Here is a 57,671-nt window from a genome sequence, read left to right on the forward strand (position 1 = left end):
CGGAACTACAGCTCAATCTAGAGGAGCTCAAGGTTATGACTACGGTAATAACGGTATGGACATCAACCCAGAAGATATCGAAAGTGTGAACGTACTTAAAGGTGCTGCTGCATCTGCATTATACGGATACTTAGCTGGTAACGGGGTTTTGATGATTACAACTAAAAAAGGTAAAGCTAAAAAAGGTCTAGGAATTACAGTTTCTTCTGAAGTTGTAACTGGTACTCCAGACAAAAGCACTTTCTTAAAATACCAAAAAGCTTACGGTGCTGGTTACGGAGGTTCTTTCGGAGAACAAGATATCGATGGTGATGGAAATGTAGACTTAGTAGTTGCAATGGGAGACGATGCTTCTGTTGGAGATCCTTTTGATTCTTCATTAAACGTTTACCAATGGGATGCTTTCTCTAACTATCCTGGAAATGCTAACTACGGTAAAGCTACTCCATGGGTTGGCGCTAAAAACGATCCTAACAAATTCTTCAAAAGCTCTTTATCTTTGGTAAACAGTATTTCATTTGAAGATGCTAATGACAAAACTAATTTAGTTTTCAACTATTCTAACACTAACCAAACAGGTGTTTTACCAAATAGTGAACTTAAAAAGAACAACTTCAGTTTAAAAGTAAATCACCAATTTACTGACAGATTATCTCTTAGTACATTTGCTAACTTCTCTAACAATACAACTGTTGGTAGAAACATGACTGGATACAGCGACAACTTAGTTTCTGGTTTCCGTCAATGGTGGCAAACTAACGTAGACATCAAACAATTAGAGCAAGCTTACAACGCTTCAGGAGGTCAAAACATTACTTGGAATAGACTTTCAACTTCTAATGGTTTCCCTGCTTACTGGAACAACCCTTATTTTGATCGTTACAAAAACTACCAAAATGATAGTAGAAATCGTTTCGTAGGTTACGCAAACTTTACTTATAAAATTGCTGAATGGGTTTCTGCAACTGCAAAAATCTCTACTGACTCATATTCTGAAATCCGTGAAGAAAGACTTGCTGTAGGTTCAGTAGGAAAAACTTTTGGTATCAATGCTTTCAACGAAATGTCAGGTTACCAACGTTACAATGGTAACTTCTCTGAGCAAAACTACGATTTGTTACTTAACTTCAAAAAGAACTTTGGAGAAGACTTTAACTTAACTGGTGTTGCCGGTGGAACTGTAAGAAGAAACTACTTCAACCAAATTACTGCTTCAACAGAAGGTGGACTTATCATCCCAGGTCTTTATAGCTTAGACAACTCTGTTTCTGCAAGTCCATACCCATACGAAAGAGAAACTAAAACTGGAGTTAACTCTTACTTCGTTTCTGCTTCGTTAGGATACAAAGACATGTTATTCCTTGATGCTACATCAAGAAGAGATGCTTTCTCTCAATTACCAGAAGGAAACAACTCATTATTCAGTAACTCTATCTCTGGTAGCTGGGTTTTCACTAAACTTGTAAATGCAAGCTGGTTAACTTTCGGTAAAATTAGAGGTGGTTACTCTGAGAGTCCACTTGGAACTCCAACATTGGCTTTAGTTGATACTTACGAAAAAATCAACTCTTTCAATGGTCAACAACAATACTCTGTAAACTCAGTAAAAAACAATCCAAACTTAGAGCCTATTAAAACTAAAACTCAAGAGCTTGGTCTTGAGATGCAGTTCTTAAACAGAAGAATTGGTTTTGATTTGAGTTTATACAAAAACGTGAATGAGGGTGAAGCAATTCCTGTTCCTTATTCTACTGCAACTGGAGTTTCTCAACGTTACGTAAACGCTGCAACAATCGAGAACAAAGGTATCGAGGTACAATTTAACGCTACTCCATTCAAAACAAATGATTTTGCTTGGGATATTACAGTTAACTGGTCTAAAAACGACAATACAGTAACAGCTTTAGCTGATGGTGTAAGTAACTTACAAGTTGGTGGTTCATACCCAGGTGGTGTAACATTAAACGCTGTAGTTGGACAACCATTCGGTATCTTGAAAGGAACTGATTACACTTATGCTGCTGACGGACAAAAAATCGTTAACCCTTCAACAGGAAGATATGTAATCAACACTTCTACAAACAACGTTATTGGTGATATCAACCCTGATTGGATTGGTGGTATCCGTAACAAATTCTCTTACAAAAGTTTATCTTTCAGCTTCTTAATCGACATGAAAAAAGGTGGAGATATCTTCTCTACTGACCAATGGTACGGTGTAGGAACTGGATTAACTGACGAGACTGCAGGTTACAATGATTTAGGAAACCCAATGAGAAACACTCTTGCTACAGGTGGTGGAATTATCTTACCAGGTGTTTATGCTGATGGAACTCCTAACACAACAAGAACTGCTTACTCTACAGGTGGAGCTATTACAAATGCTTACTCTAACGGACCAAGAAAAGAGTATGTTTACGATGCAGGATTCATCAAATTGAGAGAAGTAAATATTACTTATACATTACCTTCTTCATTAGTACAAAAAATGAAATTAGTTGATGCTAAAATCTCTCTTATTGGATCTAACCTTTGGATAATTGACAAAAATCTTCCAGATGCTGACCCAGAAAGTGGACTTGGATCTAACATTGGATCTGCAGGTTTATCTATCGGATCTTTACCAACCACTAGAAACATTGGTTGTAACTTAACAATAAAATTCTAAGCTATGAAAAATAGACTTCTTATATTAATACCGCTTTTATCCTTGTTTGCATCATGTAGTGATGACATTACAGGATTAAATCAGGACACAAAACGTCCAACATATACCGAACCTAATTACTTATTTACAAATGCTGAGCACGCAATGGTGGATCAGGTAACAAGTACTTCGGTTAACTATAACGTATTCAGATTATTCGCTCAGCAATGGACGGAATGTCAATATCCACAAGAAAGTCAATATGATTTAACTGGACGTACTATTCCTGATACACACTGGTTAGTTTACTACCGTAACGTATTAATGGATTATAAAGAAGCAAAAAAACTTCTTACTGAACAGAAAGCTACTATTACAGATGCTAAAGAACTTGCTGTAGTTAACAACAAAATTGCTATCATCGATATTTTAACAGCTTATAGCTACGGAATATTAGTTGATACTTTTGGAGATATTCCTTATACTGAAGCATTAGACATCATTGCTTATCCACAACCAAAGTATGATGATGCTAAAACAATCTATTTAGACTTAATTGCTAAATTGACTGCTGCATCTCACGCTTTAAACAAAAATGAAGGAAGTTTTGATGACGCTGACTTAATTTACCACGGAAGTACTGCAAAATGGGCTAAATTCGCAAACTCATTACGTTTCAGAATGGCTATCAACTTGCATGATACTGACCCTACTTATGCATCTGCTCAAGCATTAGCTGCTTTTGGAGATGGTATCTTTACTTCTAGTGCAGACGGTACTTACATGACTTATGCTGCAACTCAGCCAAACGCTAACCCGTTATATGTTGATTTAGTTGCATCTGGACGTTTTGACTTCATCCCTGCTGATACATTTGTAAACAAATTGAATACACTAAGTGATCCAAGAAGACCACAATACTTTACTGATTACCCAGCTGGTTCTGGAAATTACAAAGGTGGAGTTTATGGTGCTTTGAATACTTATGATAACTTCTCTCACCTTACAACAACTATCCAAGATCCAACTTACCCAGGAGTATTATTCACTTATTCTGAAGTTGAGTTCTTATTAGCTGAGGCTGTAGAAAGAGGTATTGCTGTTGGAGGTACTGCTGCATCTCACTATAATGCTGCAATTACTGCTTCTATGCAAGACTGGAAAGTTCCATCTGCTGCTATTACAGCTTATTTAGCTAGAACTGATGTAGCTTATGCTACTGCAACAGGTACTTGGAAACAAAAAATTGGAGAACAATCTTGGATTGCATTGTATAACAGAGGATTTGAAGCTTGGACATCTTACAGAAGATTAGACTACCCTGCTTTACAACCACCTGCTATCACTTACGGTGATATCAATACAGTTCCAAAACGTTATTCATACCCTAACAGAGAACAAACTCTTAACGCTGCTAGCTTAGAAGCTGCAGTAGCTAAACTAGGTAACAATTCTGTTACTTCTAAAGTTTTCTGGGATAAATTCTAATACTTAATAATATAAATATGAAAAAATATATAAAATTTGCGGCATTTGCGCTTATCGCGGCTCTGGCGTCTTGTTCATCTGATGATGATGTAGATTACACAGACGTAGGTGGTAATGTTGTTCCAAAAGCATCAATTAGTCGTTTGGATAGAAACTACGATCTTCCATTAGCCGTGTTTACAAAAGATGGTGTAACAGCTACTAAAGTTGAGATCTACAAAAACGATGCTAAAACAATATCAGATCCTATTGTACTTGGTGCAAAAATTTCTGATGCAACTATAACAGCTGACGGAGCATCGTTCAATACTTCTAAGTTACCTAGTTTTGACGAGTTCCCTGTAACTTCTGGTGGAGTAACTACTAACACTGGTAAAACTGGAACATTTGCATTAGCTATTGTTTCTACTTACTCTGATGGTTCTACTACAAGAGCTACTTATACTCTTACTGTAGGAAAAGGAATTGTTTGGAAAGTTCTTGATGCTGATGGTTTACCAAAAACTACTAGTTCAACTAGTGGGGTTCTTGCTGTAAACTACCTAGATCCTGCACCTGTTTACGTATACTATGCTACTGTTAAAAACGGAGCAACTGTAGTTAACAGTGTAGTTGGTGAGTACAAAATCAATGATGGTGCATACAAAGCACTTCCTGGAGCAGCATTGCCTATAACTACAGGAAAAGTTGATGTTGCTAACATTATTCCTTGGTCTGAAATTGCAGCTGACGATGAAATCACATTTAAATTCACTGTAACTGCTGGAACTCAAACTGATGCAATTTCTACAAAAATTGTATTTGCTGATCAAGTATTTGGTGCTGAAACAGCTGGTACATTATCTAACTCTGATACTACAAGCCAATTTAGTTTCCAAACTGGAAAAAGCTATGACGGTGCTGATGCTGAAAACGCTGAAGTAACTTTCGTAGATGGTTTCGGATTCAAAAAAGCTAGAACTGATGTAAGAATTGAGTTCGTTAAGAGCACTTTAGATTACGATACAACTAATTTATTCCAAGCTGAAGCTGCATTCAATGCTGCAACTAAAGTTACAGAATTAGGAGATTTAAAAACTGATGACGTTGTTCTTTACAAAGTTACTAGAAACCTAAACTTAGGAACTGAAGACAAACCAAACTGGCAAGATGTTACAGGTTACGGTTTAATTAAAATCACTGATAGAGTTGCTGGTGCTTCTAGCCAACAATTAGTATTCTCTTACAAAGAGGGAGTATTATATCAAGTAACTGATACACCTCCTGTTGTTGTATCTTCTGCTAAATAATTTATTTTATTTTCAAAATAGAAAACCACCAGCTGAGCTGGTGGTTTTTTTTTATATAAACATTATACCTATATTTGTCCTATGGAAAAAGAACATCAAATATTTGGAATTAGAGCCATTATAGAAGCAATTCAGGCAGGAAAAGAAGTTGACAAAGTATTTATACAAAAAGAAATTTCCGGAGAATTAATGAAGGACCTGATGAAAGTGATGAAACGCGCTAACATCAACTTTTCATACGTTCCTGTTGAAAAACTAAATAGACTTACTCCAAACAATCACCAAGGGGCGGTTGCCACAATTTCACCAATAGGTTTCATCGATTTAGAACATCTTGTTGAATCAACAATAGAATCTGGAGCTAAACCACTATTTTTAATATTAGACCAAATTTCTGACGCCCGAAATTTTGGAGCAATAATTAGAACTGCTGAATGTACAGGAGTAAACGGAATTATTGTTCAGAAAGCCGGTTCGGCACCAGTGAATGGAGATACCGTAAAAACCTCAGCCGGAGCTGTATTTAATGTTCCAATTTGTAAAGTCGAACATATAAAAGATGCTATTTTCTATCTTCAGGGATCTGGAATTAAAACAGTCGCAGCAACTGAAAAAACAGATTCAAATATTTACGATTTATCACTAAACGAACCTGTAGCTATTATTATGGGCTCTGAAGATCGCGGAATCAATCCTTCTGTACTTAAAATCGTAGATGAAAAAGCAAAGTTACCAATGTTTGGTTCCATAGGATCTTTGAATGTTTCTGTTGCTTGTGGCGCTTTTCTATACGAAGCCGTACGTCAGAGAACTTAACAAGACCGAGAATTAAGGTACTACTTTAAAAAAAATGATAAATGCCTTTAAACTCTGTTTCTAAAATATCATCCAAAAAAATAAAGCTAATACTTGTAATTCTATTTATTACAAGTATTAGTTACTCACAAACTACAAATTACAGTCAGTTTTGGAATGAAATTCAATTTAACAGAAGCATAAGTGAAAAATGGTCGGCCGAGTTTGATATTGCAGGCACCTATAGCAGTACAACCTCAAACTCTAATTTATTTGAACAAAACATACAGCGATCACTTCGTGTATGGGGACATTATTACCTAACACCACGTTGGAAACTTTCGGCTTCATTAGCTTATTTCAACAATAAAGATGTTCCAGAAATTGGACAATTTGAATCACCTGAATGGAGATTTGCGCCACAGGGAATCTATTACTTTCACAAAACCGGTTACACGCTAAGTACCAGAATGCGACTTGAATGGCGTCACATGAAAAACCAACAGGATGATTATGAAAACGTACTTAGATACCGTCAACAAGTCAAATACCTTCAACCAATCAACAGCAAAATATTGAGACAAGGAGTTGTTTACGCAATTGCTTCGGATGAAGTCTTTTTAAAAACCGGTTCAAAAGTTACAGGAGAAAGTTTTTTTGACCGAAACAGATTAAATTTAGGAGCCGGATATCTATTTACCGACGATATACAAGTAGAATTGACTTACGCTAATGAATTTCTACCCAGAAACTCCGGGAACCAAACTGTCAATGCAGCATCGTTAACGATAACTTTTAACAATCTCTATAGAAATATACACAAAAATTTACTTGAGAAAAATCAAACTCAAACAGACGAGTAATTCTACTCCTCGTCCTTCTTTAAAAAACAATTAAGCTGCTTTATAATAGCATCCTTATGAAGTTTGAATTTATATTCCCTTATAAATTCCGTTCCTTCCATTTTTATCTCTGCTGAAATCGCTTCATTCTTCGAAAAAGAAGCTAAGTCATTTTCATTAATAAGATACAAAACCTGCATAATAGAGTCATTATCCATGTATTGCGTGTCGTAATGCGATAATTTATAAACGTTATTATCTGATAAATGCATAATTAGATCGCCTTTAATCTTTTTTCCTTCTTTTTTAGGTGGAAATGGTGTAGGTTGTAACGCAATAAAATAATGTTCTTTATCTGTCAGAACATTTATTTTTAAAGATTTTGCTTGAGTAGTATAAAAAACTGCAGGCTCAAAGTAATACATCATACTACCATCAGCAGAAAGTTTATTCTTTACATCACATTGCGCAATTACTTTCGAGCACCAAAAACTACACAATCCGAATAACACAAAAACTAAACTCCTCATAGTCTAAAAATTAAATTAAACAGCACAAAACAAATTTAATCTATTTAAATTACAAACTACTTATCTTCAGATTCCTTTTTGGTTATAACGTAATAAACCGGAACACTCGGACTAAAATAAGAGGTTAGACTTTCAGATTCGATTTCTTCTTTTTCTTTAACTATAAAATTTCCATTTTCATCAAAATGTTTCATAAAAGCATCTTCCTCCGCATTAAAATCTGGTCTTTGCCAGTCATAGACAATTGGTTTTGCATATTCCGGAGCTTTATAAAACAAACTCAATACAAAACCCGTAATCAGACCGGCCAAATGACCTTCCCAAGAAATTGAAGCATCAACTTCAGGAAAAACATACCATATCATACCTCCATACAGTAAAATAACCGAAAGAGAAAGCGCAACTAAACGATAATAACGAGTTTGAATTCCCTTAAAGAAAATAAAACTAACTAAAACATAGATTAATCCACTTGCACCTATATGATAGTTTTCACGACCAATAATCCAGGTTAACAAACCAGAGAAAAGAATACCATAACCAATTACTCCAAAAGTTTGTTTTGGATAAAAAAACTGCAAAGCTGCCAGCAATACTAAAAGCGGTATAGAATTATTATATAAATGTTCTAAATTCTCATGTATAAAAGAACTGAATAAAATCCCTTGTAGGCCCGAAAAATCTCTTGGATAAATTCCGTATTGATAAAAATCAAAATCAAACCGAATCTGAAACCAATAAATAACCCACAAAAAAAGAACAAAAAGCACCGGAAGCACTAATACTGCATTTGAAAACTTAAAGTTATTATCATTCATCTTTCTGGAAATTTATACAATAATTATCAAAAAACTATCCAAATATAATTTACTGATAATTTGTCAGACTCATTAAGTAATTAACTTTTTAAACTATAAAATTAAAGCTTAAAATAGTAATTTTACAAAATGGAAGCACCTTTAGCCGAGCGTATTCGCCCACAAAAATTAGAAGATTATATCAGTCAGAGTCATTTGGTTGGTCCAAATGGTTCTTTGACGCAACAGATTTCAAAAGGAATTATACCCTCTTTGATATTTTGGGGGCCACCTGGTACAGGCAAAACGACTTTGGCACAAATTATTGCACAGGAATCTAAAAGACCTTTTTATGTGCTGAGTGCCATCAATTCGGGTGTAAAAGATATTAGAGATGTTATCGAAAAAGCAAAACAAAGCGGCGGCTTATTTACTGCCAAAAACCCGATTTTGTTCATTGATGAGATTCATCGTTTCAGCAAATCACAGCAAGATTCTCTTTTAGCTGCGGTAGAAAAAGGCTGGATTACACTTGTTGGCGCAACAACAGAGAATCCAAGTTTTGAAGTTATTCCTGCTCTCTTATCCCGTTGTCAGGTATATGTATTAAATGCTTTCACAAAAGATGATCTCGAAGCATTATTACATCGAGCCATGAAAACGGATGTATATCTTTCAACTAAAAAAATCAATTTAAAAGAGACTGAAGCACTTCTGAGACTTTCAGGCGGCGATGGCCGAAAACTCCTTAATATTTTTGAACTCGTAATAAACGCATCTGCAGGTGACGAAATTACGATTACAAACAGTCGTGTTTTAGAACTTGTGCAACAGAATACCGTTTTGTATGACAAAACTGGCGAACAACACTACGATATTGTTTCGGCATTCATAAAATCAATCCGCGGAAGCGATCCTAACGGCGCTGTATATTGGCTGGCAAGAATGATCGAAGGCGGCGAAGATGTAAAATTTATTGCCCGAAGAATGCTCATTCTCTCCAGCGAGGATATTGGAAACGCAAATCCTACAGCATTTATAATGGCCAATAATACTTTTCAGGCTGTTACAACTATCGGTTATCCTGAAAGCAGAATAATATTAAGTCAATGTGCAATTTACTTAGCAACTTCTCCAAAAAGTAATGCTTCGTATATGGCGATTGGCAATGCACAACAACTGGTTAAACAAACAGGAGATTTACCGGTTCCAATTCATTTGCGAAATGCACCGACAAAACTAATGAAAGAGCTAGGTTACGGTGATGACTATAAATATTCGCATGACTATGCTAATAACTTTGCCGAACAGGAATTTCTTCCGGATGCCATAATAGAAACGGTTCTTTACAATCCTGGAAGCAACTCTAGAGAGAATAGCAACCGCGAATTTCTAAAGAACCGTTGGAAGGATAAATACGGTTATTAAACCCTATTTTTATTTTTAAAACTTAACTGAAATTTTTTCAGAAATCAATTTATCGTTTTGATAATACTCAAAAAACCATTGATTGTCTTTTGCATTTAAAGTTCCCTGAACTCCATCTTTAATAGCGATGAACGAATCAGGACGTGAAGTTTTCAACAACTTTATAACTACTTTAGGCGTTTTGTCAATTAATTGGTAGCCGTTTTCAGTTGGCTGTGCATATAAAAGATTTGGATCTGATGTATCGGCCACAGGAGCTGAAACCTGAGTTGCTGCAGGAACAACAGCAGCACTGACCGCAATTGGAGCCGCAGTAACCGGAGCCGATTTAGTTGCTGGCGCAACCGGATTTCCACTATATTTATAATGTAATGCATAAATAGATGTAAAAGCCGCATTTAAACTTTCTCTATAAGCAAGTTCAAAATCTTTTTCCTTGCTTCTACCCACTTCAGAAGTATAAATCACTTTTCCATAGCAATCCTTAAACTCAACAAATAATTTGGTCACCAAAAAAGCATTGTCTTTTCGAACATCCATATATAAAAGCTGACAACGATCGCTAAACTCCGCAGGAATTTCTTCGTTTGCATAAAAGGCCTGAAAACCTGCTTTAAGTAAGTTTGACTTGCTTATAGTAGACATTCTATACTGATTTTCCGATTTAAGAAATTCATATTTTAGCGGAACTATGACTGCTTTGTAGTCATTTACATTTTGAGCAAATCCAATAACCGAAACAAGAAGCGCAACCAATAAAAGTTTAATTTTCATCTTTTATAAATATTTTTTAAGTTCTAATAAATGTTTTATCTGTTTAATATTTTGAGAAACCTCTATATTTTTTTCATTAAAGAAAATAGCATCCAAACCAGCGTTTAAAGCGCCATTTACATCGGCATCCAAACAATCTCCAATCATGATGCTACTACTTTTTGAAGTTTGAGCCAAATTAACAGCATAATCAAAGATAATACTATTTGGTTTCTTCACACCGGCCAATTCCGAATTTGTAATTGTCTTAAAATAACCACCAAGTGAAGCATTATTAATTTTTTTATCCTGAACACTTGCAAAACCATTTGTTATAATATGAAGTCTGTACTTAGGTTTTAAATATTCAAGAACTTCAATCGCACCGTCAAAAAGATGATTATTATCTGTTAAAAATTCAATATAATCATTTGCAATATCATTAATGCTTTCGTCTGAAATCTGATAATCTAAAGCATCAAAAGAAAATTTCAATCTATTGTAACGCAATTCAACATGAGTTATTTTATCTTCCTGATATAACTTCCAGCATTGCTGATTTATAGGCGCGTACTTCTCAATAAAATCAGGTGTTTTAATTTCGGGATATTTACTTTTAAAAATTCGATCAAACGCCATTTCAGAATTTTTATCGAAATCCCAAAGTGTGTGATCTAAATCAAAAAAAACATCTGTAATAGTCGTATTCATAATCTAAAAAATTCCTTCATCTACAAAACTATAATATTTTGATTCAGTAATGATCAAATGATCCAAAATTTTAACATCTAAACTTTCACCTGCAAGCTTAATCTTTTGCGTCAACAGCTTGTCTGCTTCACTGGGTTGCAAATTGCCTGACGGATGATTATGACATAAAATCAGACTAGTAGCCCCCATTTCCAAAGCTAATTTAAAAACTAACCTTACGTCAACTATGGTTCCCGTAATTCCGCCTTTACTCAACTGTGTTTTCGAAAGTACTTTATTAGAATTATTCAGAAAAAGCACCCAAAACTCTTCGTGAACCAATTCACCTATTATGGGCTGCATAATCTCAAAAACCAGTTTACTCGATGTAACTTTGACCAACTCTACAGCTTCTTCTGCTCTTCGGCGACGACCCAATTCTAAAGCCGCAATTATTGAAATCGCTTTGGCCTCGCCTATTCCTTTAAAATTCATTAACTGCGCAATTGACATCTTTCCGAGTGCGTTCAAATTATCAGCACTCGCCAGGATTCTTTTGCTTAACTCTACTGCCGATTCATTTCGACTTCCGGAACCAATCAAAATCGCTACTAATTCCGCATCACTTAAAGCGTTTTTTCCTTTCAACATTAATTTTTCGCGGGGCCTGTCATCTTCTGACCAATTTGAAATTGGGAAATGAGATTTTTCCATAAACTAAATGATTTTCTAAAAAGCGAATATATCAAAAAAGAAAGAAAAATCTGTCATTAAGTTTTAATTAGAAATTAAATAATGAAAAAAATCTAAACCAAAAAAAAGCCGATTGTCTATAACAATCGGCATATTATCTCATTGACTAATTGCCACATTTTCTAATTAATCAGATCTTTTACTTCATCAAAATTTAATCCTCCGTAATTTCCTGAGCTCATTAATAAAAGTGCCGAATTATCTAAATTCAAATTAAACAAATACTCTTTGAATTCAGCTGGATTCGTATAAATTATAAGATCTTCACGATTAAACGCTTTTGCAATCTGCTCGTAAGTCACTTCTTCCAACTGTTTAATTTTTACTGCATCCGGAGAATAGAAAACTACTGCAACATCAGCATATTCTAAGGCGCCTTCATATTCTTTCAAAAATTCGGCATTTAAACTGCTATACGTGTGAAGCTCTAAACATGCTACCAAAGTCCTGTTCGGATATTGTTCTTTTACCGCTTTTGTCGTTGCGGCAACTTTACTTGGCGAATGCGCAAAATCTTTATAAGCGACTCTGCCTTTACCTTCTGCAATTTTTTCCAAACGTTTTGAAGCACCTTTAAAGCTCGCTATAGCTTCATAAAAGTCGGCTTCATCAACACCCATATTTTGGCAAATCCATTTAGCTCCAGCTAGATTATTTAAGTTATGCGCTCCAAAAACTTCAATTGGCATATCACCTTCCGGAGTTTTTAATAAAGTTACACCGTCACTTACAGTATATTCAGGAGTATGATACGCTAATTTACGAATTGGATTCGTCGCTGCTTCTGCAACACGTTTTACTTCAGGATCATTTTCGTTGTAAACCAAAATTCCACCGTTCGTAATTTTCTCAATAAAAATTTCAAATTGCTCTACGTAATTTTCATACGTTGGAAAAACATTAATATGATCCCATGCAATTCCTGAAATCAAAGCAATGTTTGGCTGATATAAATGAAATTTCGGACGTCTGTCTATTGGAGAAGACAAATATTCATCACCTTCCAAAACCATAAAATCGTTTTCTTCTGTAAGATGCACCATTGTATCGAAACCTTCTAATTGAGCTCCAACCATATAATCAACAGCAATATTATGATAATGCATTACATGCAAAATCATCGAAGTAATCGTAGTTTTTCCGTGTGAACCACCAATTACAACACGCGTTTTATTTTTTGATTGTTCATATAAAAACTCAGGATATGAGTAAATTTTCAATCCTAATTCCTGAGCTTTCAATAATTCCGGATTATCCGCTTTGGCGTGCATTCCTAAAATGATTGCATCAATATCGGCAGTAATTTTCTCTGGAAACCAGCCTAATTCAGCGGGAAGAATTCCCTTTTTTTCTAATCTTGATTTTGATGGCTCAAAAATAGCATCGTCGCTTCCTGTAACCTGATATCCTTTATTATGTAATGCTAAAGCTAAATTATGCATAGCGCTCCCGCCTATTGCGATGAAATGTGTTTTCATTTAAATTCCAATTTTTAATTGCTTCGTCAGTTCGCTGACGCTCGTTTCCCAATTCTAAAAATTATCCCAGAATCCAGGTTTGATATTTTAATTATTTTGAGTCAAATTTTCGTTTCAGTTCTTGAGCTTTCCTAGGCTCTTTTAATTTGTTCAAATATAAATTATATAATTTTTGAAATGTAACTTTTGAATTGCCAATTTCATGTGCTTTCATATAATTTTTTTCTGCCGATGCATATCTCTTAAAATACTCGTCTATTCGCCCTCTTGATAAATAACCGTCTACAGGTGAAAACTGAGCCAACTCATTTGAATATGAAAATGCTTTCGATTCACTTCCGCCTAAAATCCCGGGCAATTGCAAATATATTTCAATTAAAGCCCATCTAGCCTGAACATGTTTTGGATTGAGTTCTATTGCTTTTTCAAAGGCTTCTTTCATATCGCCAACCATTCCGAAAGCTTTAAGTTTATTTACTTCAGTCGCTCTCATCGCCAGACAGCCTCCGTATTTAAAAAAATAATCTGCTTCAGCAGGTTTTAATTCTTTAAGCTTCTTGAAATATTCAGCTCCTGTCACCCACTCTTTCTTATGAGCTGCAATTTCTCCTAAGTATTCCAGTGTTTTGATATCTAAAGGTTTTTGCTTTAAAATTCCCTCAAGAATAGGTTGGGCTTCATCGTATTTTTTAGCACGAAACAACTTTTCTGCTTTATCAAAATTAGATTGTGACCAAATGCAAATTGGAACAAATAAGAAAAAGAGTAGCAGTTTTTTCATATCCAAAAATAACGAAATATCGAATTCGAAAATTTCTATTGAAGATAAATTAGTAATTTGTACGAAAAATTTTCAAACACGATTCCAACCTTTTTAGATAAATAGGACTCTATAAATAAAAAAACAATTTTATGAAAAATATATTATTTGTATTCTTATTGATTTCCACAGCCGTTTTTAGTCAACAAAATGCTAAAAAATGGGAAAAAGTGAGAGCTTTTGAAAACGAGGGAAAAATAAAATCTGCAAATGAAATTGTAACGAAAATTTATAAAAGATCAGTTGCCAGAAAAGATGAAGTACAAATGATAAAATGCTTTTTTTATCAATCGAAATATTCACAGGTTCTTGATGAAAATTCGAAAACTAAAATTGTAGACAATTTAAAAACCGACATTAGTCGCGTATCTATTCCTTCCAAAGCTATTCTGAATTTAATTTATGCAAAATATCTAAAAGATCATTCCAACTATTATGATGATGTCTATGCCATTGTAGATAGCGCCGCCGTAATGATAGATAGTGCTGCTGCAACGATTGATACCGCAGCTGTTAGCGGGATTAAAGTTGAAGAAGTTGATTCTGTAGAAGTTCCGCATTCAGATTATATTCCTCAGGAAATTACAACTGAAGATGATGTCATTGCTACTTTCAATAAAACATTAGAAAATGAAGCAATATTAAAAGCCACACCACTAATCAAATATAAAGACATTTTTGATTATCCGGATTTAGAAAAGTTTAAACAAGAAAATTTATGGAATTATTTACTAAAAGAAAACATAACTTTTTTTACAGAAAAAATTGAATCCTGGAAAATCCGAAATAGTGATTTTTCAATTTACAAAGACCAGATTTTAGGGAATTCAAATGCATTTTTAAAACTAAATCTTGACTTTCTACAAGAGCCAAATGCTAAAAAAGTTTTGGCACTTTATCAAAAATTAGAATCGGATGATCCATCACTAAAAAACCAATTGGAACGTGCAAAGTTTTGTCAACAGTATTTATTAAAATCGAATGAAGATTTTAGTGTTTTTTTAAATAAAATAGAAAAAGAAACTCAAGACAAAAATCTTATTCAAAATATAAAATTAGAACAAGCACAAATTCTATTAGACGAAGCTTCAAAAGAATTACATCCGAGTAATAATATTAAAGCATTAGAAGTATTAAATGAAGTTATTAAAATTAATGAAAACTCAAACTTCGCAAAACAGGCAGTGTCTAAGAAATACGATATTTTATCAAAATTTTTAGCTATTCAGTTTCAGAAAAACAGTTATGAAAATGAAAACACAAGAGCTTTTATTAATTATAAAAATGTCAAAAAATTTAAGATTTCATTTTACAAAATTGATCTTTTGAAAGTTGGCAAGTTTAGTAGATTGTATGAAGTTAATCGAGATTCTTTAGCTAATTCGATAGTAAAAAATCAAAATATAATAAAGACCGAAAATTATAATCTGATTGATAAAGAAAATTATTTCACTTATTCAACAGAAGTATTATTACCAAAATTACCGGTAGGAAACTATTTAGCTTATTTTGAAAGCGATTCAGATTCAAAAGATCAGAAATCATCTGGTTTTGAAGTTCTAACGATTTCTAATATTTCAGTTCTTGCCTCTAAAAAAGAGAGAACCGAAAACTATCAGGTTTTAGATCGAAAAACCGGAAAACCGCTAAAAGATGTTACAGTGGAATTTGAAGAAAAAAATGCAAAAACAAATTTAGACGGAATCGCAACATTCAATTCGGAAACCAACGAGTACGATTATAATTACAGACAAAAACCCATTAAACTTACACAAACCGGAGATAGTATTTTAGTGCACAAAAACTATCTCCCATATAAGGAGGATTACAAATTATCTGAAAACAACAGAATGAAAGGAAAAATTGAATTCTATCTGGATCGTGCCATTTATAGACCTGGTCAAACTGTTTTTTATAAAGGAATTGCCATTCAAAAAAGCAATAATAAAACAAGTATTACTGCCAATGCAACCTTCAAAATTAATGTCAGTGATGGAAATGGTCAATCTATTAAAGAATTTGAAGTAACAACAAATGAATATGGTTCTTTTTTTGGTGAATTTACAATACCAAAAACAGGTATAACCGGTAGCTACCTTATTAGTGCACAAAAACCAGAAAATCTATCAAATACAGGTCAGACTTATTGGGACAAAGTGTCCATAAATTACAGCAATGCCACGATGTATTTTCGTGTTGAAGAATATAAGCGTCCAAAATTTGAAGTAACTTTTGATGCTAAAAAAGAAAGTTTCCAACTTAATCAGCCTGTTAAAATAAAAGGTAGTGCAAAAGCTTTCGCTGGAAGCAATATATCAGATGCTACTGTAAAATATACCGTAACCAGATATACTACGTATTTGAGAAATTATTATGGGCGCGAGGAAAACGAAACTTTAGCAGTTGGAGAAACAAAAACGGATAATTCTGGGAAATTTGTTATCGATTTTACCGCCATACCTCCTAAAAACAATTCGAAAGAGAATCTACCTATTTTTAATTACGAAATTTCAGCGGCTGTTACCGATATAAATGGCGAAACACATTCTGCCCTAACAAATGTAAAAATTGGTTATCATGATTTGATCTTAAGTGCTCAAATCGCCAATACGATTGAAACCAAAAATAATAACGAAGTTGCCTTAACTAGTACTAATTTAAATGGAGAATTTCTGGCAGTTAAAGGCGAGATAAAATTGTATTATCTAAATCCGCTTTCTAGCAAATTCAAAACAAGAAAATTTCTAAAACCTGAAATCGAAACAATTTCTCCCGAAGATTTTGACAAATTATTTCCGTATGAAATTTCAGAAAATGAAGCCAACAAAAATTCTTCAGAAACTTTATTATTCTCAAAAAATATCGATACTCAAAAAGACAAAAAAGTACTACTGGATTTTATTTCGAATTATAAATCCGGTAATTATAAAATTGTGTTTTCAGCGAAAGATACCTTTGGCAACCCGATTGAAACTACCTCTAACTTCATAATCAAACAAAGCAAAGACAAATTCAATCCAAGTAAATTACTAAATGCACAACAGCTTAACAGTGATCCTAAAAAAGATGGTTTTGTTCTTGTAAAAATTACATCAATTATTCCGGAACTGTATGTTTTAACAAATGCCAACTATCAAAATAAAACCTATTTTGATAATCACATACATTTACAAAATCATGAAACCACAGTTAAAGTTCCACTAAAAAAAGAATTTGAAACACAAATACTAGTAGATTTTCAATGTGTATTCGATAATGATATTTTTACTGAAACTATTACTATTCCACTTAAAAGCCAAGAGCAAAAATTAGAATGGACAATTGAGAGTTTTAGAAATAAAATACAACCCGGAACAAATGAAAATTGGTCATTTAAACTGAACGGTTTTAACACAAAAAAAGAAGCTGAAGTTTTGGCTTCGATGTATGATAGCTCTTTGGATCAGTTTTCTGTAAAAAATTGGGATCTTTTAAAATTTGAAGATAATTATTACAACGGCACAAATTTTAAAACAGGTTTAGGTTTTGATATTAGTTATGCGTCTGTAGAAAATCTTAATGAAAGATTTCCGCAATTAATTTTCAGCAATGAAGAAACCCAATTAAAATGGTTTGGTTTTAATTTTTACGACAGTAGATATGGTGACTCGCTGGGCATTACGATTACGGAGCTAAAAGATAAAAAAGTGGGAAGCGAAACAATAAAAGGAGATCCAGATGCTGTAATGGCAGTTGGGGCAGGATTAGCAAATGCTGTAGTTGAAGAAGATAATCAGGTTTACAATACTGCTGCAGTAGCCATGACACTAGATGAAGTCCGTTTTGTTAAACCTGTCGTTGCGTCTGCACAGGAAACGACTGAAAATCCTCCATACTTTCAAACAAATAAGGTAAAATTCATCCCAGGTAAAAAGATCATCAGTGGACTAACCAACATGGTTATCACTGCATCAACTCTGTATGTAATTGATGGAGAAATCTCATCAGAAGACAATTTCAATAAAATAAATCCAGAAGATATTTTGGACATTGATTTTTTGACTTCAGATAAAGCAATCCGCATATACGGAAGCAAAGGCGCAAACGGCGTAATCATCATTACAACAAAAAAAGCACTCGAAGCTCTTACCCAAGTAAAAGCAAGAAAAAACCTTTCAGAAACGGCTTTCTTTCTGCCAAACTTAAAAACCGATGCAACTGGAAAAGTAAGTTTCAATTTTACTTCTCCCGAAGCTTTAACTGCCTGGAAACTGCGTTTACTGGCACATAATAAAGATGCTGTTTCCGGTTATTTGGAGAAAAGCGTTGTTACACAAAAAGAATTGATGCTTTTACCGAATTTCCCACGCTTCTTTAGAGAAAAAGACACCATTCTAATCTCTGCTAAAATTTCAAATATTACAGACAAAGCCAAAAGCGGAATTGCGATTCTCCAGTTTTTTGATGCTGTAACGATGCAGCCAATTGATGCTAAAATGCTGAATGCAAAAAATGTTAGAAATTTCAATGTTGGCGCTTTTGGAAATACAACTGCAACCTGGACAATTTCGATTCCAGAAGGTTTGCAAGGTGTTCAATATAAAATTTTGGCCAAAGCCGATAATTTTTCGGATGGAGAAGAGAATATACTTCCGGTTTTAACAAACAATATGTTGGTAACTGAAAGTATTCCGGTTTGGGTTCGTGAAAATTCGACTAAAGAATACACATTTGAGAATTTAAAAAGCAACAATTCTTCGACTTTAAGAAATCATCAGTTTACACTTGAGTATACTTCAAACCCAACTTGGCTCGCGATACAGTCCTTGCCTTATTTAATGGAATACGAACACGAATGTGCCGAGCAGACTTTCGCACGTTTTTACGCAAACTCTTTGGCTTCAGAAATTATTTCAAGCAATCCAAAAATTGCAACATTATTTGAAGACTGGAGAAAAAGCGGAAAACTGAATTCAAAATTAGAAGAAAACGAAGAATTAAAGTCCCTTATTTTGGCTGAAACACCTTGGCTGAAAGATGCTCAAAATGAAAATGAAAAGAAGAAAAATTTAGCACTTTTATTTGATTTGGAAAAAATGAAAACTTCGCAAGAAGCTACTTTCGAAAAATTGAAGCAAAAACAAAAATCTTCGGGTGGATTTTCATGGTTTGACGGAAGCGATGAAAACGAATACATTACCAGACACATTCTGGCTGGTTTAGGTCATTTATCAAAATTAAACAACAAAGAAGATAACGAAAATAAAATAGATGAAATCGCCAAAACCGGAATTCCATTTTTAGATGCTAAATTTTTAGAATCATATAAAAACAGGACTAAAAACTTAAAGCCAACAGAAAAACTAATTTGGATCAATCCAAATGCTGATTTACATTATCTCTACGCCAGAAGCTTTTATTTAGAAAATTACAAATTATCAGATACATTAAAAAAAGCAACCAAGCTGTATATTGACGTTATTAAAAAAGATTGGTTATCGTATTCACTTTACGAAAAAGGATTAGCCACTTTGGCATTAAACCGTTTTGGAGAAAAAGAAACAGCAAAAAAAATAATTGAAAGCTTAAAAGAAACCTCATCAAATAATGAAGATTGGGGAATGTACTGGATTGCCAACAAATCAGGCTGGTTTTGGTATCAGGCGCCTATAGAAACTCAGGCTTTATTGATCGAGGCTTTCGCCGAAGTGAATAACGACACAAAATCTGTCGATGCAATGAAAGTATGGCTTTTGAAAAATAAACAAACCAAAAACTGGCCCACAACAAAATCGACAACTGAAGCTATTTATGCTTTATTAATGCAAGGAACCGATTGGCTTTCTGTAAAAGATAACACAGTGATAAAACTCGGAGATGAAAAAATCATAACTAAAAAATTAGCCGAAAACGAAAAAGAAGCTGAGACCGGTTACATCAAACTAAACTGGAAAGCTGATGAAATTAAAAAAGAAATGGCTTCTATAAAAATTCAGAATAAATCTAAAGTTTCCGGATTTGGAGGTGTTTATTGGCAATATTTTGAAGATTTGGATAAAATCAAAAATAATTCCGGAGCAGTTTTATCTGTTTCAAAAGAATTGTACCTAAAGAAAAGCACTTTGAAAGGCCAAGAATTAGAAAAGATTACAGCCAAAAATTCCTTAAAAACTGGAGATTTAGTTACTGTTCGATTAATTATTACATCAAAAGAAGACACTGAATATGTTCATCTAAAAGACATGCGTGCTTCTTGCTTTGAGCCTGTAAATGTACTTTCTGAATATCAGTACAAAGATCGTTTGGGCTATTATATGAGTACAAAAGATGCCGCAACGCATTTCTTCTTTGATCAAATCAATAAAGGAACTTATGTTTTAGAATACGACATCAGAGTAAATAACAGCGGAGAATTCTCAAACGGAATTACGACTATTCAAAGTATGTATGCTCCCGAATTTGCAAGTCATACGAAAGGAATTCGAGTGAAAGTTAATTAATAAAATCCCAATTTTTAAATTCCAAATTCCAAGGAAATGAGATAAAAAAAACCTAACAGTTTTAATCCTGTTAGGTTTTGAATATTTATTTTACATCGAACTATATAATCCCAATAGTTTCCATTTTTTTGAGAATTTGGAATTTGGGATTTATAAATTGGAATTTAAAATCAGATTATTTCGCAATCGTCAACTCATCAATAATGTTTTTCGCACCAGCGTATTTGTCAATAATCCAAAGTACATAACGAATATCAACATTGATTGTTCTTTGTAATTTTGGATCGAAAATAACGTCTCCTGCCATAGCTTCGATGTTACCGTCAAAAGCAATTCCGATTAATTCTCCTTTTCCGTTAAGAACCGGTGAACCAGAATTTCCTCCTGTAATATCATTATCTGTTAAGAAGTTTACCGGCATGTAACCTGCTTTATCAGCATATTGACCGAAGTCTTTTTTCTTATTCAACTCTAATAAACGAGCTGGCAAATCAAATTCCTGATCTCCTGCTTTGTACTTTTTCACCATACTTTCCATTGTAGTATAGTTGTTGATTTTAGCATCATTACGAGGATCCGCAGGCAAAGCACGAACTTTTCCGTAAGTTAATCTCAATGTAGAGTTTGCATCAGGATACTGAATTGCATTTAATTTTGATTCTCTCAAACCTTCTACCAATTTACGGTATGCGATTGCAAAACCATCATCAGCTTTTGCCTGATCATCTGTTTTAGCACGGTATTTTGTCAATAAATCATTAGAAATAATATACAACGGATCGTGTACAATTGCCAATGGTTTTGGATTAGCCATAAATGCCAATACTTTCTCTTTATTAGTAAAATAACTAATTTCAGTTGCTTTTGCTACATCTGCAGTAAAATCACCATTATTAGCAGCTTTCATTTTTGCGATTTCTGGAGCAAGTCCATATTCAGCAGCTTTAGAAGCATATAAATTTAACTGAGCCGTAAGAAGATCTTTTTCTAACGGAGCATAAAAATCACCATAAATATTGTCAATCATCGTATTGATTTTAGGCAACATTTCAGCTCTTTTCGCATCATTCTCATTATAGTATGCAATAAGTGCATTACCCAAATTAGCCGGTCCAGTTGCATAACTTGAAGTACGCATAACCTGCATTAAATAATTATCGTGACGCGCTTTCAAGTTTGTTTCTCTGTAATAATCGTTGATTGTCGGAATTACATTTTCATACTTCGCCTTATTTTCAGCTTTGCTTGCCCATTCGTAAAACTTATCTTCCTGCGCTGTTTTTGTATCTACAGTTCCTGCTTTTGTTAAAGCATCAATCATACCTTGACGGTTTTTCCAGTAATTTGCTGTCGAAGCATATTTAGAAGCATATTGCAAACGTACTGTTGCGTCTTTGTCCATATACTTTTTCATTTGGTCCATTCCGGTCTTTGCACCTTCAACCCATGCAGGATACGCAAACTTAATGTTTTGCTCAATTCCTCCAGCCGGCATCCAGCGGTTTGTTCTTCCCGGATAACCTAAAATCATCGCAAAATCATTTTCTTTTACTCCTTTAATACTCACTGGCAAATAATGTTTTGGCTGCAATGGCACATTGTCTTTTGAGTACGTTGCAGGATTTCCGTTTTTGTCAGCATAAACTCTGAACATAGAGAAATCTCCAGTTTGACGAGGCCATTCCCAGTTGTCTGTGTCACCTCCAAATTTACCAACACTTTCCGGTGGCGTTCCAACTAAACGAACGTCTGTGTAATCTTGGTAAACAAAATAGTAATATTCATTTCCTTGGAAGAAAGGACGAACAGAAACAGTATATTTTCCGTTTTCGCTATTTTCTTTTTCAATTAAAGCGATCTCTTGCTGAATAATTTTGTTTCTTTCAGTTTCAGTCATTTGATCGTTTACTTTAGACAAAATTCTTTTTGAAACATCATCCATACGAACAAAGAAACGAACGTATAAAGATTTCGGTTTCATTTCTTCTGAACGATTTTTTGCCCAAAAACCATTTTTCAAATGATTTTGTTCTGCAGTCGAAAGTTCTGCAATCGCACTATATCCACAGTGATGATTTGTAAGAACTAATCCGCTGTTTGAAACAATTTCAGCTGTACATCCACCATTGAATTGCACAATAGCGTCTTTTAAACTATGGTGATTAATACTGTAAATTTCTTCGGCTGTCAATTGCAAGCCCATTTTCTCCATATCTCTATGGTTCAATCTTTCGATAAACATCAAAAACCACATACCTTCATCGGCTCTTACTGGCACAGCCATAAGACACATGGTCAAGAATAAAACTATTTTTTTCATGTTATTTTGTTTTAAGTAATGCGAATATAACGCATTTTCATAATTATATCATCTTAAGTAATCCTAAAATTAAAAATGACATTGATTTTTTAGCCGTTTATTACGAATTTAACATTCTAAAACAAAAAAGGCGTTCTGAACAGAACGCCTTTTTTGTTTTAGAAGTTACTAAGCTGCTAAGTTTCTAAGAGTCTAAGGTTTTTTCTTTGAACTTAGTAGCTTAGTAACTTTGAAGCTTAGAATTTTATTCATTAAGCATTTTCCAAAGTTTATCTTTTAAATCTGTCAAACCTTGTTGTGCAACAGATGAAATAAACATATAAGGAACATCTTTAAAAGAAACATCAAGTTCCGCTTTCAATTCCGCTTTTAATTCATCGTCAAGCATATCGCATTTTGAGATAACTAAAAGACGTTCTTTATCCAGCATTTCAGGATTGTATTTTGTTAATTCATTAACCAAAATATCATATTCCGCTTTAATATCAGGCGTATCAACAGGAACTAAAAACAACAAAGTTGAATTACGCTCAATATGGCGTAGAAAATAATGTCCTAAACCTTTTCCTTCAGCAGCACCTTCAATAATTCCGGGAATATCAGCAATTACAAAAGACTGGAAATCTCTGTAAGCCACAATTCCTAAATTTGGTTTTAAAGTCGTAAACGGATAATCGGCAATTTTTGGTTTTGCAGAAGTCAACACAGATAATAAAGTAGATTTTCCTGCATTTGGAAAACCAACCAATCCAACATCTGCCAGAACTTTAAGTTCCAGAATCACATCCATTTCGATTCCAGGTAAACCTGGCTGTGCATAACGTGGCGTTTGGTTTGTCGAACTTCTAAAATGCCAGTTTCCTAAACCTCCCTTTCCTCCTTTTGCCAGAATCCTTTTTTCGCCGTGTTCTGTTACTTCAAAAAGTGTTTCTCCGGTTTCTTTGTCTTTTACAACAGTTCCCAAAGGCACTTCAATGATTTTATCATCTCCATCTGCTCCGGTACTACGGTCTCCTCCACCATCTCCTCCGTGTCCCGCTTTAATGTGACGCGCAAACTTTAAATGAAATAATGTCCAGAGTCCTTTATTTCCCACTAAATACACATGTCCGCCACGGCCACCATCGCCACCGTCCGGACCACCTTTTTCAATAAATTTCTCTCTATGTAAATGCGTAGATCCTTTTCCTCCTTTTCCGGAAGAAACGTATATCTTAACGTAGTCTACAAAATTTCCTTCTGTCATTTTTGTTTGTTTATGTGTAGTTTCAGGTTTCAGATTTCATGTTTCAAGTTTACGCAACGCATAACCTGAAACATGAAACTTTAAACATGAAACAAATTTCCTTTACTCTTTAAGCGCTTTTACAAGCACTTTGTCAATTTTAACGCCATCCATGTCGATGACTTCTAAAACAAATTTCTGCCAAACCAGTTTTTCGCCTTCTTTTGGAATATGCGAAAGCTCGGTCATAATCATTCCGCTTACGGTGTTTACTTCGTAATCGTTTGTCAATTCGTCCAACTCAAAATAAGTTAAGAAATCATGCAATGAATAATGTCCGTCAACCAGCCATGAACCATCTTCTCTTTCTATCAACTGAAATTCATCTTTATAAAATTCAGATGCATCACCAACTAAAGCTTCCAAAATATCATTCAAAGTAATCATACCTTGAAAAACACCATATTCATCTGAAACTAAAGCATAGTGAACGCCGGTTTTTTTGAAATTCTCCAATGCTTTGTAAGCTGTCGTTTGCTCCATTAAATAAGGCGCATCTGACATTATTGAAGCCAAATCAAAATCATCTTTTTCGATGTTGGCAAAAATATTTTTTAACGTTACAACCCCAACAATATCATCGTAATTATCATTGTAAACAGGGTAAACAGCGTGTAAATCCTGAACTACTAATTCTTTAATTTTCGCCTTGTCTTCTTTTAGCGGAAGCATATCTACCGATTTGCGGTGTGTCATCAATGAACTCACTTTTCGGTCGCCAATATGAAAAACACGTTCCACAATATCCTGCTCAATTTCCTGAACTTCACCAACTTCGGTTCCCTCCTTGATAATTGCTTTAATTTCTTCTTCCGTAACTTTTCCGTCAGCGGTAGGTTTTATTTGCAAAACATTCAATAAAAAATCCGTTGAAGATGTTAGCAGCCAAATAAATGGCGCCGTAATTATCGAAATCACTTTCATTGGCATTGCAAACATTTTTGCGATTGCTTCCGGATAATTTAATCCAATTCGTTTTGGAAGCAATTCTCCCAAAACCAATGAGAAAAAAGTTAAAACAACCACCACAATCCCAACTGCAAGTGAATGTGCATAAGGTTTTAAAACTGCAAATCCAGAAACAAACTGCTCTACATCTATTGTAATTTTATCACCAGAATAAATACCTGTCAAAATTCCGATTAACGTAATCCCGATTTGTACCGTTGATAAAAATTTATTTGGAGAATTTGCCAGATCGAGCGCAATTTTGGCACCTTTATTTCCTTTTTTTGCCGCCGTTTCCAATCTGTTTTTTCTAGCCGAAATCAATGCAATTTCAGACATAGAGAAAACTCCGTTTAATAGTATTAGAAAAAATATTATTAGTATTTCCAATGTTTAGTAGATTCGTTATTTGTTTGGTTCGCTGTAATAGTAAGCATTGTGTTTTTTTGGTCCTTTCTAAAAAAACTAATTTTTCCTTCCAGAAAACAGCAACCAAAAGAAGCTTGTTTTATGGTGTGGAAAAATAGTTTTTTAAAGCCCGATAGCAATCGGGATGAAACGACAGCAAGTCCCGTAATTCCGGGAAGTTTCTACAAATTATCTATAACTGACGTTAATCTTTCTGTAATTTGTTCAATAGTTCCAATACCGTCTACGGCATGAAATTTATTTTGTTCTTTATAATATCCAATTAGTGGAGCTGTTTTCTCGTTGTATTCCTGATATCTTACGCGAATTTTCTCTTCGTCCTGATCGTCAGCTCTTCCACTTGTTTTTCCTCTTTCAAGTAAACGTGCTACCAAAATTTCGTCATCAGCTTCTAAAGCAATTGTAGCAGTAACGCTTGACCCAATTGTTGGTAAAAATTTATCTAATGCCTCAGCCTGATCAATGGTTCTTGGGTATCCGTCGAACAAAAATCCAGCTGTATCCGGGTGTTTTTTTACTTCGTCAATTAACATTGCAGTTGTAACTTCGCAAGGAACCAATTCTCCATTGTCCATAAAAACTCTTGCTTTTTTACCTAGTTCAGTATCATTTTTTAAATTAAAACGAAAAATATCTCCAGTTGAAAGATGTGTTAAATTATATTTTTCTTTTAAAAATTCTGCCTGAGTTCCTTTTCCTGCTCCTGGCTTTCCAAATAAAACGATGTTAATCATAATGAATGTAAGTGTTGTGACTTCTTATTTTTCAGAAGTTTAAAATGAATATATAGTTGTGTTTTTAAATTATTCTGTTACCTGATAGATTTCCGGCAAATTTCTTCCCAGACCATCATAGTCCAGTCCGTAACCTACGATAAATTTGTTTGGAATTCTGATTCCGATATAATCGATCTTAATATCCTTTTTGTATGCCTCCGGTTTAAAAAACAAAGTGGCTACTTTAAAGTGTTTTACATTTTGCGCTTTAAATAAATGTTTTAATTCTTCAAGCGTATTTCCTGTATCGATAATATCTTCAATAATTACAACAGTTCTTCCTGACAAATCCTGATTGATTCCGATTAATTCTTTAACCGAATTTGTACTTTCAGTTCCGTGATACGATGCCAGTTTAATAAATGAAACTTCGCAAGGTTTTTGATATTTTTTCAGAAAATCAGCAACCACCATAAAAGCGCCATTCAAAACTCCAATAAAAATTGGAGTGTCATCTCCAAAATCATCTTCTACCTGAGCCACTATTTTTGTTAAAGCAAAGTCAATTTCTTTAGCTGAAATAAACGGAACAAATTGTTTATCGTGAAGTTGTATCATTATTTTTAATTTTAAAATAATGGACAAAGATACAGAATTCGAATTTGAGAACCGAAAAATGGTTCTAAATTTGTGCTTATTAATCAAATTCAAAAAAAATGTCTTCACAGCTGCAGGAAAAATTGGATTATGTTAGTGCTTATCGGGAAAATCGCTTAAAATATGCACAGGAAATCCTTGAAAATCCGTCGCTATTCACCGAATTAATTTCAATTTGTTTTTCGCCCGAAGACAAAAACAACCACAAAGCCTGCTGGATTTTAGAATTTGTATCGTATGAAGAGTTAAATTGGCTCCAGCCACATCTTGATTTTTTCTGCTCAAATTTGAAAATTTTAACAGATGAAAGTTCGATAAGACCGATTGCAAAAGTGACCCAACTTTTGATTAAATCACATTATAAGAAAAACGAAAATTGTATTTCGCTTTCCGAAAATAATTTACAAGATATTATTGAAGCTTCTTTTGACTGGCTGATAAATGATGTTAAAGTGGCAACAAAAGCATATTCTATAAGAACTTTATATGTTCTGGGAAATCACTACGATTGGATTCATCCTGAACTGAAAATTATTTTAGATAAAGATTACAGCAATCATTCGGCCGCATATAAAGCTGTCGCAAAAGAAGTTTTAAAAAAAATAAAATAGTTTTTTAGTTTGCCACAAATTTCACCAATTTTCGCGAATTGATTTTTCATATAACCTAAAAAATTAGTGGAAATTAGTGTAATTCGTGGCGGACAAAAATCATTCTAATCTTTTAATCCGTAGCGAAAAAAACTAAATTTTGGCTAAAAAAAGATTAAAAGGTATCTTTGCAAAAACACAACACAAAATGAATTATTTTTCTTCTGATTTTAAATTAGGAATATTAGGCGGAGGACAATTAGGTAAAATGCTTTTGTTCGATACCAGAAAATTTGACATACAAACTTACGTTCTTGATCCAAGCGACGAAGCGCCGAGCAAAATAGCTTGCAATAAATTCTTTCAAGGCGATTTAATGGATTATGAAACGGTTTACAATTTTGGAAAACAAGTCGATGTTTTGACTTTCGAAATCGAATTGGTAAACCTTGAAGCTTTAACGCAACTAGAAAACGAAGGCTTAAAAGTATATCCATCTCCAAAAACTTTAAAAGGAATTCAGAATAAAGGCGTTCAAAAAGATTTTTACGCTAAAAACAATATCCCGACTGCACCATATAAAAGATTCGAAAACTTAGAAAATCTAAAATCTGCTGTTGCATCAAACGAAGTTGAAATGCCTTTCGTATGGAAATGCACTGAATTTGGTTACGATGGAAATGGTGTAAAAATAGTGCGCCAGATTTCAGATTTAGATACGCTTCCAAATGTAGAATGTATTGCAGAAACTATGGTTCCGTTCAAAAACGAATTGGCTGTAATTGTGGTTAGAAATCCATCTGGTGAAATGAAAACGTATCCAGTTGTCGAAATGGAATTTCACCCAGAAGCAAACCAAGTTGAATACGTAATCTGCCCAGCCAGAATCGACGCTAAAGTAGCTGAAAAAGCGAGAGCCGTTGCCTTGAAAGTTTCAGAAAATTTCAATCACGTTGGTCTTTTAGCTGTTGAAATGTTTCAAACGAAGGAAGATGAAATTTTGGTAAACGAAGTTGCTCCTCGCCCACACAACTCTGGACATTATTCTATTGAAGCGAGTTATACTTCACAATTCGAAAATCATTTACGTGCTATTTTAGATCTTCCGTTAGGAAACACTGACAGCAAAGTTGCCGGAATTATGGTAAATTTAGTTGGTGCCGAAGGTCATTCTGGAAATGTAGTGTATGAAAACATCGAAACCATTTTAGGATGGGACGGAGTAACACCACATATTTATGGTAAAAAACAAACTCGTCCATTCAGAAAAATGGGTCACGTGACTATCGTAAATGAAGATATGGCAGAAGCTAGAAGAATTGCACAGCAAGTTAAGAATACAATTAGAGTGATTAGTGATTAGTGAATAGTAATTAGTGATTAGTCACATTCTAAAACTTAAAGCAAAATAAACAGTTTTCGGTCTCGATTTTAAGTCTCAACAAAAACTTGAAACTTTAAACCTGAAACAAACACAACAAATAAAAAACAATGAGCAAAGTAGCTATTATAATGGGAAGCATCTCAGACATGCCAGTTATGCAGGATGCAATCGACATATTAAAACAATTTAATGTAGAAGTTGAAGTAGATATTGTTTCGGCACACAGAACGCCGGAGAAATTATTCGATTTCAGCAAAAATGCACATACTCGCGGTATTTCGGTAATTATTGCCGGTGCGGGTGGTGCGGCACATTTACCTGGAATGGTGGCTTCAATGTCTCCACTTCCTGTAATTGGAGTTCCTGTAAAATCAAGTAATTCTATTGATGGTTGGGATTCTGTATTATCGATTCTGCAAATGCCAGGCGGCGTTCCTGTTGCAACTGTAGCTTTGAACGGAGCAAAAAATGCTGGAATCTTAGCAGCACAAATCATCGGAAGTCACGATAAAAAAGTTTTAGATACTATTATTTCTTATAAAGAAGAATTGAAAGCTGCAGTTAATAAAGCGGCTGAAGGTTTGAAAAAATAATTCTCCCATAAATTCCTGCAAGGTTTTCAAAACCTTGTAGGTCTGATTATCACAATCAAAATAAAATACTTCTAAAATACCTACAAGGTTTTGAAAACCTTGCAGGATAAAAAACTGCAATATGAGTATCTTAACCCAATATTTCAATACCAAATTTAACACCGCCCCTTTTTCGCAAATAAAAATCGAAGATTACGTTCCTGCTTTCACTGAAGGAATTGCTTTGGCTAAAGCCGAAATTGATGCAATTGTAAATAATCCGGATGCGCCGACTTTTGAAAACACTATTGTAGCAATGGATTTTTCAGGCGATATTTTAAATCGTCTTTCTAGTATTTTCTTCAATTTAAATTCGGCTGAAACCAATGACGAAATGCAGAAAATTGCACAGGAAGTTTCGCCTTTACTTTCAGAATTTGGAAATGATATTCGCTTAAATGCTGATTTGTTTGCAAAAGTAAAAGCCGTTTACGATCAGAAAGAAAGTTTAAATCTGAATCCAGAACAAACTACTTTATTAGATAAAAAATACAAAAGCTTTTCAAGAAACGGAGCCAATTTACCAGAAGACAAGAAAAATCAATTAAGAGAAATTGACAAAGAATTATCGAAATTGAGTTTGCAGTTTGGCGAAAATGTTTTGGCAGAAACCAACAACTTCGAATTGCATTTAACAGATGAAAAAGATTTAGCCGGTTTACCAGAAGGAACAATCGAAGCGGCAAGATTATTAGCAAAAAACCAAGAAAAAGAAGGTTGGATTTTTACTTTAGATTATCCAAGTTATGTTCCGTTTTTGACTTATGCTGACAATCGTGAATTGCGCAAAAAAATGGCAATCGCTTTTGGGGCAAAAGGTTTCCAAAAGAACGAATTCAACAATGAAGAAAATGTTCTGCAAATTGCCAAACTTCGTCATGAAAGAGCTAATTTATTAGGTTATAAAACACACGCTCATTTTGTTTTGGAAGAAAGAATGGCCGAAAGTCCGGAGAAAGTTTTTTCTTTTTTGAATGATTTATTAGCAAAAGCAAAACCTGCAGCTCAAAAAGAATTTGCTGAATTAACTGCTTTCGCAAAAGAACTAGACGGAATAGAACAACTTGAAAAATGGGACGGCGCTTATTATTCTGAAAAATTAAAACAACAGCTTTTTAATTTAGACGATGAAAAGCTTAAACCTTATTTTCAATTAGAAAAAGTATTAGACGGCGCTTTTACCGTTGCCAAAAAATTATACGGCTTAACTTTTACTGAAGTTTTTGATATTGATAAATACCACGAAGAAGTTACAACTTACGAAGTTAGAGATAACGAAAACAATTTGGTTTCGATTTTCTATGCCGATTTCTTCCCAAGAAAAGGAAAAAGAAACGGCGCGTGGATGACTTCATTTAAATCACAATATGTAAAAGACGGCGTAAACGAAAGACCACACATTTCGAACGTTTGCAATTTTACAAAACCAACAGAAACAAAACCTTCATTATTGACATTTAATGAAGTAACAACTTTATTCCACGAATTTGGTCACGGATTGCACGGAATGTTGGCTAACACAGTTTACCCAAGTTTATCAGGAACTTCTGTTTATTGGGATTTCGTCGAATTACCAAGTCAGATTATGGAGAATTGGTGTTACGAACCAGAAGCTTTGGCTTTGTTTGCAAATCATTACGAAACGGGAGAAATTATTCCGATTGAATACGTTCAGAAAATTAAAGAAAGTGCAAGTTTTCAGGAAGGTTTGGCAACTTTACGCCAATTAAGTTTTGGATTACTAGATATGGCTTGGCACGGACAAGATCCAACTGCTATCACCGATTTAAAAGCTTTTGAAACAGAACAATTCGCCAACACACAATTGTATCCTGATGTAAAAGAAAATGCTATGAGTACGGCTTTTTCACACATTTTCCAAGGTGGATATTCTTCTGGATATTACAGCTACAAATGGGCCGAAGTTTTAGATGCCGATGCTTTTGAATATTTCCATGAAAACGGAATCTTCAATGAAGAAATTGCAAAAAAATTCAAAGACAATGTACTTTCAAAAGGAGGAACAGAACATCCAATGACTTTGTACAAACGTTTTAGAGGACAAGAACCTAAACCTGAAGCTTTATTGAAAAGAGCAGGATTACTTTAGACTTTCTTAGATTTTTAAACTTCTTAGACTGTTAGATATTTTTGAAACCGAAGTAGAAATGCTTCGGTTTTTTATTTGATTTTACTTTAGCTATCTTCGTTTTTTTAAATCTTAATCTTACAAATACAAGCCATGAAAAAATATTTTAAAATAGCCTTTTATATTGCAATCATTGGATTAATTGCGATTCTTTCTGTAAACTATTACGTAAAATCTTCAACGAAAAAGAACATTTATTATTCGATAAAAAAGTTTCCAAAAAATGATGTCGGAATTATTTTTGGTGCAGGAATTAATGGAGATCAGCCAAGTAAATATCTAAAAGATCGTCTTGATGCCGGAATTATGCTTTGGAAAGCAAAATGCATCAATAAAATTTTACTTTCTGGAGATAATGGCCGTGACGAATATGATGAATTAACGGTAATGAAAAATTACTGTTTCAATCACGGAGTTGATACAACCAAAATATTTATTGATTATGCCGGTTTTGATACTTACTCGACAATGTATCGTGCAAAACACATTTTCAAGGTTAAGAAAGCAACTTTAATTTCTCAGGAATATCATTTAAATCGTGCGATTTACATCGGACAAAAACTCGGAATCAAATCAGCTGGTTATTCTGCTAATAAGGGAGAATATCTCGGATATAATTATGTTCGTTTTAGGGAATACGGTTCTATTTTTAAATCCTTTTTTGATGTTTTGAGAAATAGGGAACCTCGTTTTTTAGGCGGAGAAATTAATATAAATGGCGAATCGAATTATTCAAAAGATGATAAACGATAAAGAAAACCCGAAACAGAAATGTTTCGGGTTTTCAGTTATAAATTTTAAAGACAAAGAGCAGAAATCTTGTTTCTTTGCTCTTGTATCTATTTCTAAATCTTTACTCTTTCTCCAAAACTCTTTTCGCTAATTTCCCAACAGTCAGTCCCTGAACTACAATTGAAAACAATACCACAATATAAGTTACTTCCAAAAGCAAGTTTTTATATTCTCCTTCCGGCATAGAAAGTACCAATGCGATAGAAACTCCGCCTCGAATTCCTCCCCAAACCAAAACCATCAAAGAACCTTTATTATAAGCAGATCTAATTCCGAAGAACTTAAAGATGTCGAAGAACTTCCAAGGCAAAACTATAGAGGTTAATCTTGAAAAAAGCACAATGAAAATGGCTACAACTCCTGTCAATAATTGTTTGTCCAAATTTGGAAGTAACAACAATTCAAAACCTATAAATAAGAATAAAACGGCATTCAGGATTTCATCGATAAGTTCCCAAAACTTGCCCAGATAATCTTTAGTGACTTCGCTCATGGCAACTTTTTTACCATAATTTCCGATAATCAATCCAGCAACAACCATTGCTAGCGGACTGGAAACGTGTAATGCCTGAGCAACCAAAAATCCTCCTGTGACAATAGAAAGTGTGATTAAAACCGAAACTTTATAATCGTCAATTTTCTTCATGACTCTTGAAGCCGTAAATCCGAAAATGGCACCTAATAGAAGTCCGCCAAATCCTTCTTTGATAAATAACCAACTAATTGAACCAAAAGTAGCATCAAATGTTGGATCAGTTGCCATCTTAAGAACAACAGCAAACATTACAACGGCAACTCCATCATTAAAAAGCGATTCACCGACAATTTTAGTTTCTATTCGTTTTGGGACTTTAGCTTCTTTTAAAACTCCCAAAACCACAATTGGGTCAGTTGGAGAAATTAAGGTTCCGAAAACCAAGCAAAATATGTAAGGAATAGCAATTCCAAGTAGCGGTGCTATATAATAAAGTAAAACAGAAATAATTAAAGCTGATAAAACGACACTAACTGTCGAATAAATCATAATAGGAACTTTTTGTTCTTTCAGATCAAACATATTTACGTGTAAAGCTCCAGCGAACAAAAGAAAGTTCAACATTGCTCCCATAAGGATTTCGTTGAAATCAAATTCTTTTATCAAATCAAAAAAGTGTTTTGTCGTTGCAGGAAAATATGAATCTCCCAAAAGACGAATTCCCACAGAAACCAACATGGCAATAATCATGATTCCGATGGTTCCCGGAAGTTTTAAAAATCTTAAATTTAAATAGGCGAAGAAAGATGCCAATACAATTAGCACCGAAAATGTGTAGTATAATTCCATAAATATGATTTTTACAAAAATAGCTGTATCATTATTTAATCGAAAATTTAGGGACTTGAATTAACATAACTTTACAATTCGTTAAATAAGTTTCAATTATTTTTGAAAGTTTAAAAACTTTTACTTACATTTGATACATGGAATTCAAAGAAGCAAAAAATAAGTTCGTACAAACTTGGGGAGCATTAGGTTCTCAATGGGGAATTAATAAAACGATGGCACAAATCCACGCTTTATTAATGGTTTCAAACGAGCCTGTTTCTATGGAAGACATTATGGAAGAATTGCAGATTTCCCGCGGAAACGCAAGCATGAACCTACGTGGTTTAATGGATTGGGGAATTGTCTATAAAGAATACAAAGCTGGTGAAAGAAAAGAATTTTTCACCGCTGAAAAAGATTTAGACGAATTAGCGGTAAAAATTTCCAGAGAAAGAAGCAAAAGAGAAATTAAACCGACTCTTAAAATTTTAAAAGAAGTTTCGACAATCGAAGCAAAAGATTCTGCTGAAGAAAAACACTTTGTAGATCAGACCACTAAGCTTTATGATTTCGTTTTAAAAGCAGATAATATGTTAGACAAAATGACCGAATTTAATGAAAACTGGTTAGGAAAATTGATTATAAAAATGATGAAGTAAAAAAATTTAATCAAAACTTTCATTTTTTTCTGAAAGTTTAAAACTTTAAAAAACAATTATCATGAATTTCAACATCATTGGATATTTTATATATCTCGGCATTACGACTTTCATCATTCTAAAAGTTGGAAAAATCTGCTATAAGAACGGTAATATTTACGTTGCAGATTTAATACCAAATCACGTTGACATTTGCCAAAAAATAAATCAGGTTTTGCTTTTAGCTTATTATCTCCTAAATATTGGTTATTGTGCTATGACCTTGATTTCCTGGCAAAAAATTATTTCTTCCACTCAATTGATCGAAACAATTTGTTTAAAAACAGCCGTCATCATTTTTATTATTTCACTTCTGCATTACCTCAACATTTTAATGATCACGAAATACATTCAAAAATTAATCAAATAACAACTAAAATTCAAATATTATGGAAACTACAAAAATCTTAATCGGTTACGGAATTTATTTACCAGTTGCTTTATTTTTAACTTATTATGTTTCTAAAACGCTTTTCAAAAACGGAAAAATATTTATGCTTGACATTTTTAAAGGTCGAGAAGAAATCGCTCAAGCAACCAACAAACTTTTTGAAACCGGATTCTATCTTTTAAATATTGGTTTTGCATTAATGATTTTGGAACTGCAATTAAACCAAGACAGTTATCAGGAATTAATTGAAAGATTAAGTTATAAAATTGGAGGATTTTCTATTTATCTTGGTGTCATGTTATTCTTCAATTTATACTTCTTTTTTAGAGGAAAAAGAAAAGCTAAAGAAGCTCAACAAGAAGAAAGATTGGTTTTTAAAGCTTAAATATTTACTGTAAGGATTTGCCACGACTCGAGCGATAGCGAATAGGCGAAGCAATTTCCCTAATTCTCACGAATTAATTTTCAAATTCCTTTATGCACTTTTTAAATTTGTGAAAATTCGTGCGATTCGTGGCTAAAAAAATATCAAATGAAAAAACTAATAATCGCAGCAGGAACAGGTTTTCTTGGACAAGTTTTACTAAATCATTTCAAAGATAAATTTGAAGAAATTGTAATTCTTACGCGAGGAAAATCTCAGACAATTGACGGAATAAAATATGTAAACTGGAACGCCAAAACTTTTTCTGGCTGGGAAAAGGAATTGGAACATGCAACCGTTTTAATTAATCTCGCAGGAAAATCTGTCGATTGTCGTTATACGAAAAAGAATAAAAAAGAAATTCTTTGGTCGAGAATTGACAGCACAAAAATTCTAAACAAAGCCGTTTTGAATTGTCAAAATCCGCCGAAACATTGGTTGAATTCATCTACGGCAACGATTTATCGATTTTCTTTAGACAAACAAATGGATGAAGTTGATGGTGAAATCGGGAATGATTTTTCTATAAATGTCGCTCTTTCATGGGAAAAAGCTTTTTTTAAAACCGAAACTCCAAAGACAATGAAAACTGCTTTGCGAACTTCAATTGTTTTAGGAAAAAATGGAGGCGCTTTTATTCCCTTAAAGACTTTGGCGAAGATTGGTTTTGGAGGAAAACAAGGAAAAGGGAATCAGTTTGTAAGCTGGATTCATGAAGAAGATTTTGCCAATACAATTGATTTTATAATTCAGAAAGAAATTTCAGGAATTGTAAATGTCGTTTCTCCCGAACCAATTCGTAATGTTGATTTTATGGAAAAACTTCGAAAAGCTGTTGGTTTTCCTTTCGGAATTCCGTTGAGCAAATTCTTACTTGAAATTGGTTCTTTCTTTATTCGAACTGAAACTGAATTGGTTTTGAAAAGCCGAAACGTAGTTCCGAAACGACTTTTGGAAAATGGGTTCCGATTTAAATTTAGGGATATTGATGAGGCTTTTGAAAATTTATTGCGCTAACAACTTTGTCAAAGTTTGAAACTTTGACAAATTACAATCCTCATGATATTGTCATTTCGACGAAGGAGAAATCTTCGCAAGTAACTCTGCTCCAATAAGCCAATCTTTGTCGAGCTTCTTGCGAAGATTTCTCCTTCGTCGAAATGACAAAATTGTGTAAAAAGCAAACTAAAATTAATAAGATACTAAAAAAAGCTAATAAGATAAATTGCTTATTTTTATAAGTATTATTCTTAAAACGAATTCATTACAAATCAAAAAAACATACTTATGAAATTAAAAACGATATTAACTGTAGTTTTATTTTCCCTTTCTTTTATCGGGTTTTCTCAAAGCAATTGTGCAACTCTAAAAGGATGTGAAAGAAAGCTTTGTGAATTGAATGTAAAATTAGCAACTGCGAAAAAAGCTGGAAATCAAAATCAGATAAAAGGTGTTGAAGAGGCTATTGCGCAGACCAAGAAAAACTGTACCACTAAAACAGTAAACAAGGATCTTGACAAAAAAGTAAAAGAGAAACAACAAAAAGTCAACGAAAGAACTGCCGATTTGAACGAAGCTATTAAAGACAAGGAAAGCAAAGAAAAAATTGACAAAAAAAGGAAAAAACTAAATGAAGCTAAAGCTGATTTGAATAAAGCTTTGGCTGAACAGAAAACGAAATAATTTTTTCTCTCGCAGATTCAACAGATTGAGCAGATAAAAAAGATAATTTCAATTAAAATTTATTTTTCAAATTCTGATTTTAAACATAGCCCGCGGTTTCAACCGCGGGAAACGTTGTACGAATCCGCCTCAATGGTTAAAACAATTGGCATTGTTCTTAATATGTTAGTTCTCTAAATATATTTTAAAAATGAATTTCCTCGCTTTACGGTTTGCGTGAGGGATAGAAGCTAGCTACCGAAGTAGCGCGGATAGCCCGACAGCATCTTGATAAAAGGGCGTATAAACGCAAAGTAAATTTGCCCTTTTATCAAGATGATGGCACGCCCAAAACATATTATAGAAAAACTATCATCAGCCACCAAAATATTGGTACACTTTCAACCCAAAAAGAAGTATAATATTTAGAGCGATTGGGGCTTGCAAAAAAGATAAATAACATCAACAGAACAACCATGATAAGATTTATAATCGCATCGTGATAATTGAATGTCGAAATAAAAACTTCTAAAAACCAAAACGGAATCAGAAGTAAAAATCCTAAAAGTTTGGTTTTCTTAACGCCAATTGTCTGCGGAACGGTTTGCAAATGCGGATCGTCGTTGGCTAAATCTATGATTTCAAAAACTAAAACCAGTACAAAAACCAAAACAAAACGCTGAATACATTTAATGAAAAAATCTGTTGAAAACGGGATTTCGGCATTTATTAAAGGCAGAACCAAAGTTGTACCTACCCAGCAAAGCGCGACAATATAAATTTTTACGCCTGCCCAATTTCGGGCATTTTTTCGGTTTGGAAAAAAGGGCAATGTATAAAGTGCGGTTATCAAAAAAATTACCACCGAAACTATTTGTGTAATTCTTTTTAGGTGAAAAAAATAATAGCCAACTAAAATCACCGAAATAAAACTCAAAACGGCGATAATTTTTAATTGTGTGCCTATTGTTTTTTTCTTTACGCGAACTAATGCGTCATATTTTACGAAATTATATCCTACAATTGTTCCGAAAAAAGCAAACAAAGCCATTGGCTCATCGTACTGAATATGAAATACATGAAACGTAATTCGGACCAAAGCATAACACGACAAAGCCACGTGAATACTGCTGTTTAAATAAAAATCAAAAATTTGTTTTAGAAGTTTCATAGCTCAAATCTAATCAATTAGTAACAAATCAACTTATTACTTAGAAATTTGATAAAAAATGAAGTTAAAAATACCTATTAAATTATTAATAATACTTAATTTTGCGCGACAAAAAAACAACACATTTACTTTTAAATGTGATTCGTATAGCAAAACGGTGTACGAACACATCAATTTAAAAAAATAAGATAGCTACAAATGAAAACAGATGCTTTTGCTTTAAGACACATTGGTCCAAGAGAAACAGATCTTCAGCATATGCTGAAAACTATTGGAGTTGACTCAATCGAACAACTTGTTTATGAAACCCTTCCGGACGATATTCGTTTAAAAGCGCCTTTGAATTTAGATCCTGCAATGACAGAATTCGAATTTGCAAATCATATTCGCGACTTAGGAAAGAAAAACAAAACATTTAAATCATACATTGGTTTGGGTTATCACCCAACTATCGTTCCTGCTCCAATTCAGAGAAATATCTTCGAAAACCCAGGATGGTACACAGCTTATACGCCTTACCAAGCAGAAATTGCTCAAGGTCGTCTTGAAGCTATTTTAAATTTCCAGACTACTGTTATCGAATTAACAGGAATGGAAATTGCAAACGCATCTTTACTTGATGAAGGAACTGCGGCTGCAGAAGCTATGGCGTTATTATTTGACGTTCGTACGAGAGATCAAAAGAAAAATAATACACACAAATTCTTCGTTTCTGAAGAAATTTTACCTCAGACTTTATCTGTACTTCAAACACGTTCGACTCCAATCGGAATTGAATTAGTGGTTGGAAATCACGAAACATTTGATTTTTCAAATGAGTTTTTCGGAGCGATTTTACAGTATCCAGGAAAATATGGTCAAGTAAATGATTACAGTGCTTTTGTTGCTAAAGCAAAAGAAAACGAAATCAAAGTTGCCTTTGCTGCTGATATTTTATCGTTAGCAACTTTAACTTCTCCGGGAGAAATGGGAGCTGCAGTAGTAGTTGGAACTTCACAACGTTTTGGTGTACCAATGGGTTACGGTGGTCCTCATGCTGCTTTTTTTGCAACTAAAGAAGAATACAAACGTTCTATGCCGGGTCGTATCATCGGAGTTTCTATTGATGTTAATGGAAACCGCGCTTTACGTATGGCTTTAGGAACTCGCGAACAGCATATTAAACGTGAAAAAGCAACTTCTAACATTTGTACTGCTCAGGTTTTATTAGCAGTTATGGCCGGAATGTACGCAGTTTATCACGGACCAGAAGGATTAAAATACATTGCAAACAAAGTTCACGCTTCTGCAGTTACTACTGCTGAAGCTTTAAATAAATTAGGAGTTTACCAAACAAACACTGCTTACTTTGATACTATTTTAGTAAAAGCTGATGCTCAAAAAGTAAAAGCAGTTGCTGAGAATAACAAAGTTAACTTCTTCTATCCTGATGCTGATTCGGTTTCGATTTCATTAAACGAAACAACTTCTGTTGCAGACATCAACCAAATCGTTGCAATTTTTGCTGAAGCTTTAGGAAAAGAAACTGTTACGGTTTCTGAATTAACTTCTGCAAGTCAATTGCCAGCTTCGTTAGAAAGAACATCTTCTTTCTTAACGCATGATGTATTCAACAACCATCATTCAGAAAGCCAGTTGATGCGTTACATCAAAAAATTAGAACGTAAAGATTTATCATTGAATCACTCGATGATTTCATTAGGTTCTTGTACAATGAAATTAAACGCAGCTTCTGAAATGTTGCCTCTTTCAATGCCAAACTGGAACAGCATTCACCCGTTTGCACCAATTGAGCAAGCTGAAGGTTATATCACAATGCTTAAAAAACTTGAGCAACAATTAAATGTAATTACTGGATTTGCTGGAACAACATTACAGCCAAACTCTGGAGCTCAGGGAGAATATGCTGGATTAATGGCAATTCGTGCTTACCACATGTCAAGAAACGAAGGTCACCGTAATGTATGTTTGATTCCTTCATCGGCTCACGGAACAAATCCTGCTTCTGCAGCGATGGCCGGAATGAAAATCATTGTTACGAAAACAACTCCAGAAGGAAATATTGACGTAGAAGATTTAAGAGAAAAAGCGATTGAACATAAAGATGATTTATCTTGTTTAATGGTAACGTATCCTTCTACTCACGGAGTTTTCGAATCTTCAATTATTGAAATCACAAAATTAATCCACGAAAACGGCGGATTAGTATATATGGACGGTGCAAACATGAACGCGCAAGTTGGATTAACAAATCCTGCTACAATTGGTGCTGACGTTTGTCACTTGAACTTACACAAAACATTCGCTATTCCTCACGGTGGTGGTGGACCTGGTGTTGGACCAATTTGTGTTAACGAAAAATTAGTTCCATTCTTACCAACAAACCCGATCTTAAAAGTAGGTGGCGAGCAAGCAATTACAGCTATTTCATCTGCACCTTACGGATCTGCTTTAGTATGTTTAATCTCTTACGGTTACATCACAATGATGGGAGCTGACGGATTAAAAAGTGCTACCGAACATGCTATCTTGAACGCGAACTATATGAAATCTCGTTTCGAAGGACACTACCCAATTCTTTATACTGGAGAATGTGGAAGAGCAGCTCACGAAATGATTTTAGATTGTCGTTCATTCAAAGAAAACGGAATCGAAGTTGGTGATATCGCAAAACGTTTAATGGATTATGGTTTCCACGCTCCTACGGTTTCTTTCCCAGTTGCTGGAACTTTAATGATTGAACCAACTGAATCTGAAGATTTAGCAGAATTAGATCGTTTCTGTGATGCTCTTATCTCAATCAGAAAAGAAATCGAAGCTGCAACTGCCGATGACAAAAACAATGTATTGAAAAATGCACCTCACACATTAGCAATGTTAACTACTGATAACTGGGATTTCCCTTATACTAGAGAAAAAGCGGCTTACCCATTAGAGTATATCGCTGACAATAAATTCTGGCCATCAGTTCGTCGTGTAGATGACGCTTACGGTGACAGAAACTTAGTTTGTAGCTGTGCTCCTATTGAAGCTTACATGGAAAATTAATCACTAGATTTTTTCTACCTATACAACCCGGCAAATTCTATTTTGTCGGGTTTTTTATTTTTATAACATTATAATATTTCTTCTTTGTTTTTATAACACCGTAAAAATGATAGTATGAAAAAAAATTGTGCCGTATTCCTATTTCAATCGTTTGAAATCTCGGGAATATTAAAAAATCATTAGAAAATAACCAATATATCAACTAAAAATTTGTTTTTTCATAATTATATGCATGCATAGTATTTTTTATGATAGTTATCATAATATTATTTATACATTAGCAATAAATTTATCGGATAATTACTGGCAAAATGAAAATAAAAATTATTGGTATTGGGAGTTACATCCCTAATTTAGAAGTAAAAAACACAGATTTTGACAAACATGTTTTTTTGAATGAAGATGGAACGCCTTTTGGTTACCCGAATGAAGTTGTAATAAAGAAATTTAAAGGTATTACCGGAATTCAAAACCGCCGTTATGCCGAACCGCAATATACAGCATCAGATTTAGCATTTTTTGCAGCCGAAAAAGCAATTGCAAATGCAGGAATCGACGCCGAGACTTTAGACTACATTATTTTCGCCCATAATTTTGGCGATGTAAAAACAGGAACACATCAAACGGATATTCTACCAAGTTTAGCCACTCGTGTTAAAAACAAATTAGGCATTAAAAATCCTAAATGTGTGGCTTACGATATTCTTTTTGGATGTCCAGGCTGGATTGAAGGTGTTTTACAAGCCAATGCTTTCATCAAATCTGGAATGGCAAAAAGAGTTATGGTAATTGGTGCCGAAACGCTTTCAAGAGTTGTTGATGATCATGATCGTGATTCGATGATTTATTCTGACGGAGCCGGAGTTTCTATTTTAGAAGCTTCAACTGACGAAGCAGGATTATTATCTTACGAAAGTGCTACTTATGCTAATGATGAAGCGAATTACCTTTATTTCGGAAAATCATACAATCCTGATTTAGATCCGGATATTAAATACATTAAAATGTACGGACGTAAAATCTACGAATTTGCTTTAAGCAATGTTCCGTGCGCCATGAAAAGCTGTTTAGACAAAAGCGGCATCGGTATTGACGAAGTGAAAAAAATCTTAATTCACCAAGCAAACGAAAAAATGGACGAAGCAATTATCGAACGTTTCTACAAACTATACGATAAAACAGCTCCCAAAGATATTATGCCAATGAGTATTCATGATTTAGGAAACAGCAGTGTTGCAACAGTTCCTACTTTATACGATTTGATTCTTCAAGGAAAAATTGAAAACCACGAAATCAACAAAGGCGATGTGGTTATTTTTGCTTCGGTTGGAGCGGGAATGAATATTAATGCTTTTGTTTATCGATACTAGTCGCAGGTTACAGTCACAGTATTCAGTTTAGTTGACTGTAAACTGTGACTGAGACTGAAAACTAAAAAAGTCCGCATCTTATAGTGCGGACTTTTTTAGTATATTTGCGACCTAATTATAAAATCAAGAACGAGAGATAATTTCGTTCCTCGCAATTACTATGTACGAAAAAACGTTTCCGAATAAAAGATTCAAACTTACTTTAGAATTTTTGCAAAAACACGTTAGCACATCTGAAACCATTTTTGATTTTGGTGTACCAAATCCGTTTTCTAAAATAATGGAAGAAAATGGCTATACTGTAAAAAACACAAAAGGAGAAGATTTAGACAACGATCAAACGGCGCTACAAACTGAAGATTATACTGTTTTTACTGCTTTTGAAATTTTCGAACATTTACTAAATCCATATACGATTTTACAAAACGTAAAATGTGATAAATTACTAATTTCAATTCCGTTACGTTTATGGTTTTCGCCAGCATATCGTTCTAAAACTGATATGTGGGACAGACATTACCACGAATTTGAAGACTGGCAATTGGACTGGCTTTTAGAAAAAACAGGATGGAAAATTACAGATCGCCTGCAATTTACACATCCGGTAAAAAAGTTTGGATTCAGACCTTTATTAAGATACTTCACTCCGAGATATTACCTTGTTGTTGCGGAGAAAATAAAATAAAAAATTACAATATCTAAATTCCAAATTCCAATTGAACTCGCTTTAATTGGAATTTGGAATTTAAAAAAATTGGAATTTAAATTTAAAATTGGAATTTAACATGAAGTACTATATTGTCATACCCGCACATAACGAGCAAGATTTAATTGGCTTGACCTTACAATCTTTAGTTTCACAAACTGTTTTGCCTTCAAAAGTGGTTGTTGTAAATGACAATTCAACAGATAAAACTGAAGAAGTTGTATTAAGTTTCGCAAAAGAAAATCCGTATATATCTGTTGTAAACAAAACTTCGGATGCCATTCATATGCCGGGAAGCAAAGTAATTCAGGCTTTTCAGAAAGGTTTTGAAACATTGGATTCTGATTATGATATTATTGTAAAAATTGACGGCGATTTAATTTTTCCTCCAAATTATTTTGAAACCATAATCAAACATTTCGAATCTGATCCAAAAATTGGAATGGTTGGAGGATTTTGTTATATCGACAAAAACGGCGAATGGGTTTTAGAAAACCTAACCGACAAAGATCATATTCGCGGTGCGCTAAAAGCATACAGAAAAGAAACCTACAAACAAATTGGTGGTTTAAAACCAGCAATGGGTTGGGATACTGTAGATGAATTATTGTGTAAATACTATGATTGGAAAATCGTTACAGACGAATCTTTACACGTAAAACACTTAAAACCAACCGGTGCAAATTACAACAAAACAGCCCGTTATAAACAAGGCGAAGCTTTTTATACTTTAGGATATGGTTTTTGGATTACTGCAATTGCATCGGCAAAACTGGCGATGATGAAGAAAAAACCATTTCTGTTTTTAGATTATATTAAAGGATTTATGAAAGCAAAAAAAGCAAAAACGCCTTTATTAGTCAACCCAGAACAAGCTAAATTTATTAGAAATTACCGTTTTCAGAAAATGAAACAAAAGCTTTTTTAATCTTAAAAAAAATTAAAAAACTGCCTGGCGAAACGGTAAACTGTAAACTAATCCTTAATTTAGCCAATATTTGTAAAACTTATGATGCTAATTCGCTATTTATCCCAAATCGGGAGATATTTTTTAATGCTAAAAGAAATTTTCAATAAACAGACCAAATGGCCTGTTATGAAAAATCTAATTCTAAAAGAAATCGACGACTTAATTATTGACTCTCTTGGAATTGTTTGCTTTATCTCTTTCTTCATTGGAGGAGTTGTAGCTATTCAAACAGCATTAAACCTGACTAATCCATTAATTCCAAAATATTTAATTGGTTTTGCTACACGTCAATCTGTAATTTTGGAGTTTGCTCCTACTTTTATTTCAGTTATTATGGCCGGAAAAATGGGATCTTACATTACTTCAAGTATCGGAACAATGCGCGTTACGGAGCAAATCGACGCTTTAGAAGTTATGGGTGTAAATTCGCTAAACTATCTTGTTTTTCCAAAAATTGTAGCCTTATTAATGTATCCTTTTGTTATTGGAATTAGTATGTTTTTGGGCATTTTCGGAGGATGGCTTGCTTGTGCATACGGAGGGTTTTCGACAAGTCAGGATTTTATTCAGGGAGCTCAAATGGAATTTATTCCTTTTCACATTACATATGCTTTCATTAAAACTTTAATTTTTGCAATGTTATTGGCGACAATTCCATCTTTTCATGGATATTATATGAAAGGTGGTGCATTAGAAGTTGGTAAAGCAAGTACAATATCATTTGTGTGGACATCTGTTTGTATCATTCTTTTTAATTATATACTAACTCAATTATTATTAGGATAATGATAGAAGTAAAAAATGTAGAAAAATCATTTGGTGACAGCAAGGTTTTAAAAGGAGTTTCGACTGTTTTTGAAACCGGAAAAACTAACTTGATTATTGGACAAAGTGGATCTGGAAAAACAGTTTTATTAAAAACTTTACTAGGAATCCACACACCGGATTCTGGAACTATTGAGTTTGATGGAAGAGTTTATTCTGATTTGAATCCAGATGAAAAGAGAGAATTAAGAACTGAAATCGGAATGGTATTTCAGGGAAGTGCTTTATTTGATTCGATGACTGTTGCAGAAAATGTGGCATTTCCGTTAAAAATGTTTACCAATAATAGTAAAGCGCAAATCAAAGAGCGTGTTGACTTTGTTTTAGAAAGAGTAAACTTAGTTGAAGCGCATAAAAAACTACCTTCAGAAATCTCAGGAGGTATGCAGAAACGTGTCGCGATTGCCCGCGCTATTGTAAACAATCCAAAATACTTGTTTTGCGATGAACCAAACTCTGGTCTTGATCCAAACACTTCAACTTTGATTGATAACCTGATTCAGGAAATTACCAGAGAATACAATATTACAACTGTAATTAACACGCACGATATGAACTCAGTTATGGAAATTGGTGAAAATATCGTTTTCCTAAAAAAAGGTTTAAAAGCGTGGCAAGGAACTAAAGAAGAAATTTTTAGAACTGACAATAAAGATATCGTTAAGTTTGTTTATTCTTCAAACTTATTCAAAAAGGTAAGAGAAGCTTATTTGAAAGGCTAAAAACTTTTAAATTCCAATATTTAAAATCCCAAATTCCAAACTATTACTAAATTGGAATTTGGGATTTTTTTATTGAGCTTTCCAAAGTATTGGAATTTGGAATTTTAAATATTGGAATTTTTCAAAGTAATTAATTCAACTTCCGCATTCGGATTAAAAAGATACGTTTTTCCAGAACTGATTTCCAGGCATTCAAAGCGTTTCGTCCTAACGGCTATCTTCTTAAATATTTTGCCATTTTTGATTCGGAAAACACTTCCATAAGGAATTTCAAAAACATAATTTTTATCATTCCCCGCATCATATTGTTTTAATGCCAAAGATAAAGTAGTATCTGTATCGCTACTTGCAGAAGGATTTTTAAAATGCCTTGCGAGCAAAGGCAAAATCTGACCTGGAAATATTTCTGGACGAATAAACGGAACCATCAAACGCTGGAATGTATATTTCCATTCATTTCCGTGTGGTTTTATATTTCGCCCAAACTTTTCGAAAGCGACCAAATGTGCAATCTCATGAATCAAAGTAATTAAAAATCTATATTTATTCAAACTTGCATTAACCGTAATCTCATGCTTACCACTTGGTCCGCGTCTATAATCGCCATGACGCGTTTGGCGCTCATTTACAATTTTCAGATGAACCTGATTGGCTACAATCAAATCAAAAACAGGCTTTACAGCGTGTTCGGGAATGTATTTTGCAAGAGTATCGCTCAATTTAATTTAATTGTTAGATGTTAGATTTTTTTTTTGAATTTAAAATTATGGATTTGTCGAAGAAACCTCCAATACTTTCCCATTAAAATATTTATTTCCATTCAATGTAAAATCATAAATATAAGTTGCCATTCCTTCAGCCGAAATTGGCGCCTGATAACCCGGGAAAGCTTCACTCAGCATTTCAGTCTGAACAGAACCTAACGCCAGAACATTAAACGAAATTCCTTTTTCTTTATATTCTTCTGCTAATAATTCTGTCAGAGTAATTACCGCGCCTTTGCTTGAACTATAAGCTGCTAAACCAGCAAATTTCAAGCTTCCGCGAACACCGCCAATCGAACTTATAGTTACAACATGGCTTCCCTTCTGTAAATACGGAAGACAAATTCTCGTAAGATTCGCCACTCCAAAAACATTTACTTTATAAATTCTCTCAAAATCGGCCTGAGTTGTTTCTTCAAAAGGCTTCCATATTAAAGCGCCTGCATTATGAACTACAGCATCAACTTTTTTCCATGTTGAAGAAAGAAAATGCTCAACTTCAGTCAAAGCTGTTTCATCTGCCAAATCAATCGAAAGGCACGTAATGTTTTGATGTTCTAAAAGTGTTTTAGGTATTTTTCTCGAAATGGCCAAAACCTGATTTCCAGCATTTGCAAACTGTAATGCAAGTTCGTAACCAATTCCTCTACTCGTTCCGGTAACAATAATATTTTTCATGCAGCAAAAATAAGCAAAACCAAAATAACGAACTGTTATTTATTCATTACAATTTCTTCAGTTGGCGTAGTAGCAATTTTAGTTACAGCCGGCAAAAACTCCTGAATAAAAGCCGTCATGTGTGGGATATCCATTACTTTAAATTCGTCTGAAACGTGATGATAAAAATCAAAATTTTCAAAATCAAAAGTACTTATAGATTGACACGGTTTTTTGAATACATCATAAAAAGAATAATTATCAGATCTGTAAAACAATTTATATTCTGCTTCTTTTGGTAAAAATCCAATTGTATTTTTCCCTGTATATTCATTTATTTTCTGTGCCATATTCGATTTGTCAAAACCAGTAACGTAAGATAAGTAATCACGCTTCATAGGCACTCCAATCATTTCAATATTCAATTGAGTATAAATATTAAAGTTCTGCTTCTTTAATTTCTGAACCAAACTTTTAGAACCTAATAACCCTTTTTCTTCTCCGGCGAAAAACACAAAAAGAATACTTCGTTTGTTTGATTTTGTCTCTGCAAAATACTTTGCCATTTGTGCGACAGCTGTTACGCCAGAAGCATCATCATTTGCACCGTTATTAATTTTATCCGGCTGATCTTTTTTCTCTATTCCAATGTGGTCGTAATGTGCACTCAAAACCACAAACTCTTTTTTTAGTTCTGGATCACTTCCTTCCAAAACTCCAACAATATTATACGCCACCGGCTTAAAATTGGTCAGTGTATCGCGATAAGAAACAAAATACGGTTTTACATTATTCTTCTTTAAAAAATCTTCCAAAAACACAGCTGCTTTTTCAATTCCTTTAGTTCCGGTTTCACGACCTTCCAATTCATCAGAAGAAAGATATTTCAGAAAATCAGAAACTTCAGATTCCTGAACTTTGTAACTAATCTCAATTGGATTTGATTCTGATTTTACTGTTTTATCATCAGCAGTTGGCGTATTGGATTTACAGCCAAACAAAACAAACGGAAGGAGAAAATATAGTTTCTTCATGAAAATAATATTGAATTAATTAAACAAAGTTGTTATTGATTTGAAAGAATAAACATTTGAAAAGTAGCAAAAAAAAATCAAAAAACCCTTTCGAAGCTCAAAAAGCTGAAAGGGTTCTATTTCTATTTCGATTAAAATCTAAACTTATCCTGCGATAACTGATCTTGAAATTACAATTTTCTGAATCTCAGAGGTTCCTTCGTAAATCTGAGTAATTTTTGCATCGCGCATAAAACGCTCTACATGATATTCTTTTACATAACCATTTCCTCCGTGAATCTGAACTGCTTCAACAGCTGTATCCATTGCTACTTGCGAAGCAAATAATTTTGCCATTGCACCACTCACATCATAATTTTTGTGCTGATCTTTATCCCAAGCTGCTTTCATACATAAATGACGCGCTGCTTCGATATTTACAGCCATATCAGCCAATTTGAAAGCGATTGCCTGATGATTGCAGATTTCAGTTCCGAAAGCTTTACGCTCTTTAGAATATTTAAGTGCCAATTCATAAGCTCCGGAAGCAATTCCTAACGCTTGAGAAGCAATTCCAATTCTTCCTCCTGCCAACGTTTTCATTGCAAATTTAAATCCGAAACCATCTTCACCAATTCTGTTTTCCTTTGGTACTTTTACATCACTAAACATTAAAGAGTGTGTATCAGAACCACGGATTCCCATTTTTTGTTCTTTTGGACCAATAGAAAAACCAGGCATATCTTTAGTCATGATCAAAGCATTGATTCCTTTGTGTTTTTTCTCTGGATGCGTTTGAGCAATTACTAAATATACTGAAGCCGTATTTCCGTTTGTAATCCAGTTTTTTGTTCCGTTTACCAAATAGTGATCTCCCATATCTACTGCTGTAGTTTTTTGAGAAGTTGCATCACTTCCAGCTTCTGGCTCGCTCAAGCAAAATGCTCCGTGAATTTCACCTGAAGCCAAACCTGGCAAATATTTTTGTTTTTGTTCTTCAGTTCCAAATTCCTGAAGTCCCCAGCAAACTAACGAATTATTTACAGACATTACTACAGAAGCTGATGCATCAACTTTAGAGATTTCTTCCATTGCAATTACATAAGAAATGGCATCTAGTCCGCTTCCTCCGTATTTTGGATCAACCATCATTCCCATGAAACCTAATTGTCCCATTTTCTTTACTTGTTCTGTCGGAAAAATTTGTTTTTCGTCACGTTCAATAACTCCAGGCAGCAATTCATTTTGAGCAAAATCTCTTGCAGCTTGTTGAATCATCAAATGTTCTTCGGTAAGATTAAAATCCATAGTCTTGTTTCGTTTATTGTTTTTTAAGAACCAAAATCGAAAAACCTTTCGTTAATGGTACTACTTTATTTTTTTGTTTGTTTTTTTTAATGTTTTTGCCGAAAAAAGGCTTCCAAAGATAAATTTTAAAAGTCAAATTAACAATGCATGCATACAAAATTAATAGATCAGCAAGAATTACGATAACGTTTTCGTAATTATTCTGATTTTTTGATCTACAGACATCAATTTGACAAGGTTTTATTTAAAATTTAAGAATATTATTGCGCATAAAAAAGGCTTTTCCATAAAGTATAAGCATTTTTTTGACGCAAAAAAGCATTGCTTGATTTCTATTACGTAAATCTACGTAAAACAAGTCTTACTAAATTGATTCTTAAAGAAATACAAAGTAACAAATTATAGCAAGTCGATAAAAAACATGTCATTTTTCCAAGCAAAATTTAGAAAATAAAAGTATTTTTGTCCAAAAAAATAAAAATACAGATAAGAAATATGAAAAAGACTTTACTAGTGTTTGCATTCCTATTTATTTTACCATTTACGACTGTTTCAGCACAAACTCAATTAGAAGTAAACGGGGTTACAGTTCCAAGAAAGATTGAAATTCAAAACAAAACCATGCAATTAAATGGTGCCGGCGGAAGATCAAAAATGTGGTTGGAAGTTTATGTTCAGGCACTTTATTTATCGCAATTAAGCCAGGATCCAAAATTCATTATCGACAGTGATACTGAAATGGCTGTGCGAATTGAAATTACCTCATCTATGGTTTCTTCAAACAAACTGACAAAAGCAATGAATACAGGTTTTGAAAAATCTGCAGGAAGTAATCTTGAAGCTTTGCGTCCGAGAATTGAGCAGTTCAAAACATTTTTAAGTGATGCAATCACAGAAAAAGATGTCTTTATTTTGTTTTACAATCCGCTTGATCAAACTATTAATGTAATTAAAAATGATGTTCCAAAAGGAAAAATCCAAGGATTTGATTTCAAGCAAGCATTATTCGGAATCTGGCTTTCTGACAAACCAGTTGATGAAACTTTGAAAAAACACTTATTAGGAATATAATTCAAATTTTCTTAAAAATATTCGAATTCCGAAAGCCGAAAACCTTATCGTTTTCGGCTTTCTTTTTTTTCTTTCATTAAATTTGCGATAAAATACATTATTCGCATTATTCTATTTTATACTTTTACGCAAAATAAACATATCTCAACAAAATGAAAGATTTATTACAACAATTTGAAAATAAGGAACCTGAAATTGTGTTTAACTGGAAAGATTCTGAAACAGAAGCAGAAGGATGGACTGTGATTAATTCACTTCGTGGCGGTGCAGCAGGCGGAGGAACTAGAATGAGAAAAGGCTTAGATATGAACGAAGTTTTATCTTTGGCTAAAACTATGGAAGTTAAATTTTCAGTTTCCGGACCAGCAATTGGAGGCGCTAAATCTGGAATTAATTTTGACCCAAATGACCCTCGCAAAAAAGGTGTTTTACAACGTTGGTACAAAGCCGTTTCACCTTTATTGAAAAGTTACTACGGAACTGGTGGCGATTTAAATGTTGACGAAATTCATGAAGTCATTCCAATGACAGAAGAATGTGGTGTTTGGCATCCGCAGGAAGGTGTTTTCAACGGACATTTCAAACCAACAGAAGCTGATAAAATCAATAGAATTGGGCAATTGCGTCAAGGTGTTATCAAAGTTATTGAAAACCCAAAATTTTCTCCGGATGTAACTAGAAAATATACCGTTGCCGATATGATTACAGGTTATGGCGTTGCTGAAGCAGTTCGTCATTTCTACGCAACTTATGGTGGCGAAATTAAAGGCAAAAAAGCAATCGTTCAGGGATTTGGAAATGTTGGATCTGCAGCAGCTTTTTACTTAGCTGAAATGGGTGCAAAAGTTATCGGAATTATTGACCGTGACGGAGGATTGATTAAAGAAGAAGGTTTTTCTTTTGAAGAAATCAGAACTTTGTTTTTAAATAAAGACGGAAACAAATTAGTTGCCGAAAATATGATTCCGTTTGAAGAAATCAATTCTAAAATCTGGACAATTGGCGCTGAAATTTTCACTCCTTGTGCAGCTTCAAGATTAGTAACTCAGGCACAAATCGATAATTTAATTGCAAATGGATTAGAAGTAATTTCATGCGGTGCAAATGTTCCTTTTGCCGACAAAGAAATTTTCTTCGGATCGATTATGGAAGAAGTTGACCGTAAAGTAAGTTTGATTCCGGATTTCATTTCAAACTGCGGAATGGCAAGAGTTTTTGCTTATTTCATGGAGAAAAAAGTTCAAATGACAGATGAGGCAATCTTTAATGATACTTCAGAAATTATAAAAAATGCTATTGTTAAGGCTCACGCTTTGAGTTCTTCGAAAACAAATATTAGTGCAACAGCTTTTGAAATTGCATTGAAACAGTTAGTGTAATTTTTTTTTTCACTACACATTCCAAAGGATCAAATTTAAAATTTGGTCCTTTTTTTGTTTCCCGCAGATCTCGAAGATCATGCAGATTTTTTCTGTGACCTTAAATTTAATCTGCCAAATCTGCGAGAAAAAACATTCGACGCAAAATAAGTCGGAGGCTTTCATTCTAAACAATTTTTACTACTTTTAAACGTTTTAAAAATAATACATTTCAAAATTCAGAATTAAATGAGTTCCCCTATTTCTTCGGACCAAAAGAAATCGTTACTATACACAACGGCTATATATGCAGTAATAATTGTATTGCTGTTCTTTATACGTTTTTGGCCTCCTTATAACCCGGAAAACAATGTAGCACTTGCTGATGGCGGAGGCGGAGGTGGTGGTGTAACTATAAATTTTGGAGATAGTAATTTAGGTTCCGGCGCCAATTATAAAAGTGAAGTTTTGGATGTAAAAAACAATGTGAAACAAGCTCCTGCAAAAGCGGCTCCAGAAGAAGCAATCGTTACTCAGGAAAATACAACCGCTGATGAAACAGATGTAGTTGTTCCAGCAAAAGAAAAACCCAAAAAACCTGTTCCTGTAACAAAACCGGAAACCAAACCTGTTCCTGAAAAACCGAAAGTTTCAAACTCTACAAATGATGCTTTATCAAGTATTCTGAAAGGCTCAAATAAAGGCGGAGATGGCGATGATAAAGTAGCCGGAAATAAAGGAAAATCAAACGGAAGTTTGAATTCTAAAGGTTATTATGGATCTGGAGGTTCTGGCGGAGGAACCGGAGGCGGTAACGGAACCGGAAATGGAATTGGCACAGGAAGCGGTTACGGAGCCGGAAGCGGCGGCGGTTCTGGCGGTGGATCAGGATATTCTTTAAATGGCCGAAAAGCGTTGTCTAAACCAGCTCCTAAATATACTTGCAATGAAGAAGGAACTGTTGTGGTCGAAGTTACAGTAGATCAAACTGGAAAAACAATAAGTGCAACAGCCGGTATAAAAGGAACTACAAATAAGGCAAGTTGTTTACTTGACCAAGCGAGAATTGCTGCTATGAATACTAAATGGTCTGCTGATGAAAATGCGACACCTAAACAAGTTGGTAAGATTATTTATAATTTTAGTTTGAATTAAAACACGAATTTCAAGAATTCTCACGAATTTGACTATATAAAAAAGGCTTTCTGAAATCTCAGAAAGCCTTTTTTCGTTTAGTTTGTCATTTCGGCCGAAGGGAGAAATCACACAAGAAACTCCGCAAAGGGAATCGCCAATCTGTGTCGATCAACTAGTGTGATTTCTCCCTTCGGTCGAAATGACAAGATTGCGTTAAATTATTCTAGTGAGATTGTTTTGTTCCTCGCAATGACTAAGATTACGTTGTTTTGCGTGAGGGATAGAAGCTGGCTACCGAAGTAGCGCTCCCGATAGCTATCGGGACGACCGCAATAAAAAAATGGGCCTGTCAACGCTTTGCTGATTAGCCCATTTTTTTATTGTGGTCACGCCCTGCTGCTTATTTTACTTCGGACTTGTAGCAATAACAAACTTCAAGTTGTTCTTCACTCCTATTTGCAAAACATCGACTAAATCTTGCACTTGCAGGTTAAATGGAATTCGGACTACGACCGTTTGTTCTTTGTTTGTACCTATTTTAGACATTAAACTCGTTTCTAGATTTTCAAAATCTACTGGTTCTTTGTCAATGTAGAATTTTTTATCTTCGGTAACGGATAAACTGATTAATTGTTTATTCGTTTTCTCGTTTGCTTTGGCTTTTGGCAACGTCATTTTAATCACATTAGGATTTGCCAGCGTTGAAATAATTAGGAAAAACAACAACAGGAAAAACATAATATCACTTAATGATGAAGTGGCAACCTCAGCGTGAAATCTTCTTTTTCTTTTAATGGACATACCTTATGCTCTTTGAATTATATTGACAAATTCTAATATCTGTTTCTGAATTTTTAAGGCGAAATTATCAATTTTTCCGTTTAATAAGTGGTAAGCTGAATACGCAATAATCCCCACAATTAATCCTGAACCTGAACTGATCATTTTTTCGTATAAACCTCCGGAAATGTTTCCGATACTAATATTTTCTGTAACCGAAATACTGTAGAAAATTTTAATTACTCCAGAAATTGTTCCAATGAAACCAAGCGTTGGCGCAATACCGGCAATAAGACCAAGATGACCTAAATGCTTTTCCATTTCGCCAATTTCAATATCAGCAGCGCGGTCCATATTTGATTCGATTTCGGCAATTGGTCTTCCAATTACTAAAACGCCTTCTTTCAAAATATTTCCGGCAGCGGTATTACTTCTTTCAACAATTGTTCTCGCCAATTCGATATTTCCTGCATTCAATTTATCTCCAACATCCTGCATCAAACGGCTGTCGATTTTTGATGCTTTGCTGATATACATGTAGCGTTCAAAAATAACGTATATAGTATAAAACAATAAAATAGCAATTGGAATAAGAAAGACACCACCTTTGAAGATAAAGTCTAAAACTGAGATTTCGTTATTTGGAGCAATTTTTTCGATAACTACGTTAGATGCTGCGTTTGCGATGGTATCTGTTTGTAATTGAATGAAGCTAAACATATTTTAATTCTGGTTTTTATGATTAATTCTAAAAATTATTTTGAAATTTGCACTAAAGATAATTTTCGCTGTAATATTAAACTACAAAAATCGAAATTTATTTCAATCAACAACCATTTTATCCAAATAAATGAACTATCAAGAGACCACAAATTGGATGTTTAATCAGCTTCCAATGTATCAGCTTCAGGGCGCTTCGGCTTATAAAGAAGACTTAACCAATATTAAATTGCTGGCTGGGCATCTTGATAATCCGCAAGATCATTTAAAATGCATTCATGTTGCGGGAACAAACGGAAAAGGTTCGACTTCGCATATGCTGGCTTCGGTTTTGCAGGAAGCTGGATATAAAGTTGGATTGTACACTTCGCCACATTTAAAAGATTTTAGAGAAAGAATCCGTATAAACGGCGAAGAAATTTCAGAAGATTTTGTAATCGAATTTATAGACAAACATAAAAGTTTTTTTGAAGCTAATGATATGAGTTTCTTCGAAATGTCTGTTGGTTTGGCTTTTGATTATTTTGCAGCAGAAAAAGTTGACATTGCTATTATTGAAGTTGGTTTAGGCGGAAGATTAGACGCAACTAATATTATTACGCCTTTGGTTTCGGTAATTACAAACATTGATTTAGATCATACTCAGTTTCTTGGAAATACGCCTGCTTTGATTGCAGGAGAAAAAGCCGGAATTATAAAACCAAATGTTCCTGTCATAATTGGAGAATATACGAATGAAACGCAGCCTGTATTTTTGGCTAAAGCCAAAGAAAACCAAGCACCGATTTATTTTGCTTCCGATTTAATTTCAGAAGTTTTCCCTTCCGATTTAATTGGCGATTATCAGTTTCATAATAAGAAAACCGTTCAACAGACGATTCAGATTTTAAATGAAACCACGGATTTTAAAGTTTCGGAAGAAAGTTTAAAATCAGGATTATTGAGCGTTGTAAAAAATACTGGTTTGCAAGGCAGATGGCAACAACTTGGCGAGAATCCGAAAATTATTTGTGACACGGCACATAACAAACACGGTTTGTCTGTTGTTATGAATCAGCTTCAAAAGGAAACTTACGAAAATTTGCATATCGTTTTGGGTGTTGTAAACGATAAAGATCTCGATTCGATTTTGCCACTCTTTCCTAAAAAAGCTAAATATTATTTCTGTCGCCCCGATTCTTCGAGGGGATTAAGCACTGAAATACTGCAAGATACTGCCAAGAAGTATGATTTAATAGGAGAAAAATACGATTCGGTTGAAAAAGCTTTTTTGGATGCAAAGAAAAACGCTACAAAAAATGATTTCATTTATGCCGGCGGAAGTACGTTTGTTGTCGCTGAACTCCCATTAAATAAAGAAAGTTAAATTTTGATCAAAAACACTCCTGAAAATTCACTATAATTTCGTAATTACTTGATTTTTAATGTTTTAAATTTGTTTAGTTTTTTTAATAACCAATACAAATTAAAACATGAAAACAAGAACTACACTTGTAGGGCTCGTCCTATGGATGGCTCTATGGTGCGTAGCCACGTACGCACAAGAGAAAGAAAAACCAGTCTTTATCACCATGACTACGCTACACCGAAGCCTAGATGCAAAAGCCAAAGATTGGAAAGCAAGCGAACAGGAATATTTTGACAAAATTACCAGCAAAAACGATCTTATTATTGGTTCAGAGCTTCTAACCCACTACTACACCGATGACAATACAGAAGTTGTTTTGGTAAATGTTTACAAAAATTGGGAAGACATCGAAAAAGCAAATGCTATCAGCGATGATTTGGCTAAAAAAGCCTGGCCGGATGAAAAAACCAGAAAAGCTTTTTTTGATAAGTACGAAAGTTTCTATACTCCGCTTCATTCTGATGAAATCTATCAAAGCGTTACCTCTGTTGGTGAAAAGCCATATAAAGACGAAACCAAAAAGCCGATGATTATTTATATTCGAAAATCGCAGTTGAGTATGAAAGGAGATTCAAAAAAAGCAAAAGAATTCAATGATAAAATTACTTTTAAAGATCCTTACATAAAGGCCTATTATCCGTTTCGGCACTCTTGGGGTTCCAACAGCACCGATTTTATGGAAGCCTTTTTCTACGATTCTCTAGCCGATCTTGAAAAATCAAGTGATAAAATAGACGAATTGATAAAATCTACCTGGCCAAATGAAAAAGATGCAGACGCTTTTTTTGATGAACTAGAAAAAACTTTCACCGGAAAACACGGCGATTACATCTACAGGAACGTTCCTTCACTTTCAAAATAAAAAACAAGCAAAAAAATACGTTTATAACATTTTATACCTCAGCAAGATAGAAAATACATAAAAAAAACTTTAATTTTTTTATGTATTTTCTTTGCAGAACTCGAAAACAAGCGTATATTTGCACTCGCAATCACAAACGATAGCAACCTAGTAAAATAGGGCGATTAGCTCAGCTGGTTCAGAGCACCTCGTTTACACCGAGGGGGTCGGGGGTTCGAACCCCTCATCGCCCACAGAAAACTCCTTAAGAAATTAAGGAGTTTTTTTTACACTTTTCCTAGTGTCGATATTATAAATTGACACTCAGTTTTGGGGAGATACTCAAGCGGCCAACGAGGGCAGACTGTAAATCTGCTGTGTGAACTTCGCAGGTTCGAATCCTGCTCTCCCCACAAAAAAAGTCCTAATGAAAATTAGGACTTTTTTTTTTGCTTTTATGACACCTAGATTTAAACTAAGATATACTCAACATTTAATTTTGATTGATTATTTTCTGTCTTAAAAACGTATTTACTACAAAAAACATTTCGTTAATTTCTTCGTTCTCTTCGTAAACTTCCCATTCCGTTTTCTTCTATAAAAATAAACTTCACTAAAATCTATTCCGAT

48 protein-coding genes and 2 tRNA genes (1 of these 50 running past the window's edge) are annotated in these 57,671 nt (G+C 34.0%); 30 read left to right on the forward strand and 20 right to left on the reverse strand.

Annotated elements, in window-relative coordinates; translation table 11 throughout:
- The 5 genes from BD847_RS19255 to BD847_RS19275 all read left to right on the forward strand — a co-directional run.
- On the forward strand, window positions 1-2,668 hold the 3' portion of the coding sequence (locus BD847_RS19255; protein ID WP_115889871.1) for a SusC/RagA family TonB-linked outer membrane protein. It extends 587 nt beyond the left edge of the window; only the last 2,668 of its 3,255 coding nucleotides appear in the window; its start codon lies off the left edge, out of view; it ends in the stop codon at window positions 2,666-2,668.
- A 3-nt stretch (window positions 2,669-2,671) separates the two neighbouring features.
- Complete coding sequence (locus tag BD847_RS19260; protein ID WP_115889872.1) at window positions 2,672-4,135, forward strand: SusD/RagB family nutrient-binding outer membrane lipoprotein; 1,464 nt, start codon at window positions 2,672-2,674, stop codon at window positions 4,133-4,135.
- A gap of 17 nt (window positions 4,136-4,152) precedes the next feature.
- Window positions 4,153-5,424, forward strand: coding sequence for a hypothetical protein (locus BD847_RS19265; protein WP_115889873.1), 1,272 nt, complete (start codon window positions 4,153-4,155; stop codon window positions 5,422-5,424).
- 81 nt (window positions 5,425-5,505) lie between these two features.
- Window positions 5,506-6,240 (forward strand): 23S rRNA (guanosine(2251)-2'-O)-methyltransferase RlmB, encoded by a 735-nt coding sequence (rlmB, locus tag BD847_RS19270; RefSeq protein ID WP_115889874.1) that lies wholly within the window; start codon window positions 5,506-5,508, stop codon window positions 6,238-6,240.
- Between the two features lie 41 nt (window positions 6,241-6,281).
- Window positions 6,282-7,082, forward strand: coding sequence for a DUF2490 domain-containing protein (locus BD847_RS19275; protein WP_115889875.1), 801 nt, complete (start codon window positions 6,282-6,284; stop codon window positions 7,080-7,082).
- 2 nt (window positions 7,083-7,084) lie between these two features.
- Here BD847_RS19275 and BD847_RS19280 read toward each other — a convergent pair whose 3' ends face one another.
- Both BD847_RS19280 and BD847_RS19285 read right to left on the reverse strand, forming a co-directional pair.
- Window positions 7,085-7,591, reverse strand: coding sequence for a hypothetical protein (locus tag BD847_RS19280; protein WP_115889876.1), 507 nt, complete (start codon window positions 7,589-7,591; stop codon window positions 7,085-7,087).
- A gap of 56 nt (window positions 7,592-7,647) precedes the next feature.
- On the reverse strand, window positions 7,648-8,409 hold the full coding sequence (locus tag BD847_RS19285; protein WP_115889877.1) for a rhomboid family intramembrane serine protease: 762 nt from the start codon (window positions 8,407-8,409) through the stop codon (window positions 7,648-7,650).
- 129 nt (window positions 8,410-8,538) lie between these two features.
- On the opposite strand from BD847_RS19285, the gene BD847_RS19290 reads away from it, so the two are divergent.
- Window positions 8,539-9,816, forward strand: a complete 1,278-nt coding sequence (locus tag BD847_RS19290; protein ID WP_115889878.1) for a replication-associated recombination protein A — start codon at window positions 8,539-8,541, stop codon at window positions 9,814-9,816.
- Window positions 9,817-9,831: 15 nt separating this feature from the next.
- Here BD847_RS19290 and BD847_RS19295 read toward each other — a convergent pair whose 3' ends face one another.
- The 5 genes from BD847_RS19295 to BD847_RS19315 form a co-directional block, all read right to left on the reverse strand.
- Window positions 9,832-10,590: a hypothetical protein gene (locus BD847_RS19295; RefSeq protein WP_115889879.1), complete on the reverse strand. Its 759-nt coding sequence runs from the start codon at window positions 10,588-10,590 to the stop codon at window positions 9,832-9,834.
- Window positions 10,591-10,593: 3 nt separating this feature from the next.
- The gene (locus BD847_RS19300) at window positions 10,594-11,280 is read right to left on the reverse strand and encodes a YjjG family noncanonical pyrimidine nucleotidase (protein WP_115889880.1); all 687 of its coding nucleotides are present in this window, start codon (window positions 11,278-11,280) and stop codon (window positions 10,594-10,596) included.
- Window positions 11,281-11,283: 3 nt separating this feature from the next.
- Window positions 11,284-11,973 carry a RadC family protein gene (radC, locus tag BD847_RS19305; protein ID WP_115889881.1) on the reverse strand — a complete coding sequence of 230 codons (690 nt, stop codon included), beginning with the start codon at window positions 11,971-11,973 and terminating at the stop codon, window positions 11,284-11,286.
- 161 nt (window positions 11,974-12,134) lie between these two features.
- A complete protein-coding gene (locus BD847_RS19310) occupies window positions 12,135-13,490 on the reverse strand; it encodes a UDP-N-acetylmuramate--L-alanine ligase (RefSeq protein WP_115889882.1) in 1,356 nt (451 codons plus the stop codon).
- Between the two features lie 91 nt (window positions 13,491-13,581).
- Entirely contained in the window at window positions 13,582-14,271 is a 690-nt protein-coding gene (locus tag BD847_RS19315; RefSeq protein ID WP_115889883.1) for a tetratricopeptide repeat protein, read from the reverse strand.
- Window positions 14,272-14,402: 131 nt separating this feature from the next.
- On the opposite strand from BD847_RS19315, the gene BD847_RS19320 reads away from it, so the two are divergent.
- Window positions 14,403-20,789 carry an alpha-2-macroglobulin family protein gene (locus BD847_RS19320; RefSeq protein WP_115889884.1) on the forward strand — a complete coding sequence of 2,129 codons (6,387 nt, stop codon included), beginning with the start codon at window positions 14,403-14,405 and terminating at the stop codon, window positions 20,787-20,789.
- Window positions 20,790-20,964: 175 nt separating this feature from the next.
- Here BD847_RS19320 and BD847_RS19325 read toward each other — a convergent pair whose 3' ends face one another.
- The 5 genes from BD847_RS19325 to hpt all read right to left on the reverse strand — a co-directional run bounded on the left by BD847_RS19325 (window position 20,965) and on the right by hpt (window position 27,105).
- Complete coding sequence (locus BD847_RS19325) at window positions 20,965-23,109, reverse strand: S46 family peptidase (RefSeq protein ID WP_115889885.1); 2,145 nt, start codon at window positions 23,107-23,109, stop codon at window positions 20,965-20,967.
- Window positions 23,110-23,353: 244 nt separating this feature from the next.
- Window positions 23,354-24,355 (reverse strand): GTPase ObgE, encoded by a 1,002-nt coding sequence (gene obgE / locus BD847_RS19330; protein ID WP_115889886.1) that lies wholly within the window; start codon window positions 24,353-24,355, stop codon window positions 23,354-23,356.
- 102 nt (window positions 24,356-24,457) lie between these two features.
- On the reverse strand, window positions 24,458-25,732 hold the full coding sequence (locus BD847_RS19335; RefSeq protein WP_115889887.1) for a hemolysin family protein: 1,275 nt from the start codon (window positions 25,730-25,732) through the stop codon (window positions 24,458-24,460).
- Between the two features lie 200 nt (window positions 25,733-25,932).
- On the reverse strand, window positions 25,933-26,505 hold the full coding sequence (locus BD847_RS21010; protein ID WP_035650501.1) for an adenylate kinase: 573 nt from the start codon (window positions 26,503-26,505) through the stop codon (window positions 25,933-25,935).
- A 69-nt stretch (window positions 26,506-26,574) separates the two neighbouring features.
- Window positions 26,575-27,105: a hypoxanthine phosphoribosyltransferase gene (gene hpt, locus BD847_RS21015; protein WP_244201642.1), complete on the reverse strand. Its 531-nt coding sequence runs from the start codon at window positions 27,103-27,105 to the stop codon at window positions 26,575-26,577.
- A gap of 98 nt (window positions 27,106-27,203) precedes the next feature.
- On the opposite strand from hpt, the gene BD847_RS19345 reads away from it, so the two are divergent.
- The 5 genes from BD847_RS19345 (at window position 27,204) to BD847_RS19365 (ending at window position 32,652) form a co-directional block, all read left to right on the forward strand.
- The gene (locus BD847_RS19345) at window positions 27,204-27,755 is read left to right on the forward strand and encodes a hypothetical protein (RefSeq protein ID WP_115889888.1); all 552 of its coding nucleotides are present in this window, start codon (window positions 27,204-27,206) and stop codon (window positions 27,753-27,755) included.
- Window positions 27,756-27,942: 187 nt separating this feature from the next.
- Window positions 27,943-29,097, forward strand: coding sequence for a 5-(carboxyamino)imidazole ribonucleotide synthase (locus tag BD847_RS19350; protein ID WP_115889944.1), 1,155 nt, complete (start codon window positions 27,943-27,945; stop codon window positions 29,095-29,097).
- 128 nt (window positions 29,098-29,225) lie between these two features.
- Window positions 29,226-29,711, forward strand: a complete 486-nt coding sequence (gene purE / locus BD847_RS19355; RefSeq protein WP_012022518.1) for a 5-(carboxyamino)imidazole ribonucleotide mutase — start codon at window positions 29,226-29,228, stop codon at window positions 29,709-29,711.
- Window positions 29,712-29,832: 121 nt separating this feature from the next.
- On the forward strand, window positions 29,833-31,860 hold the full coding sequence (locus BD847_RS19360; RefSeq protein ID WP_115889889.1) for a M3 family metallopeptidase: 2,028 nt from the start codon (window positions 29,833-29,835) through the stop codon (window positions 31,858-31,860).
- Window positions 31,861-31,992: 132 nt separating this feature from the next.
- The gene (locus BD847_RS19365) at window positions 31,993-32,652 is read left to right on the forward strand and encodes a SanA/YdcF family protein (protein ID WP_115889890.1); all 660 of its coding nucleotides are present in this window, start codon (window positions 31,993-31,995) and stop codon (window positions 32,650-32,652) included.
- A gap of 100 nt (window positions 32,653-32,752) precedes the next feature.
- On the opposite strand, the gene BD847_RS19370 is transcribed toward BD847_RS19365, so the two are convergent.
- The gene (locus BD847_RS19370; protein WP_115889891.1) at window positions 32,753-34,015 is read right to left on the reverse strand and encodes a cation:proton antiporter; all 1,263 of its coding nucleotides are present in this window, start codon (window positions 34,013-34,015) and stop codon (window positions 32,753-32,755) included.
- Window positions 34,016-34,152: 137 nt separating this feature from the next.
- Here BD847_RS19370 and BD847_RS19375 point away from each other — a divergent pair, with 137 nt between their 5' ends.
- From BD847_RS19375 to BD847_RS19395, 5 genes are all read left to right on the forward strand, one after another.
- Window positions 34,153-34,656, forward strand: coding sequence for a GbsR/MarR family transcriptional regulator (locus BD847_RS19375; protein WP_115889892.1), 504 nt, complete (start codon window positions 34,153-34,155; stop codon window positions 34,654-34,656).
- A 61-nt stretch (window positions 34,657-34,717) separates the two neighbouring features.
- Window positions 34,718-35,065, forward strand: a complete 348-nt coding sequence (locus tag BD847_RS19380) for a hypothetical protein (protein WP_115889893.1) — start codon at window positions 34,718-34,720, stop codon at window positions 35,063-35,065.
- A gap of 19 nt (window positions 35,066-35,084) precedes the next feature.
- The gene (locus tag BD847_RS19385; protein ID WP_115889894.1) at window positions 35,085-35,471 is read left to right on the forward strand and encodes a hypothetical protein; all 387 of its coding nucleotides are present in this window, start codon (window positions 35,085-35,087) and stop codon (window positions 35,469-35,471) included.
- A 147-nt stretch (window positions 35,472-35,618) separates the two neighbouring features.
- Window positions 35,619-36,527, forward strand: coding sequence for a TIGR01777 family oxidoreductase (locus BD847_RS19390; RefSeq protein ID WP_115889895.1), 909 nt, complete (start codon window positions 35,619-35,621; stop codon window positions 36,525-36,527).
- 270 nt (window positions 36,528-36,797) lie between these two features.
- Window positions 36,798-37,193, forward strand: coding sequence for a DUF1090 family protein (locus BD847_RS19395; protein ID WP_115889896.1), 396 nt, complete (start codon window positions 36,798-36,800; stop codon window positions 37,191-37,193).
- A 337-nt stretch (window positions 37,194-37,530) separates the two neighbouring features.
- Here BD847_RS19395 and BD847_RS19400 read toward each other — a convergent pair whose 3' ends face one another.
- Complete coding sequence (locus BD847_RS19400; protein WP_115889897.1) at window positions 37,531-38,343, reverse strand: hypothetical protein; 813 nt, start codon at window positions 38,341-38,343, stop codon at window positions 37,531-37,533.
- A 198-nt stretch (window positions 38,344-38,541) separates the two neighbouring features.
- Here BD847_RS19400 and gcvP point away from each other — a divergent pair, with 198 nt between their 5' ends.
- From gcvP to BD847_RS19430, 6 genes are all read left to right on the forward strand, one after another.
- Complete coding sequence (gene gcvP / locus BD847_RS19405) at window positions 38,542-41,391, forward strand: aminomethyl-transferring glycine dehydrogenase (protein ID WP_115889898.1); 2,850 nt, start codon at window positions 38,542-38,544, stop codon at window positions 41,389-41,391.
- A 311-nt stretch (window positions 41,392-41,702) separates the two neighbouring features.
- Window positions 41,703-42,761: a 3-oxoacyl-ACP synthase III family protein gene (locus tag BD847_RS19410; protein WP_115889899.1), complete on the forward strand. Its 1,059-nt coding sequence runs from the start codon at window positions 41,703-41,705 to the stop codon at window positions 42,759-42,761.
- A 160-nt stretch (window positions 42,762-42,921) separates the two neighbouring features.
- Complete coding sequence (locus BD847_RS19415; RefSeq protein ID WP_115889900.1) at window positions 42,922-43,446, forward strand: methyltransferase; 525 nt, start codon at window positions 42,922-42,924, stop codon at window positions 43,444-43,446.
- A 100-nt stretch (window positions 43,447-43,546) separates the two neighbouring features.
- Window positions 43,547-44,395: a glycosyltransferase gene (locus tag BD847_RS19420; RefSeq protein WP_115889901.1), complete on the forward strand. Its 849-nt coding sequence runs from the start codon at window positions 43,547-43,549 to the stop codon at window positions 44,393-44,395.
- Window positions 44,396-44,476: 81 nt separating this feature from the next.
- Window positions 44,477-45,223, forward strand: a complete 747-nt coding sequence (locus BD847_RS19425; RefSeq protein WP_115889902.1) for an MlaE family ABC transporter permease — start codon at window positions 44,477-44,479, stop codon at window positions 45,221-45,223.
- Complete coding sequence (locus BD847_RS19430; RefSeq protein WP_115889903.1) at window positions 45,223-45,984, forward strand: ABC transporter ATP-binding protein; 762 nt, start codon at window positions 45,223-45,225, stop codon at window positions 45,982-45,984. Before BD847_RS19425 ends, BD847_RS19430 begins: the two co-directional genes overlap by 1 nt.
- Window positions 45,985-46,088: 104 nt before the next feature.
- On the opposite strand, the gene BD847_RS19435 is transcribed toward BD847_RS19430, so the two are convergent.
- From BD847_RS19435 to BD847_RS19450, 4 genes are all read right to left on the reverse strand, one after another.
- Window positions 46,089-46,703: a SprT-like domain-containing protein gene (locus BD847_RS19435; protein WP_115889904.1), complete on the reverse strand. Its 615-nt coding sequence runs from the start codon at window positions 46,701-46,703 to the stop codon at window positions 46,089-46,091.
- A 45-nt stretch (window positions 46,704-46,748) separates the two neighbouring features.
- A complete protein-coding gene (locus BD847_RS19440; RefSeq protein WP_115889905.1) occupies window positions 46,749-47,426 on the reverse strand; it encodes an SDR family NAD(P)-dependent oxidoreductase in 678 nt (225 codons plus the stop codon).
- A gap of 35 nt (window positions 47,427-47,461) precedes the next feature.
- On the reverse strand, window positions 47,462-48,439 hold the full coding sequence (locus BD847_RS19445) for a M20/M25/M40 family metallo-hydrolase (protein ID WP_115889906.1): 978 nt from the start codon (window positions 48,437-48,439) through the stop codon (window positions 47,462-47,464).
- A 144-nt stretch (window positions 48,440-48,583) separates the two neighbouring features.
- Window positions 48,584-49,726, reverse strand: coding sequence for an acyl-CoA dehydrogenase (locus tag BD847_RS19450; protein ID WP_115889907.1), 1,143 nt, complete (start codon window positions 49,724-49,726; stop codon window positions 48,584-48,586).
- Window positions 49,727-50,221: 495 nt separating this feature from the next.
- On the opposite strand from BD847_RS19450, the gene BD847_RS19455 reads away from it, so the two are divergent.
- The 3 genes from BD847_RS19455 (at window position 50,222) to BD847_RS19465 (ending at window position 53,310) form a co-directional block, all read left to right on the forward strand.
- Complete coding sequence (locus tag BD847_RS19455; protein WP_115889908.1) at window positions 50,222-50,797, forward strand: chalcone isomerase family protein; 576 nt, start codon at window positions 50,222-50,224, stop codon at window positions 50,795-50,797.
- A gap of 152 nt (window positions 50,798-50,949) precedes the next feature.
- Entirely contained in the window at window positions 50,950-52,176 is a 1,227-nt protein-coding gene (locus tag BD847_RS19460) for a Glu/Leu/Phe/Val dehydrogenase dimerization domain-containing protein (protein ID WP_115889909.1), read from the forward strand.
- Between the two features lie 228 nt (window positions 52,177-52,404).
- Window positions 52,405-53,310 carry an energy transducer TonB gene (locus tag BD847_RS19465; RefSeq protein WP_115889910.1) on the forward strand — a complete coding sequence of 302 codons (906 nt, stop codon included), beginning with the start codon at window positions 52,405-52,407 and terminating at the stop codon, window positions 53,308-53,310.
- Window positions 53,311-53,697: 387 nt separating this feature from the next.
- On the opposite strand, the gene BD847_RS19470 is transcribed toward BD847_RS19465, so the two are convergent.
- Window positions 53,698-54,093 carry an ExbD/TolR family protein gene (locus tag BD847_RS19470; protein ID WP_115889911.1) on the reverse strand — a complete coding sequence of 132 codons (396 nt, stop codon included), beginning with the start codon at window positions 54,091-54,093 and terminating at the stop codon, window positions 53,698-53,700.
- 3 nt (window positions 54,094-54,096) lie between these two features.
- The gene (locus tag BD847_RS19475) at window positions 54,097-54,792 is read right to left on the reverse strand and encodes a MotA/TolQ/ExbB proton channel family protein (RefSeq protein WP_115889912.1); all 696 of its coding nucleotides are present in this window, start codon (window positions 54,790-54,792) and stop codon (window positions 54,097-54,099) included.
- A 130-nt stretch (window positions 54,793-54,922) separates the two neighbouring features.
- Between BD847_RS19475 and BD847_RS19480 the strand changes: the two genes are divergently transcribed.
- The 4 genes from BD847_RS19480 to BD847_RS19495 all read left to right on the forward strand — a co-directional run bounded on the left by BD847_RS19480 (window position 54,923) and on the right by BD847_RS19495 (window position 57,454).
- Window positions 54,923-56,158 (forward strand): bifunctional folylpolyglutamate synthase/dihydrofolate synthase, encoded by a 1,236-nt coding sequence (locus tag BD847_RS19480; RefSeq protein WP_115889913.1) that lies wholly within the window; start codon window positions 54,923-54,925, stop codon window positions 56,156-56,158.
- 106 nt (window positions 56,159-56,264) lie between these two features.
- Window positions 56,265-57,062, forward strand: coding sequence for a hypothetical protein (locus tag BD847_RS19485; RefSeq protein WP_115889914.1), 798 nt, complete (start codon window positions 56,265-56,267; stop codon window positions 57,060-57,062).
- Between the two features lie 158 nt (window positions 57,063-57,220).
- A tRNA-Val gene (locus tag BD847_RS19490) sits at window positions 57,221-57,295 on the forward strand.
- Between the two features lie 78 nt (window positions 57,296-57,373).
- A tRNA-Tyr gene (locus BD847_RS19495) sits at window positions 57,374-57,454 on the forward strand.
- Window positions 57,455-57,671: the final 217 nt, after the last annotated feature.

Source organism: Flavobacterium cutihirudinis (genome assembly GCF_003385895.1).
In the GTDB taxonomy this organism is placed as follows: domain Bacteria; phylum Bacteroidota; class Bacteroidia; order Flavobacteriales; family Flavobacteriaceae; genus Flavobacterium; species Flavobacterium cutihirudinis.

Excerpts from the sequence above, each read along its gene's own strand:
- BD847_RS19365 (WP_115889890.1), top strand. The coding sequence starts at position 31,993 with ATGAAAAAATATTTTAAAATAGCCTTTTATATTGCAATCATTGGATTA.
- purE (WP_012022518.1), top strand. The coding sequence starts at position 29,226 with ATGAGCAAAGTAGCTATTATAATGGGAAGCATCTCAGACATGCCAGTT.
- BD847_RS19390 (WP_115889895.1), top strand. The coding sequence starts at position 35,619 with ATGAAAAAACTAATAATCGCAGCAGGAACAGGTTTTCTTGGACAAGTT.
- BD847_RS19445 (WP_115889906.1), bottom strand. The coding sequence starts at position 48,439 with ATGAAGAAACTATATTTTCTCCTTCCGTTTGTTTTGTTTGGCTGTAAA.
- BD847_RS19400 (WP_115889897.1), bottom strand. The coding sequence starts at position 38,343 with ATGAAACTTCTAAAACAAATTTTTGATTTTTATTTAAACAGCAGTATT.
- BD847_RS19280 (WP_115889876.1), bottom strand. The coding sequence starts at position 7,591 with ATGAGGAGTTTAGTTTTTGTGTTATTCGGATTGTGTAGTTTTTGGTGC.
- BD847_RS19325 (WP_115889885.1), bottom strand. The coding sequence starts at position 23,109 with ATGAAAAAAATAGTTTTATTCTTGACCATGTGTCTTATGGCTGTGCCA.
- BD847_RS19260 (WP_115889872.1), top strand. The coding sequence starts at position 2,672 with ATGAAAAATAGACTTCTTATATTAATACCGCTTTTATCCTTGTTTGCA.
- BD847_RS19430 (WP_115889903.1), top strand. The coding sequence starts at position 45,223 with ATGATAGAAGTAAAAAATGTAGAAAAATCATTTGGTGACAGCAAGGTT.
- BD847_RS19380 (WP_115889893.1), top strand. The coding sequence starts at position 34,718 with ATGAATTTCAACATCATTGGATATTTTATATATCTCGGCATTACGACT.
- BD847_RS19385 (WP_115889894.1), top strand. The coding sequence starts at position 35,085 with ATGGAAACTACAAAAATCTTAATCGGTTACGGAATTTATTTACCAGTT.
- BD847_RS19265 (WP_115889873.1), top strand. The coding sequence starts at position 4,153 with ATGAAAAAATATATAAAATTTGCGGCATTTGCGCTTATCGCGGCTCTG.
- BD847_RS19470 (WP_115889911.1), bottom strand. The coding sequence starts at position 54,093 with ATGTCCATTAAAAGAAAAAGAAGATTTCACGCTGAGGTTGCCACTTCA.
- obgE (WP_115889886.1), bottom strand. The coding sequence starts at position 24,355 with ATGACAGAAGGAAATTTTGTAGACTACGTTAAGATATACGTTTCTTCC.
- BD847_RS19345 (WP_115889888.1), top strand. The coding sequence starts at position 27,204 with ATGTCTTCACAGCTGCAGGAAAAATTGGATTATGTTAGTGCTTATCGG.
- BD847_RS19360 (WP_115889889.1), top strand. The coding sequence starts at position 29,833 with ATGAGTATCTTAACCCAATATTTCAATACCAAATTTAACACCGCCCCT.
- BD847_RS19370 (WP_115889891.1), bottom strand. The coding sequence starts at position 34,015 with ATGGAATTATACTACACATTTTCGGTGCTAATTGTATTGGCATCTTTC.
- BD847_RS19475 (WP_115889912.1), bottom strand. The coding sequence starts at position 54,792 with ATGTTTAGCTTCATTCAATTACAAACAGATACCATCGCAAACGCAGCA.
- BD847_RS19350 (WP_115889944.1), top strand. The coding sequence starts at position 27,943 with ATGAATTATTTTTCTTCTGATTTTAAATTAGGAATATTAGGCGGAGGA.
- BD847_RS19450 (WP_115889907.1), bottom strand. The coding sequence starts at position 49,726 with ATGGATTTTAATCTTACCGAAGAACATTTGATGATTCAACAAGCTGCA.
- BD847_RS19300 (WP_115889880.1), bottom strand. The coding sequence starts at position 11,280 with ATGAATACGACTATTACAGATGTTTTTTTTGATTTAGATCACACACTT.
- BD847_RS19420 (WP_115889901.1), top strand. The coding sequence starts at position 43,547 with ATGAAGTACTATATTGTCATACCCGCACATAACGAGCAAGATTTAATT.
- BD847_RS19460 (WP_115889909.1), top strand. The coding sequence starts at position 50,950 with ATGAAAGATTTATTACAACAATTTGAAAATAAGGAACCTGAAATTGTG.
- BD847_RS19275 (WP_115889875.1), top strand. The coding sequence starts at position 6,282 with ATGCCTTTAAACTCTGTTTCTAAAATATCATCCAAAAAAATAAAGCTA.
- BD847_RS19410 (WP_115889899.1), top strand. The coding sequence starts at position 41,703 with ATGAAAATAAAAATTATTGGTATTGGGAGTTACATCCCTAATTTAGAA.
- BD847_RS19375 (WP_115889892.1), top strand. The coding sequence starts at position 34,153 with ATGGAATTCAAAGAAGCAAAAAATAAGTTCGTACAAACTTGGGGAGCA.
- BD847_RS19310 (WP_115889882.1), bottom strand. The coding sequence starts at position 13,490 with ATGAAAACACATTTCATCGCAATAGGCGGGAGCGCTATGCATAATTTA.
- BD847_RS19485 (WP_115889914.1), top strand. The coding sequence starts at position 56,265 with ATGAAAACAAGAACTACACTTGTAGGGCTCGTCCTATGGATGGCTCTA.
- BD847_RS19290 (WP_115889878.1), top strand. The coding sequence starts at position 8,539 with ATGGAAGCACCTTTAGCCGAGCGTATTCGCCCACAAAAATTAGAAGAT.
- BD847_RS19295 (WP_115889879.1), bottom strand. The coding sequence starts at position 10,590 with ATGAAAATTAAACTTTTATTGGTTGCGCTTCTTGTTTCGGTTATTGGA.
- BD847_RS19425 (WP_115889902.1), top strand. The coding sequence starts at position 44,477 with ATGATGCTAATTCGCTATTTATCCCAAATCGGGAGATATTTTTTAATG.
- BD847_RS19440 (WP_115889905.1), bottom strand. The coding sequence starts at position 47,426 with ATGAAAAATATTATTGTTACCGGAACGAGTAGAGGAATTGGTTACGAA.
- hpt (WP_244201642.1), bottom strand. The coding sequence starts at position 27,105 with ATGATACAACTTCACGATAAACAATTTGTTCCGTTTATTTCAGCTAAA.
- BD847_RS19285 (WP_115889877.1), bottom strand. The coding sequence starts at position 8,409 with ATGAATGATAATAACTTTAAGTTTTCAAATGCAGTATTAGTGCTTCCG.
- BD847_RS21010 (WP_035650501.1), bottom strand. The coding sequence starts at position 26,505 with ATGATTAACATCGTTTTATTTGGAAAGCCAGGAGCAGGAAAAGGAACT.
- BD847_RS19415 (WP_115889900.1), top strand. The coding sequence starts at position 42,922 with ATGTACGAAAAAACGTTTCCGAATAAAAGATTCAAACTTACTTTAGAA.
- BD847_RS19480 (WP_115889913.1), top strand. The coding sequence starts at position 54,923 with ATGAACTATCAAGAGACCACAAATTGGATGTTTAATCAGCTTCCAATG.
- BD847_RS19465 (WP_115889910.1), top strand. The coding sequence starts at position 52,405 with ATGAGTTCCCCTATTTCTTCGGACCAAAAGAAATCGTTACTATACACA.
- BD847_RS19395 (WP_115889896.1), top strand. The coding sequence starts at position 36,798 with ATGAAATTAAAAACGATATTAACTGTAGTTTTATTTTCCCTTTCTTTT.
- BD847_RS19315 (WP_115889883.1), bottom strand. The coding sequence starts at position 14,271 with ATGAAAAAACTGCTACTCTTTTTCTTATTTGTTCCAATTTGCATTTGG.
- gcvP (WP_115889898.1), top strand. The coding sequence starts at position 38,542 with ATGAAAACAGATGCTTTTGCTTTAAGACACATTGGTCCAAGAGAAACA.
- radC (WP_115889881.1), bottom strand. The coding sequence starts at position 11,973 with ATGGAAAAATCTCATTTCCCAATTTCAAATTGGTCAGAAGATGACAGG.
- BD847_RS19320 (WP_115889884.1), top strand. The coding sequence starts at position 14,403 with ATGAAAAATATATTATTTGTATTCTTATTGATTTCCACAGCCGTTTTT.
- BD847_RS19455 (WP_115889908.1), top strand. The coding sequence starts at position 50,222 with ATGAAAAAGACTTTACTAGTGTTTGCATTCCTATTTATTTTACCATTT.
- rlmB (WP_115889874.1), top strand. The coding sequence starts at position 5,506 with ATGGAAAAAGAACATCAAATATTTGGAATTAGAGCCATTATAGAAGCA.